Annotated in this window: 42 protein-coding genes and 1 pseudogene (2 of these 43 only partly in view); 10 read left to right on the top strand and 33 right to left on the bottom strand. The window is 68.4% G+C overall.

The annotated features are described in order from the left end of the window. Positions 1-3,402, bottom strand: the 5' portion of a protein-coding gene (gene purL / locus M2165_RS20755; RefSeq protein WP_280817591.1) for a phosphoribosylformylglycinamidine synthase. It extends 570 nt beyond the left edge of the window; only the first 3,402 of its 3,972 coding nucleotides appear in the window; it begins with the start codon at positions 3,400-3,402; its stop codon lies off the left edge, out of view. Between the two features lie 153 nt (positions 3,403-3,555). Here purL and map point away from each other — a divergent pair, with 153 nt between their 5' ends. The 4 genes and pseudogenes from map (at position 3,556) to pgm (ending at position 9,796) form a co-directional block, all read left to right on the top strand. Then, positions 3,556-4,380 (top strand): type I methionyl aminopeptidase, encoded by an 825-nt coding sequence (gene map / locus M2165_RS20750; RefSeq protein ID WP_280816469.1) that lies wholly within the window; start codon positions 3,556-3,558, stop codon positions 4,378-4,380. Between the two features lie 37 nt (positions 4,381-4,417). Further along, positions 4,418-7,024 carry a [protein-PII] uridylyltransferase gene (locus tag M2165_RS20745; RefSeq protein ID WP_280816468.1) on the top strand — a complete coding sequence of 869 codons (2,607 nt, stop codon included), beginning with the start codon at positions 4,418-4,420 and terminating at the stop codon, positions 7,022-7,024. A gap of 63 nt (positions 7,025-7,087) precedes the next feature. Then, positions 7,088-8,138 (top strand): annotated as a pseudogene (locus M2165_RS20740) (sensor domain-containing diguanylate cyclase). Then, complete coding sequence (gene pgm / locus M2165_RS20735) at positions 8,135-9,796, top strand: phosphoglucomutase (alpha-D-glucose-1,6-bisphosphate-dependent) (protein WP_280816467.1); 1,662 nt, start codon at positions 8,135-8,137, stop codon at positions 9,794-9,796. Before M2165_RS20740 ends, pgm begins: the two are co-directional and overlap by 4 nt. A 6-nt stretch (positions 9,797-9,802) precedes the next feature. Here the strand turns inward: pgm and M2165_RS20730 are convergent, their stop codons facing one another. The 3 genes from M2165_RS20730 to M2165_RS20720 are packed head-to-tail and all read right to left on the bottom strand — an operon-like array spanning position 9,803 to position 12,899. Further along, the gene (locus M2165_RS20730; RefSeq protein WP_280816466.1) at positions 9,803-10,870 is read right to left on the bottom strand and encodes an amino acid ABC transporter permease; all 1,068 of its coding nucleotides are present in this window, start codon (positions 10,868-10,870) and stop codon (positions 9,803-9,805) included. Continuing rightward, positions 10,867-11,868 (bottom strand): ABC transporter permease subunit, encoded by a 1,002-nt coding sequence (locus M2165_RS20725; protein ID WP_280816465.1) that lies wholly within the window; start codon positions 11,866-11,868, stop codon positions 10,867-10,869. The genes M2165_RS20730 and M2165_RS20725 overlap by 4 nt, the downstream gene beginning before the upstream one ends. Beyond that, positions 11,865-12,899, bottom strand: a complete 1,035-nt coding sequence (locus M2165_RS20720) for an amino acid ABC transporter substrate-binding protein (RefSeq protein WP_280816464.1) — start codon at positions 12,897-12,899, stop codon at positions 11,865-11,867. Before M2165_RS20720 ends, M2165_RS20725 begins: the two co-directional genes overlap by 4 nt. 166 nt (positions 12,900-13,065) lie before the next feature. Between M2165_RS20720 and M2165_RS20715 the strand changes: the two genes are divergently transcribed. Beyond that, positions 13,066-13,461: a DoxX family protein gene (locus M2165_RS20715; RefSeq protein WP_280816463.1), complete on the top strand. Its 396-nt coding sequence runs from the start codon at positions 13,066-13,068 to the stop codon at positions 13,459-13,461. 47 nt (positions 13,462-13,508) lie between these two features. Here the strand turns inward: M2165_RS20715 and def are convergent, their stop codons facing one another. The 5 genes from def to smc form a co-directional block, all read right to left on the bottom strand. Then, positions 13,509-14,048, bottom strand: a complete 540-nt coding sequence (gene def / locus M2165_RS20710) for a peptide deformylase (RefSeq protein WP_280816462.1) — start codon at positions 14,046-14,048, stop codon at positions 13,509-13,511. Positions 14,049-14,093: 45 nt separating this feature from the next. Continuing rightward, entirely contained in the window at positions 14,094-14,450 is a 357-nt protein-coding gene (locus tag M2165_RS20705; RefSeq protein WP_280816461.1) for a hypothetical protein, read from the bottom strand. Between the two features lie 180 nt (positions 14,451-14,630). Continuing rightward, positions 14,631-16,730: an NAD-dependent DNA ligase LigA gene (gene ligA / locus M2165_RS20700; RefSeq protein WP_280816460.1), complete on the bottom strand. Its 2,100-nt coding sequence runs from the start codon at positions 16,728-16,730 to the stop codon at positions 14,631-14,633. Between the two features lie 15 nt (positions 16,731-16,745). Beyond that, the gene (locus tag M2165_RS20695) at positions 16,746-17,846 is read right to left on the bottom strand and encodes a cell division protein ZipA C-terminal FtsZ-binding domain-containing protein (RefSeq protein WP_280816459.1); all 1,101 of its coding nucleotides are present in this window, start codon (positions 17,844-17,846) and stop codon (positions 16,746-16,748) included. 12 nt (positions 17,847-17,858) lie between these two features. After that, positions 17,859-21,377: a chromosome segregation protein SMC gene (gene smc / locus M2165_RS20690; RefSeq protein ID WP_280816458.1), complete on the bottom strand. Its 3,519-nt coding sequence runs from the start codon at positions 21,375-21,377 to the stop codon at positions 17,859-17,861. Positions 21,378-21,491: 114 nt separating this feature from the next. Between smc and M2165_RS20685 the strand changes: the two genes are divergently transcribed. From M2165_RS20685 to M2165_RS20675, 3 genes are all read left to right on the top strand, one after another. Further along, positions 21,492-22,250, top strand: a complete 759-nt coding sequence (locus M2165_RS20685; protein WP_280816457.1) for a hypothetical protein — start codon at positions 21,492-21,494, stop codon at positions 22,248-22,250. Positions 22,251-22,316: 66 nt separating this feature from the next. Beyond that, positions 22,317-22,667, top strand: a complete 351-nt coding sequence (locus tag M2165_RS20680; RefSeq protein ID WP_280816456.1) for a helix-turn-helix domain-containing protein — start codon at positions 22,317-22,319, stop codon at positions 22,665-22,667. Continuing rightward, on the top strand, positions 22,664-23,953 hold the full coding sequence (locus tag M2165_RS20675; protein WP_280816455.1) for a type II toxin-antitoxin system HipA family toxin: 1,290 nt from the start codon (positions 22,664-22,666) through the stop codon (positions 23,951-23,953). Before M2165_RS20680 ends, M2165_RS20675 begins: the two co-directional genes overlap by 4 nt. Before the next feature lie 34 nt (positions 23,954-23,987). Here the strand turns inward: M2165_RS20675 and M2165_RS20670 are convergent, their stop codons facing one another. From M2165_RS20670 to tssH, 16 genes are all read right to left on the bottom strand, one after another. Next, positions 23,988-24,695: a hypothetical protein gene (locus tag M2165_RS20670; protein ID WP_280816454.1), complete on the bottom strand. Its 708-nt coding sequence runs from the start codon at positions 24,693-24,695 to the stop codon at positions 23,988-23,990. After that, positions 24,692-25,699 carry a type VI secretion system ImpA family N-terminal domain-containing protein gene (locus M2165_RS20665; RefSeq protein ID WP_280817590.1) on the bottom strand — a complete coding sequence of 336 codons (1,008 nt, stop codon included), beginning with the start codon at positions 25,697-25,699 and terminating at the stop codon, positions 24,692-24,694. Before M2165_RS20665 ends, M2165_RS20670 begins: the two co-directional genes overlap by 4 nt. A 39-nt stretch (positions 25,700-25,738) precedes the next feature. After that, complete coding sequence (gene tssG / locus M2165_RS20660; protein ID WP_280817589.1) at positions 25,739-26,887, bottom strand: type VI secretion system baseplate subunit TssG; 1,149 nt, start codon at positions 26,885-26,887, stop codon at positions 25,739-25,741. Then, on the bottom strand, positions 26,887-28,767 hold the full coding sequence (gene tssF, locus M2165_RS20655) for a type VI secretion system baseplate subunit TssF (protein WP_280816453.1): 1,881 nt from the start codon (positions 28,765-28,767) through the stop codon (positions 26,887-26,889). Before tssF ends, tssG begins: the two co-directional genes overlap by 1 nt. 26 nt (positions 28,768-28,793) lie before the next feature. Continuing rightward, positions 28,794-29,291 (bottom strand): type VI secretion system baseplate subunit TssE, encoded by a 498-nt coding sequence (gene tssE, locus M2165_RS20650; protein WP_280817588.1) that lies wholly within the window; start codon positions 29,289-29,291, stop codon positions 28,794-28,796. 127 nt (positions 29,292-29,418) lie between these two features. Next, complete coding sequence (locus tag M2165_RS20645) at positions 29,419-30,333, bottom strand: type VI secretion system accessory protein TagJ (protein ID WP_280816452.1); 915 nt, start codon at positions 30,331-30,333, stop codon at positions 29,419-29,421. Then, the gene (locus M2165_RS20640; protein WP_280816451.1) at positions 30,330-31,388 is read right to left on the bottom strand and encodes a TagK domain-containing protein; all 1,059 of its coding nucleotides are present in this window, start codon (positions 31,386-31,388) and stop codon (positions 30,330-30,332) included. Before M2165_RS20640 ends, M2165_RS20645 begins: the two co-directional genes overlap by 4 nt. Next, positions 31,385-32,125, bottom strand: coding sequence for a TagF domain-containing protein (locus tag M2165_RS20635; RefSeq protein WP_280816450.1), 741 nt, complete (start codon positions 32,123-32,125; stop codon positions 31,385-31,387). Before M2165_RS20635 ends, M2165_RS20640 begins: the two co-directional genes overlap by 4 nt. A 14-nt stretch (positions 32,126-32,139) precedes the next feature. Continuing rightward, the gene (tssM, locus tag M2165_RS20630) at positions 32,140-36,336 is read right to left on the bottom strand and encodes a type VI secretion system membrane subunit TssM (RefSeq protein ID WP_280816449.1); all 4,197 of its coding nucleotides are present in this window, start codon (positions 36,334-36,336) and stop codon (positions 32,140-32,142) included. A 17-nt stretch (positions 36,337-36,353) separates the two neighbouring features. Next, a complete protein-coding gene (gene tssL / locus M2165_RS20625) occupies positions 36,354-37,673 on the bottom strand; it encodes a type VI secretion system protein TssL, long form (RefSeq protein ID WP_280816448.1) in 1,320 nt (439 codons plus the stop codon). Between the two features lie 142 nt (positions 37,674-37,815). Continuing rightward, on the bottom strand, positions 37,816-38,496 hold the full coding sequence (locus M2165_RS20620; protein ID WP_280816447.1) for a hypothetical protein: 681 nt from the start codon (positions 38,494-38,496) through the stop codon (positions 37,816-37,818). A 34-nt stretch (positions 38,497-38,530) separates the two neighbouring features. Further along, entirely contained in the window at positions 38,531-39,886 is a 1,356-nt protein-coding gene (gene tssK, locus M2165_RS20615) for a type VI secretion system baseplate subunit TssK (RefSeq protein ID WP_280816446.1), read from the bottom strand. 131 nt (positions 39,887-40,017) lie between these two features. Further along, complete coding sequence (locus M2165_RS20610; RefSeq protein ID WP_280816445.1) at positions 40,018-40,503, bottom strand: type VI secretion system tube protein Hcp; 486 nt, start codon at positions 40,501-40,503, stop codon at positions 40,018-40,020. Positions 40,504-40,638: 135 nt separating this feature from the next. Next, the gene (tssC, locus tag M2165_RS20605; protein ID WP_280816444.1) at positions 40,639-42,135 is read right to left on the bottom strand and encodes a type VI secretion system contractile sheath large subunit; all 1,497 of its coding nucleotides are present in this window, start codon (positions 42,133-42,135) and stop codon (positions 40,639-40,641) included. Positions 42,136-42,169: 34 nt separating this feature from the next. Continuing rightward, positions 42,170-42,700: a type VI secretion system contractile sheath small subunit gene (tssB, locus tag M2165_RS20600; RefSeq protein WP_280816443.1), complete on the bottom strand. Its 531-nt coding sequence runs from the start codon at positions 42,698-42,700 to the stop codon at positions 42,170-42,172. Between the two features lie 62 nt (positions 42,701-42,762). Further along, on the bottom strand, positions 42,763-45,411 hold the full coding sequence (tssH, locus tag M2165_RS20595; protein WP_280816442.1) for a type VI secretion system ATPase TssH: 2,649 nt from the start codon (positions 45,409-45,411) through the stop codon (positions 42,763-42,765). A 312-nt stretch (positions 45,412-45,723) separates the two neighbouring features. Here tssH and tssJ point away from each other — a divergent pair, with 312 nt between their 5' ends. After that, complete coding sequence (gene tssJ, locus M2165_RS20590) at positions 45,724-46,446, top strand: type VI secretion system lipoprotein TssJ (protein ID WP_280816441.1); 723 nt, start codon at positions 45,724-45,726, stop codon at positions 46,444-46,446. 186 nt (positions 46,447-46,632) lie between these two features. On the opposite strand, the gene M2165_RS20585 is transcribed toward tssJ, so the two are convergent. The 7 genes from M2165_RS20585 to M2165_RS20555 all read right to left on the bottom strand — a co-directional run bounded on the left by M2165_RS20585 (position 46,633) and on the right by M2165_RS20555 (position 54,217). After that, the gene (locus M2165_RS20585; RefSeq protein ID WP_280816440.1) at positions 46,633-48,168 is read right to left on the bottom strand and encodes a malonyl-CoA synthase; all 1,536 of its coding nucleotides are present in this window, start codon (positions 48,166-48,168) and stop codon (positions 46,633-46,635) included. An 11-nt stretch (positions 48,169-48,179) separates the two neighbouring features. Continuing rightward, the gene (locus tag M2165_RS20580) at positions 48,180-48,959 is read right to left on the bottom strand and encodes an enoyl-CoA hydratase/isomerase family protein (protein WP_280816439.1); all 780 of its coding nucleotides are present in this window, start codon (positions 48,957-48,959) and stop codon (positions 48,180-48,182) included. Continuing rightward, on the bottom strand, positions 48,959-49,948 hold the full coding sequence (locus tag M2165_RS20575) for a tripartite tricarboxylate transporter substrate binding protein (RefSeq protein WP_280816438.1): 990 nt from the start codon (positions 49,946-49,948) through the stop codon (positions 48,959-48,961). Before M2165_RS20575 ends, M2165_RS20580 begins: the two co-directional genes overlap by 1 nt. 76 nt (positions 49,949-50,024) lie before the next feature. Then, the gene (locus M2165_RS20570; RefSeq protein ID WP_280816437.1) at positions 50,025-51,497 is read right to left on the bottom strand and encodes a malonyl-CoA decarboxylase; all 1,473 of its coding nucleotides are present in this window, start codon (positions 51,495-51,497) and stop codon (positions 50,025-50,027) included. Positions 51,498-51,549: 52 nt separating this feature from the next. Then, on the bottom strand, positions 51,550-52,218 hold the full coding sequence (locus tag M2165_RS20565) for a GntR family transcriptional regulator (RefSeq protein ID WP_280816436.1): 669 nt from the start codon (positions 52,216-52,218) through the stop codon (positions 51,550-51,552). 136 nt (positions 52,219-52,354) lie between these two features. Further along, the gene (lgt, locus tag M2165_RS20560; RefSeq protein ID WP_280817587.1) at positions 52,355-53,176 is read right to left on the bottom strand and encodes a prolipoprotein diacylglyceryl transferase; all 822 of its coding nucleotides are present in this window, start codon (positions 53,174-53,176) and stop codon (positions 52,355-52,357) included. An 84-nt stretch (positions 53,177-53,260) separates the two neighbouring features. Then, on the bottom strand, positions 53,261-54,217 hold the full coding sequence (locus tag M2165_RS20555) for a LysR family transcriptional regulator (protein ID WP_280816435.1): 957 nt from the start codon (positions 54,215-54,217) through the stop codon (positions 53,261-53,263). Between the two features lie 109 nt (positions 54,218-54,326). Between M2165_RS20555 and ilvD the strand changes: the two genes are divergently transcribed. Continuing rightward, positions 54,327-56,021, top strand: a complete 1,695-nt coding sequence (gene ilvD / locus M2165_RS20550; RefSeq protein WP_280816434.1) for a dihydroxy-acid dehydratase — start codon at positions 54,327-54,329, stop codon at positions 56,019-56,021. A 134-nt stretch (positions 56,022-56,155) separates the two neighbouring features. Here the strand turns inward: ilvD and M2165_RS20545 are convergent, their stop codons facing one another. Next, positions 56,156-57,671, bottom strand: the 3' portion of a protein-coding gene (locus M2165_RS20545; protein ID WP_280816433.1) for an SMI1/KNR4 family protein. Its footprint extends 206 nt past the window's final position; only the last 1,516 of its 1,722 coding nucleotides appear in the window; its start codon lies off the right edge, out of view; its stop codon occupies positions 56,156-56,158.

Below are 57,671 nucleotides of genomic sequence, written 5' to 3'. Positions count from 1 at the left end.
GGCGCCCAGCGTGTCGCCGTAGCTGAAGCCGCCGCAGGCCACCACGCCCTTGAACTGGGCCAGGTCCGCCCTGCCCGTCTGCAGGTCGGTCATGTGCACGTCGAAGGCCTCGAAGCCGGCCTCGGTGAAGGCATAGGCCATCTCGACGTGCGAGTTGACGCCCTGCTCGCGCAGGATCGCGACCTTGGGCCGCGACTGCAGCACGGCCGGGGCCGCGGGCTGCGCATTCGGCAGGAACACGTGCAGGCCCGGATCGGCGGGGTCGCCGGCCGCGGCGTGCTCGGCGTCGGCGCAGGCCGGGTTGTCGCGCTCGCGCGCGATCTTCCAGCTGACCGAATCCCAGACCTGGTGCAGGTCCTGCAGGGTGGCGCTGAACACCGACTTGGCATCGCGCCAGACCTCGAGCTTGCCCTTGCCCGCTTCCATCGTGGAACTCGCAGGCCGCGTCTTGCCGACGAAATGGCTGTGGGCGCTGAGGCCGTGGGCGCGCAGCACCTGCATCACGTCGTTGCGCTCGGCGGTGCGCACCTGCAGCAGCATGCCGAGTTCCTCGTTGAACAGCGCCTTGAGCGTGAGCTCCTCGCGCCTTGCGCTGACCTGCTGGGCCCAGTTCTTGGCGTCGCCGGTCTCCATGCGGCTGTCGGAGATGCCGTCGCCCTCGGTCACGAGCATGTCGACGTTGAGCGCCACGCCGACGTGGCCGGCAAAGGCCATCTCGCAGGCGGCGGCGAACAGGCCGCCGTCGCTGCGGTCGTGCATCGCGAGGATCCTGCCCTGGGCGCGCAGTGCGTTCACCGCATCGACCAGCGCCACGAGCTGCGCCGGGTCGTCGAGGTCGGGCACGCGGTCGCCGCTCTGGCCCAGCGTCTGCGCCAGGATGCTGCCGGCCATGCGGTGCTGGCCGCGGCCGAGGTCGATCAGCACGAGCGTGGTGTCGGCCTCCTCGGCATCGAGCTGCGGCGTGAGCGTGCCGCGCACGTCTTCGAGCGTGGCGAAGGCGCTCACGATCAGGCTCACGGGCGAGGTGACCTTCTTCGCTTCGCCGTTGTCGCGCCATTGCGTGCGCATCGACAGCGAATCCTTGCCGACCGGGATCGACACGCCCAGCGCCGGGCAGAGTTCGAGGCCCACGGCCTTGACCGTTTCGTAGAGGGCGGCGTCCTCGCCGGGCTCGCCGCAGGCGGCCATCCAGTTGGCCGAGAGCTTGACGCGCGAAAGTTCGATCGGCGCCGCCAGCAGGTTGGTGATGGCCTCGGCCACCGCCATGCGGCCCGAGGCCGGCGCGTCGAGCGCGGCCAGCGGCGTGCGCTCGCCCATGCTCATCGCCTCGCCGGCGAAGCCGCGGTAGTCGGCCAGGGTCACGGCGCAGTCGGCCACGGGCACCTGCCACGGGCCCACCATCTGGTCGCGGTGGCTCAGGCCGCCCACGGTGCGGTCGCCGATGGTGATGAGGAAGCGCTTAGAGGCCACGGTCGGGTGCGAGAGCACGTCGATCGCGGCCTTCTGCAGATCGACGCCCGTGAGGTCGAGCGGCTGGAAGCTGCGCGCGACCGTTCGAACGTCGCGGTGCATCTTCGGCGGCTTGCCGAGCAGCACGTCCATCGGCATGTCGACCGGCTGCACCTCGGCGCCTTCGTCCGCCACGAGCAGCTGGCGCTCCTCCGTCGCCACGCCCACCACCGCGAAGGGGCAGCGCTCGCGCTCGCAGAAGGCCTTGAACTGTTCCAGCGACTCGGGCGCGATGGCCAGCACGTAGCGCTCCTGGCTCTCGTTGCACCAGATCTCCTTCGGCGCCATGCCCGATTCCTCGAGCGGCACCGCGCGCAGGTCGAAGCGCGCGCCGCGGCCGGCGTCGTTGGTGAGCTCGGGGAAGGCGTTGCTCAGGCCGCCCGCGCCCACGTCGTGGATCGCGAGGATCGGGTTGGCCGCGCCCTGCTGCCAGCAGTGGTTGATGACCTCCTGCGCGCGGCGCTCGATCTCGGGGTTGCCGCGCTGCACCGAGTCGAAGTCGAGCTCGGCCGCGTTGGCGCCGGTGGCCATCGAGCTGGCGGCGCTGCCGCCCATGCCGATGCGCATGCCGGGGCCGCCGAGCTGGATCAGCAGCGAGCCGGCCGGGAACTGGATCTTCTTCGTCTGCGTCGCGTCGATGCTGCCGAGGCCGCCCGCGATCATGATCGGCTTGTGGTAGCCGCGCTGCACCGTGTCGACGTCGCTCGCGACGGCCTGTTCGTACTCGCGGAAATAGCCGAGCAGGTTGGGCCGGCCGAATTCGTTGTTGAAGGCGGCGCCGCCGAGCGGTCCCTCGGTCATGATCTGCAGCGGGCTCGCGATGTGCTCGGGCTTGCCGTAGTGGCCTTCTTCTGGCCAGAGCTTGGAGACCGTGAAGCCGGTCAGGCCGGCCTTGGGCTTGGAGCCGCGGCCGGTGGCGCCCTCGTCGCGGATCTCGCCACCGGCGCCGGTCGAGGCGCCCGGGAACGGCGAGATCGCGGTCGGATGGTTGTGCGTCTCGACCTTCATCAGCACATGGCTCAGCGCGCTATCTTTTTGATAGCTCTGCGCGTCGGGCCGGGGGATGAAGCGCTCGATGATCGTGCCTTCCATGATCGAGGCGTTGTCGGCATAGGCCACCACCGTGTGCTGCGGGTTCTGCCGCTCGGTGTGGCGGATCATCGAGAACAGGCTCTGCGGCTGCGCCACGCCGTCGATGGTGAAGTCGGCGTTGAAGATCTTGTGGCGGCAGTGCTCGCTGTTGGCCTGGGCGAACATCATCAGCTCGACGTCGCTCGGATTGCGCCCGAGGCGCGTGAAGGCGTCGACCAGGTAATCGATCTCGTCCTCGGCCAGCGCGAGGCCGAAGCCGGTGTTCGCCGCCACCAGCGCCGCGCGGCCGCCGCCCTGCACGTCGACCTGCGCCATCGGCTGGGCCGGCAGTTCGCTGAACAGGCTCGCGGCCTGCTCGACCGTGGCGAGCACCGATTCGGTCATGCGGTCGTGCAGCGGGCCGGCCACCGCGGCGAGCGCGTCGCCCTCGAGCACCGGCGCCTTGCCGATCAGCGGCGCCTTGAGCTTCAGATGGTATTGCGTGACCCGCTCGACGCGGCGCAGCGCGAGGCCGCAGTTGTGGGCGATGTCGGTGGCCTTGGAGGCCCAGGGCGAGACCGTGCCGAGGCGCGGCGTGACGACGACCGACGCGGCCGCCTTGGCGGCGGGCGCCTCGAAGGGCTCGCCGTAGGTCAGCAGCGCGGCGAAGCGCTCGCGCCCGGCCGCATCGAGCGCGGCGTCGGTGACCACGAGGTGCACGAAGCGCGCCGAGAGGCCCTCGATGCGCGGCTCGATGGCCTGCAGCCGGGGCAGCAGCTGCCGCGCGCGGAAGTCGCTGAGCGCGCTGCCGCCCTCGAACATGGTTACGACGGGAAGGGCTTGGGATGCGTGCTGCGTCACGGTCGAAGGGCCTGGAGGCCGCGTTGGGATCAAGGAATCGGGGCGGACGGCCGCTGACTGGGGTCATCCGCGTTAACCCGGAATTTTAGCTTGCCTCGATGGGATAATTCCGGCATGAGCATTACCTACAAGGACGCCGCAGGCATCGAAGCCATGCGCGTCGCCTGCCGTCTGGCTTCCGAGGTTCTCGACTACCTCACCCCCTTCGTCAAGCCCGGCGTCACCACGAACGAGATCGACCGGCTGGCCGCCGAGTACATGGTCAAGCAGGGCACCACCTCGGCCACGGTGGGCTACATGGGCGCGAGCAGCGTGCCTTTCCCGAAGTCGCTCTGCACCTCGGTCAACCACGTCGTCTGCCACGGCATTCCCAATGACAAGCCCTTGAAGAAGGGCGACATCATGAACATCGACGTCACGGTGGTGAAGGACGGCTGGTTCGGCGACAACAGCCGCATGTTCATCGTCGGCGACGCCTCGATCGCGGCCAAGCGGCTCTGCGCCATCACCTTCGAGGCGATGTGGCACGGCATCCTGCAGGTGCGGCCGGGTGCCCACCTCGGCGACATCGGCCATGCGATCCAGAAGTTCGCCGAAGGGCACGGCTACTCGGTGGTGCGCGAGTTCTGCGGCCACGGCGTGGGCCAGCGCTTCCACGAGGAGCCGCAGGTGCTGCACTACGGCCGCCCGGGCACGCTCGAAGAGCTCAAGCCCGGCATGATCTTCACCATCGAGCCGATGATCAACGCCGGCAAGCGCGATGTGAAGGAAGACTTCAAGGGCGGCCAGTACGACGGCTGGACCATCGTCACGCGCGATCATTCGCTCTCGGCGCAGTGGGAGCACACGGTGCTGGTCACCGAGACCGGCTACGAAGTGCTGACCCTCTCCGAAGGCAGCCCGCCGCTGCCCTCCTTCGTCGCCTCCACCAAGACCTGAGAAGCCGCGCGCGCGGCGCGCGGGCGAGGACACCATCGTGATCGAACCGGCCAAGATCGACGTCGCCTCGCTGCGCGAGCAATACCGCGCGAAGAAGCTGGCGCTGTTCGACACCCTGCGCTTCGCGCGCGCGCCCACGCGCAGCGTGCACACGGTGCTGCGGCAGCTGTCGGCGCTGGCCGACCAGACGCTGTGCACGCTCTGGTCCGAAGCCGGCTTCGGCAATGCGCTGGCGCTGGTGGCCGTGGGCGGCTTCGGCCGCGGCGAGCTGTTTCCGTATTCCGACGTCGACGTGCTGCTGCTGCTGCCGCCCGAAGGCCAGGCCGGCGAGCTCGACCCGGCACGCATCGAGGCTTTCATCGGCCATTGCTGGGACGCCGGCCTCGAGATCGGCTCCAGCGTGCGCACGCTGGACGAATGCCTGGCCGAAGCCGAGAAGGACGTCACCGTCCAGACCTCGCTGCTCGAAGCCCGGCTGATCACCGGCGACAAGAAGCTCTTCGCCGCCTTCTGCAGCCGCTTCACCCGCGCCATCGACCCGCAGGCCTTCTTCGTCGCCAAGTCGCAGGAGATGCGGCACCGGCATCAGAAATACGAGAACACGCCCTACGCGCTCGAGCCCAACTGCAAGGAATCGCCGGGCGGCCTGCGCGACCTGCAGACCATCCTCTGGATGACGCGCGCGGCGGGCTTCGGCAGCCGCTGGGACGACCTGGCGAGGAACGGCCTGGCAACGCCTTTCGAGGCGCAGCAGATCAAGCGCAACGAAGCCCTGCTCTCGCTGATCCGCGCGCGGCTGCACGTCATTGCCAACCGGCGCGAAGACCGCCTGGTGTTCGACCTGCAGACCGCCGTGGCCGCGAGCTTCGGCTACGAGAGCGAATCGAAGCGCAAGTCGAGCGAAGCGCTGATGCGGCGCTACTACTGGGCCGCCAAGGCGGTGTCGCAGCTCAACCAGATCCTGCTGCTCAACATCGCCGAGCGGCTGCAGCCGTCGGAAGAGCAGCCCACGCCGATCAACGAGCGCTTCTACGAACGCGCCGGCCTGATCGAGATCGCGAGCGACGACCTGTACGAGAACACGCCGCACGCGATCCTCGAGACCTTCCTTCTCTACCAGAAGACCATCGGCGTGAAGGGCCTCTCGGCGCGCACGCTGCGGGCGCTCTACAACGCGCGCCACGTGATGGACAGCAGGTTCCGCAACGACCCGGTCAACCACCAGACCTTCATGCGCATCCTGCAGCAGCCCTACGGCATCACGCATGCGTTCCGGCTGATGAACCAGACCTCGGTGCTCGGGCGCTACCTGCGGGTGTTTCGCAGCATCGTCGGGCAGATGCAGCACGACCTGTTCCATGTGTACACGGTCGACCAGCACATCCTGATGGTGCTGCGCAACGTGCGGCGCTTCTTCATCGCCGAGCATGCGCACGAATACCCGTTCTGCTCGCAGCTCGCGGCCGGCTGGGACAAGCCGTGGATCCTCTACGTCGCGGCGCTGTTCCACGACATCGCCAAGGGCCGCGGCGGCGACCATTCGACGCTCGGCGCGCGCGACGTGCAGCGCTTCTGCAAGCAGCACGGCATCGCCCGCGAGGACGCGAAGCTGATCGAGTTCCTGGTGGCCGAGCACCTGGTGATGAGCCAGGTGGCGCAGAAGCAGGACCTCGGCGACCCCGAGGTGATCGGCGCCTTCGCGCGCCGCGTGGGCAACGAGCGCTACCTCACCGCGCTGTACCTGCTGACGGTGGCGGACATCCGCGGCACCTCGCCGCGCGTGTGGAATGCCTGGAAGGGCAAGCTGCTCGAAGACCTCTACCGCTACACGCTGCGCGCGCTCGGCGGCCGCATGCCCGACCCCGATGCCGAGGTGGAAGCCCGCAAGCGCGAGGCGCTGGTGCAGCTGGCGCTGCACGCCCAGCCCTTCGAGGCGCACAAGGCGCTGTGGGACACGCTCGACGTGCGCTACTTCATGCGCCACGACGCCGCCGAGATCGCCTGGCACGCCAAGCAGCTCTCGCGCTTCGTGCCGCCGCCCAAGGTGCAGGTCGACCCGAAGGCGCCGCCGATCGTGCGGGCGCGCCTCTCGCCCGTGGGCGAAGGCCTGCAGGTGGTGGTCTACACGCCCGACCAGGCCGACCTGTTCGCGCGCATCTGCGGCTATTTCGACCAGGCCTCGTTCAGCATCCTCGATGCGAAGGTCCACACCACGACCAACGGCTACGCGCTCGACACCTTCCAGGTCGTGACCACCTTCGTGCCCGACCACTACCGCGACCTGATCAACATGGTCGAGACCGGCCTCGCGCGCACGCTCACCGAAGCCGGGGCCCTGCCCGCGCCGAGCGTGGGACGGGTCTCGCGGCGCGTGCGCAGCTTTCCGATCAAGCCGCGCATCAGCCTGCTGCCCGACGACAAGGCGCAGCGCTGGCTGCTCAACATCTCGGCCAGCGACCGCGCGGGGCTGCTCTATTCGGTCGCGCGCGTGCTGGCGCGGCACCACCTGAACCTGCAGCTCGCGAAGATCACCACGCTCGGCGAGCGCGTGGAGGACACCTTCCTGATCAGCGGCCCGGAACTGCAGGGCCAGCGCACGCAGCTCGCGATCGAGACCGAGCTCATGGAAGCGCTCGAGGCCTGAGCCCACGCGCAACAAAATGAAGCAGAGGTCCGGGTTCCGCGGCCGGGCGGCAGAATCGGGGCCATGGATCCGCTGCTGAATCAACTCTCGACCTCTGTCACCTCGGCCAGGACCCTCGAGGACCTGACCCGCCCGATGCTCGAGATGCTCGAGGCCGTGACCGGGCTCGAATCCACCTACCTCACCCGGATCGACGTCGAGCAGGGCCTGCAGCACATCCTGTATGCACGCAACGTGCGGCAATTGCAGATTCCCGAAGGGCTGGCGGTGCCGTGGGGCGACACGCTCTGCAAGCGTGCGATCGACGAGGGCCGCGTCTACACCGACAACGTGGCCGAATGCTGGGGCGACTCCGAGGCCGCCCGCGCGCTCGGCATCCAGACCTATGTGAGCACGCCGGTGCGCACCGACAGCGGCGGCCTCTACGGCACGCTCTGCGCCGCCAGCGCCGAGAGCCGGCCGCTGCCGCCGCAGGCCTTCGACCTGCTCGGCATGTTCGCCCGCCTCATCGCGCACCAGGTCGAACGCGAGCAACTGCTCCACCGCCTGCGCCAGGCCAATGCCGAACTCGCCGCCTATGCCGCGACCGACGCACTGACCGGCCTGCCCAACCGCCGCGCCTTTCTCGACGAACTCCGGCGCATGCTCGCGCGCAGCGAGCGCGATGGCCGCGGCGTGCTGGTCGCCTTCGTCGACCTCGACGGCTTCAAGCAGATCAACGACCGGCACGGCCACGAGGCCGGCGACGACTTCCTCGTCGCCATGGCCCGGCGGCTCGAAGGCACGCTGCGTGCCGGCGACCTCCTGGCCCGGCTCGGCGGCGACGAATTCGTGGTGGTGGGACCGGGCCCCGCGCCGGCCGGCCACGAGGCGCTGGACGCGGCCGAGGCGCTCGGCCAGCGCCTGGCCGCCGGCCACGGTCGGCGAATTCCAGCTCGGCCAGATCCGCCTGAACTACGGTGGCGCGAGCGTCGGCGCGGTCGCCGTCGATCCGCTCGGCACCGCCGAAGAAGCGCTGCGCCTGGCCGATGCCGCCATGTACGCGGTCAAGCGTGCGCGCAGCGGCCTGCCGCAGTCCTCCCGCAACACGTCCACACAGGAATCCCATCGATGAGCACTGCCTCCAAGCCTTCCGCCGCCCTCCCCGGCCAGCGCGCGCCGCTCGACCTGCTGGTGAACGTGCCGCGGCTCGTGTCGGCCTATTTCACGGGCCGGCCCGATCCCTCGGTGGCCACGCAGCGCGTGGCCTTCGGCACCTCGGGGCACCGTGGGTCGTCCTTCGACAATGCGTTCAACGAGTGGCATGTGCTCGCGATGAGCCAGGCCATCGCCGACCACCGGCGGCAGCAGGGCATCGACGGGCCGCTGTTCCTCGGCATCGACACCCATGCGCTGTCCACGCCGGCCTTCGCGAGCGCGGTCGAAGTGCTCGCGGCCAACGGGGTCGAGCTGATGCTCTCGAAGGACGACGAGTACACGCCGACCCCGGCCGTGTCGCACGCCATCCTCTGCCACAACCGCGGACGCACCAGCGGCCTGGCCGACGGCATCGTGATCACGCCCTCGCACAACCCGCCCGAGAGCGGCGGCTTCAAGTACAACCCGCCGCACGGCGGACCGGCGGGCACCGACATCACCTCGGCGGTCGAGGCCGCGGCCAACGGCTTTCTCGCCAACGGCCTCCAAGGCGTGAAGCGCATGCCGCTCGAGCGCGCGCTGCGCGCATCGACCACGCACCGCCACGACTACCTGAACACCTACGTCGAAGACCTGGCGCAGGTGCTCGACATGGATGCGATCCGCGGCGTGCCGGTCGCGCTCGGCGTCGATCCGCTCGGCGGCGCCGGCGTGCGCTACTGGCCGGCGATCGCCGAACGCTACCGCCTCGAGCGGCTCGAGGTGCTGAGCCAGGAGGTCGACCCGACCTTCCGCTTCATGTCGCTCGACTGGGACGGCCGCATCCGCATGGACCCCTCGTCGCCCGATGCGATGCACCAGCTCATCGGCCTGAAGGACCGCTTCGGCATCGCCTTCGCCTGCGACACCGACCATGACCGCCACGGCGTCGTCACGCGCAGCGCCGGGCTGATGCAGCCGAACAACTACCTCGCGGTGATGGTCGACTACCTGTTCACGCACCGGCCGCAGTGGCCCGAGGCCGCCGCGGTCGGCAAGACGGTGGTCAGCAGCCGCATGATCGACCGCGTGGCCGCGCGCCTGGGGCGCAAGCTGTACGAGGTTCCGGTCGGCTTCAAGTGGTTCGTCGACGGCCTGGTCGATGCCTCGCTGGGCTTCGGCGGCGAGGAAAGCGCGGGCGCCACCTTCCTGCGGCGCGACGGCACGGTGTGGACCACCGACAAGGACGGCATCGTGCCGGCGCTGCTCTCGGCCGAGATCGCGGCGCGCACCGGGCGCGACCCGGGCGAGCGCTTTGCCGAGCTCGCGCAGGCGCTGGGCCGGCCGGTGGCCAACCGCGTGGACGCGGCGGCCACCGTCGCGCAGAAGAAGAAGCTGTCGAGCCTTTCGCCTGCACAGGTGCAGTCCACCGAACTCGCGGGCGAGAAGATCGAGCAGGTGCTGAGCCATTCGCCCGGCAACGGCGCGGCGATCGGCGGCGTGAAGGTGGTCACGGAGAACGGCTGGTTCGCCGCGCGGCCCTCGGGCACCGAGGACATCTACAAGATCTACGGCGAGAGCTTCAAGGGGCCGGAGCACCTCGGCCGCATCCTCGAAGAGGCGCAGCAGCTCGTCGACAAGGCGCTGGCGGCCTGAGCCTGCTCAGCGCCGGCCTTGGCCGAGCCGTCCTTCGAGCCACACGCTGTAGCGCGAGAGGCCGAAGCACAGCACCCAGTAGATCGCCGCGATGAAAAGATAGCCCTCGAGGTAGAACGGCCGCCAGGTCGGATCGCCGCCCAGCGCCAGGCCCAGGGCGCCGGTCAGTTCGAACAGGCCCACCACCGTGACCAGCGAGGTGTCCTTGAGCGTGCCCACCACGTTGTTGGTCAGCGCCGGCACCACCAGCCGCAGCGCCTGCGGCAGCACGATGTCGCGCTGCACCGGCCAGCGGCCGAAGCCCAGCGCCATGGCGGCGTCGGTCTGTCCGCGCGGCACCGCCTGCAGGCCGCCGCGGATGATCTCGGCCATGTAGGCCGCCACGAACAGCACCAGCCCCGCGAGCACGCGCACCAGCACGTCGGGCTGCCAGCCCGCGGGCCACAGCAGCGGCAGCAGGAAGGAGGCCATGAACAGCACCGAGATCAGCGGCACGCCGCGCACCAGCTCGACGTAGCTCGCGCTCAGCGTGCGGAACACCGGCCACTGCGAGCGCCGACCGAGCGCGAGCAGCAGCGCGAGCGGAAAGGCCAGCGCGAGCCCGACCACCGCCAGGCCGATGGTCAGCGGCAGGCCGCCCCAGCGGCTGGTCGGCACATGGCTCAGGCCCGCCACGCCGCCGCGCATCAGCAGCACGAACAGCAGCAATGCCGCGACCCACAGCGGCGCGAGCCACCAGCGCCAGGTGCGCGGCCAGGCGCTCAGCATGGTGACGGCCGACAGCAGCAGCACCGCGATCGCGGGGCGCCACTGGTCTTCGTAGGGGAAGCGGCCGAACAGCATCGGCCGCCACTTCTCGGCCACCACGCCCCAGCAGGCGCCGTGCTGCGCGGCACGGCAGGCCTCGGCATCGGGCCGGAACACCGCGTGCACCACGCCCCATTCGACGACGTGCCAGCCGGCCCACGCCAGCAGGCCGAGCAGCACCGCCGTGGCGAGCGCCCGCAGCGGCGAACCCCAGAGTTCGCTGCGCCAGGCGATCGGCGCACGCGCGGCGCGGCTGTCGTTCCTCATTGCCAGCCCCGCAGCGCCACCCGCGCGTTGTAGCGGTTCATGCCGAAGGAGATCACGAGCGACAGCAGCAGGTACACCGCCATGATGATCGCGATGCATTCGAAGGCGCGCCCGTTCGAGCCGATGGTGGTGTTGGCCACCGACACCAGTTCCGGATAGCCCACGGCGACCGCGAGCGACGAGTTCTTGGTCAGGCTCAGCAACTGGTTGGTGAGCGAGGGCACGATCACGCGCAGCGCCTGCGGCAGCACCACGATGCGAAGCTGCTGCCCGGGCCCGAGGCCGAGCGCCTGCGCCGCGAGCACCTGCCCCTGCGACACCGACTGGATGCCCGCGCGCACGATCTCGGCCACGAAGGCGGCCGAGTACAGCGAGAGGCCGGCGACGATGGTCACGTACTCGGGGCTCAGCGCGGCGCCGCCGCTGACGCCGAAATCACCGCGCTCGGGCCATTCCAGGTGCGTGGGCCACCCGCCGCCGCCCTCGCCCGCCACCGGCCACGGCACGCTCAGACCGCCCTTGCTGAGCCACACGCCGGGCAGCAGCCGCACGGGTTCGGTCGGATCGGGCAGCAGGTTGGCGATGGCGAAGGCCAGCATCAGCAGTTGCACCAGCAGCGGCACATTGCGCAGCAGTTCGACGTACGCGGTGCAGATGCCGCGCAGCAGCACGTGCGGCGCGAGCCGGCCGATGCCGATCAGCGTGCCCAGCACCACCGAGAAGACGGCCGCGGGCACGGCCGCGCGCACGGTGTTGATCAGGCCCGCGAGGAAGGCGCGCCAGAACGGCTGCCCCGCATCGAAATCGAGCCAGCCCTCGCTGATGGAGAAGCCCGCGGGCTCGGTGAGAAAGTCGAAGCCCGAGCGCACGCCCCGGGCGCGCAGCACCTCGAGCGCGTGGTGCACCACCCAGACCGCGCCGGCCACCACCGCCAGCACCAGCAGTGCCTGCACTGCCCAGGCCAGCCAGACGCCGCGGCGCGACGTCCCGCCGTTCATCGAACCGGAGGTGCGTAGATCAGGCCGCCCTTGCTCCAGAGGTTGTTGGCGCCGCGCGGCAGCTTGAGCACCGACTTCGGTCCGACGTTGCGCTCGAAGATCTCGCCATAGTTGCCCACGGCCTTGATCGCGCGGTACGACCATTCCTTGTCGAGGCCGAGCAGCTTGCCGAGGTCCTCGCCGGTGCCCACGAGGCGCTGCTGCGCCGGGTCCTTGCTGCTGGCCTTGAGTTCGTCGACGTTGGCCTGCGTGATGCCGTATTCCTCGGCCTCGATGAGCGCGTTGGGCACCCACTTGGCGATCGCGAACCATTCGTCGTCGCCGCGGCGCACCAGCGGCGCCAGCGGTTCCTTGGAGATGAGTTCGGGCAGGATCAAGTAGTCGTCGGGGTTCTGCGCCTCCTTGTTGCGCAGGCCCGCGAGCGCCGAGGCGTCGGTGGTGAAGGCTTGGCAGCGGCCCGAGAAGAAGGCCTTGAACGAGGCCTCGAAGCTCTCGAACACCACCGTCTTGACCGGGATGTTCTGGGCCCGGAAGTAGTCGGAGACGTTCTTCTCGTTGGTGGTGCCCGACTGGGTGCAGATGGTGGCGTTCTTCAGCTGCTTGGCGCTCGTGACCTTGAGCTTCTTCGGCACCAGGAAGCCCTGGCCGTCGTAGTAGGTGATGGTGGTGAAGTTGAAGCCGAGCGACGCGTCGCGCGTGAGCGTCCAGGTGGTGTTGCGCGCGAGGATGTCGATCTCGCCGGCCTGCAGGGCCGAGAAGCGCTGCTGCGAATTGAGCGGCACGAACTCGACCTTCTTGCCGTCGCCGAGCACGGCCGCGGCGATGGCGCGGCAGGTGTCGACGTCGAGTCCCGACCAGTTGCCCTGCGTGTCCGGTGCGGAGAAGCCCGCCACGCCGTTGGTCACGCCGCACTTGACGCTGCCGCGCTGCTTGACCGCATCGAGGGTCTTGCCTGCGAACGCCGGCGTGGCGGCGGCCAGCGCGACAACGGACGCGGCGAGCGCCAGTGCGGGACGGAATCGGCTCTTCATGGATGTGTTCTCCTCAAATCGGTAGGCAAAAGCCAGTGTACGGGCGCCTGCAACGCGCCGCCAAAGAACGCGTGGTTGGTTGCATATGCCGTGGCGCGGACTTCGGTTTGTCCGCTGCATTCACTAACATACGGGCCTCCAACAACTCTGACCTGGGATTCTGCACATGACCAAATCCGACGACACCGGCAAGCTCGTTCTGCGCGTTGCGCTCGGCGTTCTCATCCTGCTGCACGGCATTGCGAAAGTCGGCAAGGGGGTCGACGGCATCGGCGGCATGCTGGCGTCCCACGGCCTGCCTTCCGTGCTCGCCTACGGGGTCTACGTGGGCGAGATCATCGCGCCGGTGCTGCTGATCGTCGGCCTGTTCACCCGGCCGGCCGCGCTGGTCGTGGCCGTCAACATGGTCGTCGCGATCTGGCTCGTGCACATGAAGGACCTGGGCGCGCTCAATGGCCAGGGCGGCTGGGCGCTCGAGCTGCAGGGCATGTTCCTGTTCTCCGCGCTCGCGATCGCCCTTTTCGGCGGCGGCCGCTTCGGGCTCGGCGGCCGGTACAACTGAAGCCATCCAGCCGGCCGCGAGCCGGCTTTTTTTTGAGTCGCAGCGGCTCAGTCGTCGTCGGCGGCATGCAGTCCCGGAAACAGGACGTCCGTGAAGCCGAAGCGCGAGAAATCGCGCACCCGCATCGGATAGAGCTTGCCGAGCAGGTGATCGACTTCGTGTTGCACCACGCGCGCATGGAAGCCGCTGGCGACGCGATCGATCGCATCGCCGTAGGGATCGAAACCCGTGTAGCGGATCTTCGCGAAGCGCGGCACCACGCCGCGCAGGCCGGGGACCGACAGGCAGCCCTCCCAGTCCTCTTCTTCCTCGTCGCCGATCGGCGTGATGACGGGGTTGAGCAGCACCGTGCGCGGCACCGGCGGTGCATCGGGATAGCGGGGGTTGACGGCATCGGTGCCGAAGATGACGAGCTGCTGGTCGACGCCGATCTGCGGCGCCGCGAGACCGGCGCCATTGACGGCACGCATGGTCTCGAACATGTCGCGCACCAGCAGGTGCAGCTCGTCGGTGTCGAAGGCGGCCACGGGCTGCGCGACGCGCAGCAGCCGGGGATCGCCCATTTTCAGGATGTCGCGGATGGCCATGGCGGGATTATCGCGACGGCCCCGCCGTCTTGCGTCCCCCGGGGATCAGGGAGGCGTCTGGGTCTTGGAGTCGGGCGAGCTGTACAGGCGCGAACTCGGCGTGCTCGGTGCCGGACGGTATTGCGGCAGCGGCGACACGCCCGTGCCCGGTCGCCCACCGCCACCACCGCCCACCACCGGCGGTGGGGGGCGGCCACCGCCACCCCAGCCCGGGCGCACCGCCGGGTAGCCGGGACGCACGCCGGGATAGTAGGGACGGTCGTAGTACCTGCGGTCGTAGTAACGGCGGCCGCCGCTGTAGTAGCCGTCGATGTACACCGGGGTCGGCGAGACCACCACGGGATCGGAATAGTAGGGCCCGTCGGAGTAGTACCCGCCCGAGTAGTACGGGTCACCCGGCACGGCCACGCAGCCGCTGAGCAGCGCGACGCCGCCCACGACGGCGGCCATGCCGATAGCGCGAATCTTTTGCATAGTGACTCCTTTGTCAACTTTGGTCTCAACGCCTGCTTGTAACCCTTGCCGACTGCCCGGATGTGAAGTCAGGTAACGATCGGTAAGCGCCTGGCGGCGAGACCCTTCCTACGCCGCTGCGTCTCGCTCCGGCGGCCCGTGGGCAATGATCTCCAGCATGCGCGCCTCGTCGATCACCTCCACGCCGATCTCGCGCGCCTTGTCGAGCTTGCTGCCGGCTTCCTCGCCGGCCACCAGGTAGCTGGTCTTCTTGCTGACCGAACCGGCGACCTTGGCGCCCGCCGCTTCCAGTTTGTCCTTCGCTTCGTCACGGCTGAGCGTAGGAAGGGTGCCGGTGATGACGAAGGTCAGGCCCGCCAGCGGCTTGGGCGCGCGGGCCGCGGGCTCGCCCTCCTCCCAGGTCAGTCCGCAGGCGCGCAGCTGTTCGACCACCTCGCGGTTGTGCGGCTGGTCGAAGAAGGTGCGCAGGCTCTGCGCGACGACCGGGCCGACGTCGTTCACCTCGAGCAGCTCTTCCTCGGTCGCGTCCATGATCGCGTCGAGCTTGCCGAAATGCTTGGCCAGGTCCTTCGCGGTGCTCTCGCCCACATGCCGGATGCCGAGCCCGAACAGGAAGCGCGGCAGCGTGGTCTTCTTCGAGGCTTCGAGCGCCGCGACCAGGTTCGCGGCCGATTTCTCGGCCATGCGATCCAGGCCGGCCAGCGTGGCGAAGCCGAGCCTGTAGAGGTCGGGCAAGGTGCGGATCAGGTTGGCGTCGACGAGCTGCTCGACGAGCTTGTCGCCGAGCCCGTCGATGTCGACCGCGCGTCGCGCCGCGAAATGCAGGATCGCCTCCTTGCGCTGTGCGGCGCAGAAGAGCCCGCCGGTGCAGCGGTAGTCGACCTCGCCCTCCTCGCGCAGCGCTTCCGAGCCGCAGACCGGGCACTTGTGCGGCATGGTGAACAGCGGGCCGCGCTCGCCCTCGGGCCTGGCCAGGCTGTCGGGCACCACGCCGACCACCTCGGGGATCACGTCGCCCGCGCGGCGCACGATCACCGTGTCGCCGACGCGCACGTCCTTGCGGCGCGCCTCGTCCTCGTTGTGCAGCGTGGCGTTGGTCACGGTCACGCCGCCGACGAACACCGGCGCCAGCTTGGCGACCGGCGTGAGCTTGCCGGTGCGCCCCACCTGCACCTCGATGCCGAGCACTTCGGTCATCTGCTCCTGCGCCGGGTACTTGTGCGCCACGGCCCAGCGCGGCTCGCGCGAGACGAAGCCGAGCTGGCGTTGCAGCTCGATGCTGTCGACCTTGTAGACCACGCCGTCGATGTCGTAGGGCAAGGCATCGCGCTGGCGGCCGATGTTCTCGTGGAAGGCGATGAGTTCGATCGCGCCCCGCGCCCGCGCCGTCTGCGTGGCGACCGGGAAACCCCAGGCGTGGAACTGCTGCAGCCAGTCGAACTGGGTCGCGAACGCCGGTCCGCCCTCGCTCGCGGGCGTGACCTCGCCCAGGCCGTAGGCAAAGAAGCTCAGCGGCCGCGCCGCGGCGATCGCGGGATCGAGCTGGCGCACCGCGCCGGCCGCGGCATTGCGCGGATTGACGAACACCTTCTCGTTCTTCTGGCCGGCCGCGATCTTCTCGCGCTGGCGCTCGTTGAGCGCCTCGAAGTCGGCGCGCTTCATGTAGACCTCGCCGCGCACCTCGACCACGGGCGGCGCGCTGCCGGCGAGCCGCAGCGGGATCTCGCGCACGGTGCGGATGTTCTGCGTGACGTCCTCGCCCACCTCGCCGTCGCCGCGGGTCGCGGCCTGCACCAGCACGCCGTTCTCGTAGCGCAGGTTCATCGCGAGGCCGTCGAACTTGAGTTCGCAGACGTACTCGACCTGCGGCGCGTCCTCGGCCAGGCCAAGTTCGCGGCGCACGCGCGCGTCGAAGGCGCTCGCGCCGCCCGGGCTGATGTCGGTCTCGGTGCGGATGGACAGCATCGGCACCTTGTGGCGCACCTTGGCAAAGCCCTCGAGCACCTTGCCGCCGACGCGCTGGGTGGGCGAATCAGGGGTGCGCAGCTCGGGAAACTCGGTCTCTATCGCCTGCAGCCGCTGGAACATCCGGTCGTATTCGGCATCCGGCAGCTCGGGGGCGTCGAGCACGTAGTAGAGATGGGCGTGGTGGTGGAGCGCCTGGCTCAATGCGGCGGCTTCGCGTGCCGCCTGTTCGCGCGTCGTCATGGGGTGTGTCCCGCCTCAGCTGAAAAGGCGCCGCGCCAAAGGCGAACCGGCGGCGAGGTCGCGCGACTCGAGCGTGTCGTAGAGCTGCTCGAGGTCGGCGCCGATCACGTCCATGGTTTCCTCGCGCAGCAGCTGGCCGTCGCTGTCGGTCACCACGCCGTCCATCTCGCGCGCGAGCGTGGCCGCGGCCTCGCGCATGCGGCGGAACGGCTGCTCGGCACGGTCCACCTGGGGCACGTCGAGGCTCAGGCTGAGCTCGCGGATGGCCGACTGCGCCGGATCGTCGGCCAGCGCGGCCTGGGTGTCGAACGAAAGCCCGAGGATCGGCGGCAGCCCCGCCTCGCTCGTGGGCAGCACCATGCGCCCTGGAATGATGCCGGCCACGAAGCCGAGCCGCGCGGCGTTCTGCTGCACGTAGCCCGGGCTCCAGGCCGCATGCAGCGCGCGCAGCACGAAGCCGAGCTGCGCGTCGTGCGCGCTCGCGAACTGGTCGAGCTCGCGCGCGCGGGCCACCTCGTCGAGCATCTCGGGAATCTCGAGCGCGCCGTTGAGCGCATCGGCAAAGGCCTGCGCCTTGACGACGAACTCCGAATATTCGATCTCGTTGAGCGCGCCGGTGCGGTTGGCCAGCTGCACGCCGACCTGGAACGCGCTGTAGCGCTGGCCGGCAACCGGGGGCTCCCACTGGCCGGTGTGCTCGTTCAGGCCCTCGATGGCCACCGGCTTGCTGCCCGCGCGGCGCGTGGGCGGCATGGCGGCGATCGCGGCATCGCCCGAGGCCAGGCCTTCGAGCGAGACGGAGGCGATCACGTCGATCAGCGGATCGAGCCCGCCGCGGCGTTCGGCCACGGGCACCGGCATGGCGCTCGGCGGCGGCAGGTCGGGGTCGAACAGCGGCTCGTGGCGCTCATGGTTCGGCACCTGGTGCGGGTCGACGTGCAGCACCGGCTCCAGCTCGCCCGCGCCGGCACGCCGCTGCTCGGCGTCGGGCGCATCAGCGCCTGACGCGTCGGGCTGGCGCGGCGCGTGGCGGCGCGAGGTGATGGTGTTGTAGGCAACGACGGCCGCGAGAACGAGGCCGCCGAGGATGGCCAGGGCGAGAGTGAGGTTGCTCATGCGCTGCCCGGCTCAAGCAGCTTCGACCATCGACACGGCCGCTTCCATGTCGACCGCCACGATGCGCGAGACGCCCTGCTCCTGCATGGTCACGCCGATCAGCTGTTCGGCCATCTCCATCGCGATCTTGTTGTGGCTGATGAAGAGGAACTGGGTTTCGCGGCTCATGGCGGTCACGAGTTTGGCATAGCGCTCGGTGTTGGCGTCGTCGAGCGGCGCGTCCACCTCGTCGAGCAGGCAGAAGGGCGCGGGGTTGAGCTGGAAGATCGCGAACACGAGCGCGATCGCCGTGAGCGCCTTTTCCCCGCCCGAGAGCAGGTGGATGGTCTGGTTCTTCTTGCCGGGCGGCTGCGCCATCACCTGCACGCCCGAATCGAGGATCTCGTCGCCGGTCATCATGAGCTTGGCGTTGCCGCCGCCGAAGAGCTCGGGGAACATGCGGCTGAAGTGCTCGTTGACGATCTTGAAGGTGCCGCCGAGCAGGTCGCGCGTCTCCGCGTCGATCTTGCGGATGGCGTCTTCCAGCGTGCCGATGGCTTCGTTCAGGTCGGTCGACTGGGCATCGAGGAAGGTCTTGCGCTCGCGCGCCACGGCGAGCTCGTCGAGCGCCGCGAGGTTGACGGCGCCCAGTGCCACGACTTCGCGGTTCAGGCGGTCGATCTCGCCCTGCAGGCCGGTGAGGCGGACCTTGTCGGCCTCGATCGACTGCGCGACGGCTTCGAGGTCGGCGCCGGCATCGTCGAGCAGTTGCTGGTACTGCTCCACGCCGAGCCGCGCGGCCTGCTCCTTGAGCTGGAACTCGGTGATGCGCTGGCGCAGCGGATCGAGTTCGCGCTCGAGCTGGAGCCGGCGCTCGTCGCTCGCGCGCAGCTTGAGCGTGAGGTCGTCGTACTGGCTGCGCGCCGCGCCGAGCGCGCCCTCGCGTTCGAGCTTGAGCGCGAGCGCGTCCTGCAGTCCGGCCTGCGCCGCCGCGTCGGAAAGGCGGCCGAGTTCGGCGCGGGCGCGCTCTTCCTCGTCGGTGAGCGCGACGATCTGCTGCGCGGCGGTCTCGATCGCGCGGTTGAGTTCGGCGCGGCGCGCTTCGAGCGTGCGTTGCGAGAAGGTGGCCTCCTGCGCCTGGCGCTCGAGGCTGCGGTGCTGCTCGCGGCTCGCGGTCAGCGCGCGGCCGGCCTCGATCACGCGCTCGTCGAGCTGGGCGTGGCGCTCCTGGCTGTCGGCGAGCTGCATGTCGAGCTCTTCGAAGCGGCCTTCGGCGGCCATGCGCTTTTCCTGCAGTTCCTCGAGCTGGGCATCGACTTCGGCCAGGTCGGCGGCGAGCTGCTCGCTGCGCGCGCGCGTCTGCTCGGCGAGCTGCGTCATGCGCAGCGTCTCGACCTGCAGCCCATGGGCGCGCGATTGCGTTTCGGCCGCTTCGCGCCGTGCGCTGACGAGGCGCTGCGCCGCATCGGCATAGGCGGCTTCGGCGCGGACCAGCGCGGTGCGCGCCTCTTCGCTGATGAGCGTCTGCGCACGCAGCTGGCGCTCGAGGTTTTCCATTTCCTGCTGGCGCGCCAGCAGGCCGGCCTGCTCGGAGTCGGGGGCGTAGAAGTTCACGCTGTGCGAGAACACCGCGTGGCCGCTCTGCACGTAGATGACTTCGCCGGGCTGCAGGGTGCCGCGCTGGGCGAGCGCCTCCTCGAAGCTCTGCGCGGTGTAGCAGCCGCGCAGCCAGTCGGTCAGCAGGCCCTGCAGGCCCGCGTCGTTGAGGCGCAGCAGGCTCGACAGGCGGGGCAACGTGGTCCCGGCCTCCGGGGGTGCACCGGCCGTGGGCGGGCTGTAGAACGCCAGCTTGGCGGGCGGTGCGTCGTTGCCGAAGGCGCGCACCATGTCGAGCCGGCTGACCTCGAGCGCGCCGAGGCGTTCGCGCAAGGCGGCTTCGAGGGCGTTCTCCCAGCCCTGCTCGATGTGGATGCGGCTCCAGAGGCCCTGCAGGCCTTCGAGGCCGTGCTTGGCGAGCCAGGGCGCGAGCTTGCCGTCGGTCTTGACGCGCTCCTGCAGCGCACGCAGCGCCTCGAGCCGCGCCGACAGTTCCGCATGGCGCGCACCCTCGGTGTTGACCGCCTGCTGCTTGGCGCGGCGATCCTCGTCGAGCTGCGGCACCGATTCCTGCAGTTCGTGCAGGCGGGCCTCGGCCTCGCTCGCGGCTTCCGCGGCCGCCGCGTGCTCTTCCTGCATGGCCTGCAGGCGGGCCTCGTCGGGTGCGGCCAGCGCGTTCTGGTCGGCGCGCAGGCGCTCGCCGCGCTGCGTGAGCTGGCGGGTCTGGTCCTCGATGTTGCGCTGGTCGGCGGCCAGCACCTGGATCTGCTGCTGGATCTGCACCACGGCCGCGCGCTGCGCGTTGGCCTCGTCCTGGGCGCGCTGCTGCGCCTCTTCGAGCTCGGGCATGCGCGCGTCGTGCTCTTCGAGCTGCGCGGCCAGCAGCACGGCCTGCTCCTCGGCATCGACGCCCTGCCCGGCCAGGGTCTCGATCTCGGCTTCGGCGTCGGCGCGGCGGGTGTCCCACTGGCCGATCTGTTCGCGCAGCTGCACCAGGCGCTGCTCCACGCGCTGGCGGCCTTCGACCACGAAGCGGATCTCGCCCTCGAGGCGGCCGACCTCGGCGCTGGCCTCGTAGAGCCGGCCCTGCGCCTGGTTGACCTGGTCGCCGGCGGCGTAGTGGGCCTGGCGCACCGTCTCGAGCTCGGACTCGACGCGGCGCAGGTCGGCCGTGCGCGATTCGAGGTCGTTGATGGCGCGTTCGGACTCGGCCTTGATCTTCGCTTGGTCGGCGTCGCTCTCGCTGCGCTTCAGGAACCACAGCTGGTGCTGCTTCTTCGTGGCCTCGCCCTGCAGCGTGTTGTAGCGCGCCGCCACCTCGGCCTGCTTCTCGAGCTTTTCGAGGTTCGCGTTGAGCTCGCGAAGGATGTCCTCGACCCGCGTGAGGTTCTCGCGCGTGTCGCCGAGGCGGTTCTCGGTCTCGCGGCGGCGCTCCTTGTACTTCGAGACGCCGGCGGCTTCTTCGAGGAACAGGCGCAGTTCCTCGGGTTTGGATTCGATGATCCGGCTGATCGTGCCCTGGCCGATGATGGCGTAGGCGCGCGGGCCGAGGCCGGTGCCCAGGAACACGTCCTGCACGTCGCGGCGGCGCACCGGCTGGTTGTTGATGTAGTAGCTGCTGGTGCCGTCGCGCGTGAGCACGCGCCGCACGGCGATCTCGGCGAACTGGTTCCACTGGCCGCCGGCGCGGTGGTCGGCGTTGTCGAACACCAGTTCCACGCTCGAACGGCTGGCCTGCTTGCGGGTGGTCGTGCCGTTGAAGATCACGTCCTGCATCGACTCGCCGCGCAGTTCCGACGCCCGCGACTCGCCCAGCACCCAGCGCACCGCATCCATGATGTTCGACTTGCCGCAACCGTTGGGCCCGACAACGCCGACCAGTTGGCCCGGCAGCAGGAAGTTGGTGGGTTCGGCGAACGACTTGAAGCCCGAAAGCTTGATGGAATTGAGACGCACGACTTGTCGGCCTGCCCTGACGCAGCGCCAAGGTGTTGATTTGTAAGGAAAATTGCACGCGGCCCGCCGCTCGAGGCAGGCCGCCGCCCCAGCCGTGGATGATAACGTCAGGGCATGAGCGAATCCCTCCTTTCAACCTTCGCGGCGCGGCGCGCCTGTCTGCTGGCGGGCGCGGCGTCGTTGCTGGGCCTGGGCGGTTGCGCGGCGACGCGCTCCACCGAGCGCGCCGAGCCCTACAGCAACCAGGAATGGCTGCAGTCCAGCGCCAACCGCATCGCGAACCTGTCGCTGCGCGACAACCTGCAGTCGATCCGGCGCGTGCAGACCACGCTCTACCGCCGCAACCCCCGCGAATGGCGCAAATCGGCCGCGAGCATGGAGGCGGCCGCCCAGCGCGCCTGGGATGCGGTGATGACCGGCCCCGCCCTGCCCGAACTGCGCGGCGCCACCGGCATCGAGGCGATCCGCCTGGCCTTCGACACCGGGCCCCAGGGCTACCAGGGCGACCGGGTGGCGGCGCTCGTCGTCGGCTGGGCCACGATGCTCAAGCAGGCCAACGGCGACACCTGGGACCAGACCATGCTCGACGGCATCAATGCGGAGAACAGCTACCGCGCCGCGCGCAACTTCGAGATCTCGCTCTGGCTCATCGCCTCCAAGACCGGCCCCGACGGCCAGCCGCTGCTGCTGGCCACCGAGATCAGCGAGCGCGGACGCAACCTCGTGGCCGACCGCGAGCTCTCGAAGGTGGTGGCGCGGCTCGACCTGCTGGCAGCGCAGGCCGACGAGAAATACCGGCGCGCGGCGCTCGACTTCGGACAGAACTGGGTCATGGGGGTCGTGATGCCCTTCTTCACGCTGGTGCCGCGATAGGCACTCCGGCCCGCGGGGCATTTGGAAACATATTTCCGATTTCGCGATTCCCGGTAATATCTTTCTGTGACCAAGCAGGAACTCATCACCGCCCTCTCCGCCCGCCGTGACGCCACCGGGCTCAGCCACGCGGCGCTCGCGCAGCGCTCGGGGCTGACCGAGCGCTCGGTGCGCAATGCGCTGAGCCTGAGGGGCAATCCGCAGCTGTCGTCGCTGCTGGCGCTGGTGGATGCGCTGGGGCTCGAACTGCAGCTCGCGCCCAAGGGCTTTGGCGCACCGGCCGAAGCCGACACCGGCTACCGACCCGTGCCGACGCGCGTCGGCACGGCGGTCGGCCGGGCGGAGGCGGCCCCCGCCGCTGCGCCGGCTTCTTCTTCGTCCTCCACGGTCTCGTCGTCGACGAAGCGTTCGCCATGAACGTCAAGATCCTCGAGATCTCGCTCGGCGCACGCCGCTTCGGCAAGCTCTTCCAGTACGCCGACCTGTGCCGCTTCGTCGCGGAGCCCGAGCTCGTCGCCAACCCGCCGCCCGAAGTGCTGTCGCTCTCGATGGTCGCGAGCGATGCCTCGACCCAGTCGGCCTTGTGGAGCGACGTGAAGAACCCGCTGTTCAATGCCCAGGGCGGCCAGTTGCCTCCCTTCTTCCAGAACCTGCTGCCCGAAGGCGTGCTGCGCAGCCACATCGCGCAGCTGCGCGGCTGCCGCGACAACGATCACTTCGAACTGCTGGCGGCCTGCGGCGGCGACCTGCCCGGCGCCGTGAGCGCGCGGCCGGTCTCGGTCGACCGCGGCACGCTGCAGCGGCTCATCACCCAGGACCAAGATGCGCTGGAAATGTCGGTGGTCGAACTGCCGATGCCGCAGGGCATCTCGGTCTCGGGCGTGCAACCCAAGCTCGGCCTGCGCCGGCAGGGCGGGCGCTACGTGGCCCGCACGCGCGCCGGCGCGAGCACGCGCGTGATCGCCAAGCTCCCGATGGTCGGGCGGCCGCACATGCCGCAGCTGGAGATGCTGTCGCTGCAACTCGCGGGCGCGGCTGGCGTCGAGGTCTGCCACGCCGAACTCGCGCCGCTGTCGGCGATCGCGGCCGAACACAGTTATGCGCTGCCCGACGAGCCCGAATTCCTGGCCGTCACGCGCTTCGACCGCGACGGCGCGCGCCGCATCCACTTCGAGGATTTCGCGCAGGTGCTCGCGATCGATCCGATGCACAAGTACGGCGCCAGCTACCTCGACATGGCGCTCGCGATGCGCGCCTTCCCGTCCCTCGGCGAAGAAGCCGTCCTCGAACTGCTGCGCCGCCTGGCCGTGAACGACCTGCTCGGCAATCCCGACGCGCACCTGAAGAACTTCGGCATCCTCTACCCCGACGGCATCGCCCCGCGCCTGGCCCCGGCCTACGACATCGTCGCCTACGCCGCGCTCCAAGGCGTCGAGGGCCACGCACTGCCGCTGCTGCCCGGCGGTTCGTCACCCAAGCGCACTGCCTTGTTCACGCCCGCGAACATGCGCGCCTTCTGCTTCTCCGCCGGGCTGCACGAGCCGCTGGCGCGCCGCGTGATCGCGGAGACTGCGCGGCGCGCACGGGATGCGTGGCCCGAGATGATCGCGGGGTCGGCGTTGCCTTCGGCGTGGAAGAAGAGGCTTCTACAGCGCCTGGAGGCGCATGGGCTGGTGCGGGGGATGGTGAAGCGGGGGAAGTAGGCGGGCGAGTGAGTGGAAGGCCGGACAAAGACTGCTACAGGCTGCGCAAGGTGGGCTTCGGCGGCCTGGGCAGGATGCGTTTGCGGGGCGGGCCCGCCGGCGGCAGTTCGGGCGGCAAGGCGTCGATCTCTTCGTCCGTGAGTTCGCGCGCCGGCGCCGCCTCGGGTTCAGGCACCGGCTCGGCGGGAACGATCGGCGTGAGCAGCAGTTCAGGAGGACGGGCCGAGGCGGACGACGGGGCACTCGGCGGTGGCGCGTCGGGCGGCCGCGGGCGCGGCGGCGGCGCGTGCTCGGTGCGCTGGCGCTCCGGGCCGCACAGGGGTGCTGCGGCGATCGCTCGCAGGATCGCCTGCAGGTCCGCCGCGTGGTGTTCCTCGCTCTGGGCGGCCAACGCGGCCTGACCCGCGAGCCAGCGCGACTGGTATTCGGACCGGACCTGTTCCTGCACCATCTGCTGTGTCGCCAGCAGTTCCAGCTTGTCGTCGATCAGCTGCTGCAGCAGTTGCGGCATCTGCTGCAACGCGAGTTCGGCCTCGGTCCGTGCTTCGAGCGCCTGTCGCAGGCGCGCGATCTCTCCGGGCTCGGAATGCCGATCGGGCGCAGGCGCATTGCCGCGCCACTGCGCCTGCAGCCATGCGCCGAGCCGGCCACGGCCGACCTGCCAGGCGAGCACCAAACCGCCGACCGTGCCCGTCAGGGCGGCACCGAAACACGCCAGGCCAAAGATCAGAAGTTCGTTCATGCGGCACCCCGCTCGTCACCTTCGTCGCTATCCCATCGGCGCAGCAGATCCAGCGGGATCGCATCGGCCACTTGCGAGAAGCGCTTGCCGACCATGCGCTCCGCCTGCTTCAACAGCACGGCGACGGGGCTGCTGGGTTCGTGCGATTCGAACCACTGACGGGTGGAACGGATGGCCAGCTGCACCTCGGAGCGCGTGCCGCCAGGCACTGCGCGCAGTGGAACGTCCGGCCAGCCGGCACCGACACCAGGGTCCGCCGAAGAATCTGCCGCGGCGCCGGAACCCGCTTGCTGCCCCTGCGGGGCGAGGAACAGCTCCAGCACCCGGCGCAGCGGCCGCAGCGACGGTGCATCGTCGCCAAGCTGTTCCCTCGTCCAGTCGTCGATGGCACGCAGGTGCCCTGCCGCCTGCGCGAGGCACTGAACGGGCGCCAGCGGATCGCCCTCCGCGGCCGCGCGCAATGCCACCAGTTGCTGCGTCACGGCTACCGGGTCCGATGCATCCGCCGGGCGGGGTATCGCAAACGCACGCTCCACGTCGTGCACGGTGAGCCGCAAGGCGGTGCTTGCCGACACCACGAGGTCGCCCACGTCGCCGAGCAGCCCCTCGGGATCGACCAGCCCCGCGATGGCATTGGCGCGCACGGCCGGGTCGCGCTCGCCTTCGATCACGATCTGCGGATGCACTTGGTCGGGCCAGGTCTGCAGCACCGCGCCCATCGTGCCCAGCATCTGCGCGAGGCCTGCCGCCTGACCCTGCCGCGTGCGCGCCCGGCACAGCCACACCAGCAGGTTGATGTCCTTGGTGCGCAGCAGCAGGCGCTGGCAGTCGCGTTCGATCTCGGCCCAGTTCAGCGCCTCGGGCGCACCGACGAAGCTGCCGTACTGCGCATCCTCGCGCGGCACCAGGCGCGCACGCAGCATGGCGAACTCGTGGTCGTATTCGAGGCTCGGACCGCAAGGTTCGACCGCGCTGATGGGAGAGAGGATGGCATTGCTGGTCATGCGCAAGGTGAGGAAGCAGAAAAGAAGAGCGAACGCCGCTCAGGCCGGCGCCGCGGCCGCCGTCGTGCGCTGGCCGATGTACTGTTCGGGCTCGAAGACCATTCCGATCGCGTAGCCGCAGGGAACATCGGCCGCCTCCGAAACAGAAGATGGGTCGACGGTGCCGGAGCCGCCGAGCCAGGTCGACCATCCGAGCCGATCGGTGTCCACGAGCCGAGCGGGGGGCGCGTTGTCGTTGCGCACGCGCAATTCCAGATCCCAGATGAACTCATAGCCGACAAAGCCGCGCACCCATTCGACGAGCAGCGGCAGGTCCTTGCCCTGCGGCGTGAAGCGCAGGTACTGCTCGAGGGTCAGCGGTCCGAGCACGAGCCGGAACTTGTTCTGCCGGTCCGGCATGACCTCACCCGCCACGGCTCCCACCCCGAGCACGCTCGACATGGAGGGCCGGTGCAGATGCGTCTGGTCTTCGGGATCGATGCGGATCCAATGCATGACGAACTCCTGCAACTGCACCGGCACCGCGAAGAAGCGGCCGAGCGTCTGCGCGAGCCCATCGGGATTGCGCGCCTCGCGTGCGAGGTGCGTCGAAGCCGCGAGCCGGGCATGCGCCGGCAGCACCGAGTCGCAGATTTCCAGCGGGTCATGGCCGGTGAGCTGCGCGACGTAGCGGCTGAAGGTCTCGTCGTCGGGCCGGTCCAGCCCCGCGGCTGCCTGTGCCTGCGCCCAGGCCCGGTACATGTGCGTGAAGTAACGGTGATGGAAGATGTCGAGGAAGTCGGCGAGCGTGCCGTCGTTGAAGTTCTCGGTGCGCTCGCGGACGAGTTCGGTGTAATGCAGCGGCAACGGCCCATTGGGGCCGAGCATGCCCAGGCCATACAGCCGCACGGTCGGCAGCTCCGGGTTGTTGCCGCCGCGCACGGACGGCGCGAAGCCCGGCGATCGCACGCCCTCGCCCGCCAGCACCACTTCGGCGATCTCGCGCGGCGCGAAGGCCAGCGCGGCTGTCTGTCCGAGGCGAAAGGCCTCCTGCTGCGGACGGCCGGCCAGTCCGATGCGCGGCAGCCGCGGGTAAGCCGCACTGAAGCGCCGCATCAGCGCGATGAAGCCGAACTTCCATGGCGCCGCGCGCAGCCGCGCGAGGAAATCGGCCAGGCCCGCATCGACGGGAGCGGCTTCGCGCAACATCAGACGATGCCCCGCCCGCCCATGCGCACCGGCCACTTCGCCACGGTCCCGCGCTGCATCGAATCGAGCACGGTCTGCGTGAAAACGTTGATGCTCACGTGCCGGGCGAGGTAGTGCTCGAGGACCAGCCCGAACAGGTAAGGGCTGGTGCCCGAAAAGCCCTCCTCGTCCACGCTCAACGTGCACAGGACGCCGCGCCCGTAGATCAGCGGCCCGCCGCCGGGCAGCCGGCGCGTAACCGGCTCGACACGCGAGCCCACCAGGCTTTCGATCTGCCGGTGCTGCACCTCGTCGTCGATCGAGACGAACAGCCGCAGCATGTCGCGCAACGCCTGGGCGCCCTCGCGGTGCGGCAGGTCCGCGAGCGGCAGGTGGTTGAAGCCCAACTGACGGATGAGCCGCCATGCGATCTCGCGCTGCGCGAAAGGCGACTTGGGCGTGCTCGGCGGCCGGATTAGCCCGACGCCGGAGACCGGAATCGAATCCGCCACCGCCAGATCGGACCGGCCGTTGCGCGGCGCCAGACACGGCAGGTCGCGGTTGGTCAGCAGCGCCCGCACCGAGAGGTAGCGGATGGTGTCGGCATAGGGCGCCTCGTTCTGGTCGACCAGCGACAGGAACACCTCGGTGCCGACGTAGGGCGTCCGCGTGCCGTACTTGCGCGAGGTGTCGGACGGCAGGCGCAGTTCCCGGCGCAGCGAGAAATAGCGACCATGGTTGCCCTCGTCCTCGTTGAGCGTCTGGTAGAGCGGCCGGAAGGACATCGCGGCAGTGGTTTGCGCCTGCTGGCCGGTGATCTCCTTGACGGCGTAGACCTCGAAATCGAGCGGCCGCGAACGGTCGGGGACCAGATGGAACTCGGGTTCCGCGGTGTTGAGTTCGATGCGGTCGGTGCGCCGCTCGAAGAGGTTCGCCACCGGCGTGCAGAACAGCGCGAACTGGCCGGCATCGACCAGGCTGCCGAGCGCGCCCGGCGGCCGGGTGAGCAGGATCACGATCTCGGCTTCCTTGCCCTGTAGACGCGACAGGCCCGGTGCCAGCCCGGTGAGCGTGAAGAAATAGAAGCGCTGCGGACAGGCGAAGTACTCGTGCAACAGGTTGTGGCCGTGGAAGGTGTTCCATTCGAGCGGCAGCAGTCCCTGCCCCGGTGCCAGGCCTTCATGCGCGAGCGCGCCCTCGGTCACCACGTGCGGATGCTGCATGAGCTGGCCCGGTGCCCCCGTGAAGCTCGCCACCGCGGAGGTGTGGAGCAGCTCGAACAGATGCGATGCGATCTGCTCGCCGCCCTGCAGGTAGATCGGGAGCCGGTCGAGCCCGGCCAGCGCGGCGAAGTTGCGTTCGCCCACCATGCGCAGGCGCAGCCGCAGCGCACCAGTGACCTGCACCTGCGGCGGCAGGTAGCGTTCCAGACCCGGGATGTCGGGCGGCGCACCGGTCAGCTTGGCATCGACGATCTCGACGGGCCAGAGCGTCACGTCCTGGCTCGAGCGGAACTCGCACGGGGTTTCCTCGCCGGCCGCCACCTTGCTGTGGAACACCGTGCCGCGCGGCACCACGAAGCCGCGGGAGAAATCGCCCTCCTTCACGCTCGGATGCAGCTGCGCCACCGCCATCGACGGCGTCGGGCTCAGGTAGTTGGGATACAGCACCTCGAGCAGCCGCTGCGTGAAGCGCGGAAACTCCGCGTCTAGCTTGATCTGCATGCGCGCCGACAGGAAGCTGAAGGATTCGATCAGCCGCTCCACGTAGGGGTCGTCGATCTCGATGCCGTGCATGCCAAGCCGCCGGGCGATCTTCGGATGCGCGGCGGCGAACTCGCCCGCCGCTTCGCGCATGTAGATCAGTTCCTTGTTGTAGTAGTCGAGCAGTCTGGGGTCCATGGCACAACCTTGAGAAGAATGCGGCCTTAACGCACCGGCGGCGGCGCACCGCGCGCACCGTCAGCGAACCTCATGCGGTTGGTTTCGAGGTCGACGAAGCTCTGCACGGTGAGCTCGAGCGCATACGGCCTGAGGGCCACCATGGCGCGGATCTCGAACACCAGGACGTTGTAGGCCTGGGCGGCGTCCGCCTTCATCAAGGGGACCACGGTGACGGTCTCGGGAATGAGCCGCGGCTCGTAGTCGGTGATGGCGCGGCGGATGATCCGTTCGATGTCGCCCCACTTCCGCTCGGAGAGATAGCTCCCCGCCAGCGGCGGCACGCCGAAGTTGACGGTGGACGACGCCGTCTCCGGGTAGCGAAGCCGGTCCACCAAGTCCTCGACGTTGGTGGTGTTGAGCAGAAAGGCCAGGTCGCGCTGAATGATGTCCCGCACCTGGGCCGGCATCAGCACGTAGTCGGACGGGGCCTCGCTGGACTGGCTCGGTGCTTCGTCGCGCAGACGATCGAACAGCGTCGGCATGAGCTGCGCGTTGGCGCGTGGCGGCACCGCACCAGGCGGACGAGGCCGGCGGATGCCTGGATGAACCGGATGGAACGGCAGCGACCGGGTCGCGCCTGCAGCGACCTCGTCCGGCGCCGCCAGCTCTTCAGCGTCGGGCATCGGCTGCTCCGGTGTCCCGCGGCGCTGCGTCGGCCGGGGGATGATCGAACTCGCAGCCGCGCAGATCGAGCAGCGACAGGTCTCCCGCGTCGGTCATCCACATCTTCTGCCCCTGCGCATGCGTGCCGGTGCGCCCGACGTCGTGCCAGACCGTCTCGCGAGCAAGCAGCAAGGCGTCCCGCGGTAGCGCCCGATCGGCCGGCACGGGATAGCGCATCGGCATGTAGCCCTTGAGCGCGACACCGTCGCGCAGCACCACGTCGACCTGGCTCCAGAGGAGGTCGAGCAGCCCGACCGGCGCGTTCTTGGCCAGCGATGCGATGTCGGCGAACGGAATCCAGCGATAGGCGCCCATCAGCATCACTTCGCAGACCGGGCCGAGGCGGCTGTCGGAATCGGAAATCCAGCGGAAGCCGAGGGCGCCGGGCTCGCTTCGGCCCGGCGTTTCGGGCGCAGCCGACAGTGCGCTCTCGCGCGCGAGATCGCTGGCCTCCACCGCCGCGGCGTCGCCTGCGGCGCCGAGCCTGAGCGCGCCGGCCAGCTCCGTCATCCAGGCGGGTGGTTCAGCGCCCCCGGCGGTCACCGTGGCAGGCGCCTGCCGACCGGCGAAAACGTCCGCCCGCTGGCACTCCGCGCGGATCAGGCCGCGCAGCACATGGGCCGTGCTGTCGAAACCCCTGGAGAAGCCGGCCCAGGTCTGCAGCTGCTTGAGCGCACGCTCCCACTGTCCGAGCACGCAGAGCAGCTCGAACAGCAGCCATCGGGCGTTGGCGTCCTGCGGGCTGGCGCGCACGCCGGCTTCGGCACGCGCCAGCGAATCGGAGAGCGCCTTGGCGCGTGACCAGTCGCGGAACGACTGGCCGGTGGCTGCGGCGGGCGCCGCGGGTGTCGAGCTTGTCATGAAGAAGAATCCTTGTCGGCGCGGAAGTTGCCGATCTGCACATGGCTGTCGGGCGACAGGTCGTGGTGCTCGCGCCGGGTCAGGCTCGGCACCGCCGTCCTGCGCTCGCGCGCCAGCCGCGCCGCGAACAGGCGCAGCACGTCTTCGGCCGACGACTCCTCCAGCAGCACCGCGGGACCGAGCGGATCGATCTCGGCGATGAGCTGGTCGATGCCCTCGCGGGCCTGAAGAATGTCGCGCAGCAGGTGGTATTCGCCGGCCGCCCGGCTCAGTTCCTCGAGCGTGGGAACGCGCTCTCCGCCAGGGGCGGGCGCCGAATCCCAGTCGGCACGACCGGTCAATTGCGCGGGGTCGCGCACCACCCGCTCGAACTCGTCGTTCAGCGCGTCGAAGAGCGCCGACGGGCCCGCACGGGTGTGCTGCGGGCCGGCGTTGGCGGGGGCGTCGATGTCGATGCCACCGCCCTCACCATCGGCCAGGAGCGGTGTCAGCGGCTCGGGAGACCGCCCGGCATGCGTCGGCGGCTCTCCGAGCAGTTCGGCCAGCAGATCCTCGGCCGGCTGCGGCCCGGCGCCTTCGATGCCAAGCACGCCGAACAGGTCGTCGAGCTTGCTGCCATGGGCCGACGGGCGCTGCGCGGCGTCAGGCAGCAAGGTCGCAAGATCACGCAACTCGAAATCGACGTCGGCCAGCGGGGCCGCGTCGCCCGCCGCGCCCTGCACCACGAACCTCAGCAAGCCGACTTCCAGGGCGTCGCCGGGACGCAGATCGGCCCACTGGTGAGGCCACACGCGTTCGCCGTTGAGCGAGCAGACGACCGCGGAACTGGCGTTGAAAAACTGCCAGCGCTGAGCCTGCCATGTGATGCGGCACAGATTGGCCGCCCGCCATTGCGCATCCGGGGCCTCGCCGCCGTCGCCGCCGAGCGCGAGGGCGTCCGCCATGCCCGCGCCCGCGGCCGGGAAGACCAGCGCCCGGTCCCTGGCGCGGCCGCGGCTGCGCACCAGGCGCAACCGAAGCGCTGCCACGGGGTCATCGAGCTCGGGCTTGTTCATTCCACTTCGCTCCACAAGGCCGGGAGCCGTGCCGCCGCGTTGACATAGCCGCCCTGCGCATCCTGCTGCCAGAAGGCGCCTTCGCCGCGCGGGCCGTACAGGCAGCCGGGCCAGTCGGCCCAGGGAAAGTGGCGCACGCCTTGCAACTGCGCAGCAGAATCGCGGGCGGGCGCGGGACCGCTCAAGTCGTCCAGCACGCGTTGCATCCGCTGGAGACGCCGCTGGTCGCTCTCCGCGGCAGATGCCGGCCGGCCCAGCAACTGCGCCAGCCCGGGCGCATGCAGCTGCCAGACCCGGTAGACGCCGCGCTCCAGCGACTCGATGTCGGCGTCGACTCCCAGGCTGGCATGGCGCGCCACCACGCGCGCAAGCCAGAAGAACCAGTCGTGCGCCCGCGGGCCCCGCCGTCCGAAATGCTGCCGAAGCCAGCGCAGGTGGGCGAGCTGGTAGACGAGCAGTGCGTGCGACCTGCCCACCTTGTCCGTCGTCGGCACGATCACCCCGACCACGAAGCGCGACCGCGCGAAGCCCAGCGTCCCGGGCGGCAGCACGAAGCTCGCGGGGAGCGACGCCTCCGGCCCGATGCCGCCCGGACGGCCTTGCTGCGCGAGCCAGGCCTGCCAGCCCTCGCTTTCGCCGTGGCGCACGTGACTGCGCACGAAGTCCGCATGCCCGGCCAGCTTGCCCCAGATGGCGGGCGGCGTGATCAGGCGGGAAGCGACGAGCCGTTGCAGCATGCGTCTCGCACCGTTCAGATCGCCGCGCTCGGGCAGCGAAAGCCCTTGAGCACGTCGCTGTTGAGCGGATTGGGCTGGCTGCCCGCGCTGATGTCCAGCAAGGCCTTGCGGCCGTCGAAGAGGTACTCGACGTTCACGCGGCCCGATGTCGCGGTGCTCACGATGCGGCCCTTGTCGAGCAGCCGGAAAAGTGCCCAGGGCCCGGTCGTCCGCACCGTCGAGGTCGCCCCCGACACCTTGGGATTCGCGATGAGCTCTGTCATGGAGCCGCCGCGCTGGCCCGGCCAGTTGACCGTGAAGCTCTGCACGGGGCCGTGAATGTAGCGCTGCCCCTGCCCGTCGATGTCGATCACCAAGTCGGTGATGGTCGGATCGAGTTCGAGCACTTTCATTTCCATCGTCCATGACGGCTTCTTGTTTCCGGCGTCCCGAAAGAACAGCTCGCGGATCTTCTGCGCGCGGTAGAAGGCTTCGAGGTTCGGGCCGCCTTGCGCGAGCAGCTTGAGCAGCTCGCCGAGCAATGTCGGCCCCGTGGTGGCCGGTGCTGGCGCGACGCCCGCGCCGACGCCTTCCGCGCCGACCATGGCGTTGGCCAGCGCCGGATTCTTGTAGCGCCAGGGACGCGCGCTGGTGTCGACCAGGGGCGCCAGGTACTTGGTGAAGTACTCGTCGATCGTTCCGCCCGCGGCGAAGACCTGGGTGAAATCTTCGATGGCGACATCCTGCGCAACAGCAGCGAACGGATAGCGGCCTTCGATGCCGCGCTTGCAGCCTTCGGCCACTTGCGCCGACATCAGTCCCATGAGGCGATCGAACTGCAAGCGCGCCTGCTTGCGGAGGATTTCGGTCGAGCCCTGCACCACCTTGTCGCTGCCGCTGGCGGCAAGCGCGCTCAACACCTCGCGAAAGGGCGCCGGCAACTTGCCGGCCTCCAGCTTCAGGCGCATGCCCACCTCCCCGCCACCGGGCGGCAGGCTGTTCGCCGTGAGCGCCGTGTCGGCCACCACGAGCAGGGTGTAGAACTCGTTGATCAGCCCCGAGATCGCCTCCAGGCCGGGCTTCGCACCACCCGCCGCGGCCGGCGTCGCGGTGCCGAGGCCCGCATCGGGCTGCCCGGTCACGACTTCGCGCAGCGCGGCGAAACGGTCGTCGACGAGTTGCTTCTCCATCCGCTCCTCGCTCCGGATGCCGAAGTTCCTTCCGATCTCGCGGGTCTGCTTGGCGAGGCCTTCGGAGGCCTTGTCCAGCAGGCTCTTCTCCTCCTGCGCCCGCGCGACGAGCGGACGGGACAGTGTGGTCTCGTGTGCGGCGGCGCGTGCCAGCCGGGTCAGCGGCGAGTCCGGCGCGGCGAACTGGCGCAAGACGGCAAGATCGAAACCCAGGTTGGAGCCGGGCGCCTCGATGTCCGCAGCGCGGGCTTCATGGCCTGCGCTGCCGCTGCTGACGATGCGGATTGATTCGAGGAAATCCTCCCAGTATCTGGCGTATTCGTTCAGGTATTGGCGCCGGATGTCTTCGAGCAGCGGATCGGTGCGCAGCCCCGCCGCGGCTTCGTCCAGCGCCTTCCGCGTGCGCCCCCCCATGGCCGCAGACCCGCCCAGGTCCCGGCCCATCACCCAGGCGTCGTCCTCTAGCGCACGTCCGACGAACTCGGGCAGGCGCTTGTTGAACAGCTCGTGGTAGCCGTCGTAGGTGAACAGGCCCGGCACGCCTTTCTCGAGCGGCAGTCCGCCGGCGCGCGAGAACACCGTGCCGGCCTGCGGGCCGACCGCGCGGATCAGCGTGAACTCCTGCGGCGCCTGATGGCGCATGGCCGCCTTGGCGCGCTCGTAGACGCGCTGCGTCGAGGTGTTGCTGTCGAGAAAGGCTTGAACCTCGCGCACCAGTGCCTCGTTAGGCAGCGAAGGCGACTGCACCACGCGTGCCCCCGAGAAGAGTGCGTCGACATGCCCCACCATCGAGGCGCGTCCGCCGAAAGCGGCGGCGCTGCCCGTGAGCTCCCAGTCCTTGAGCACCCACGTCTTCACGTCCATCGCGCCGCCTTCCTGCGCGAAGCGCGTGCGGTCGTGCAGCAGCTTGTACACGCGCAGGGTCTCGTAGGCGCTCTTGGCATCCCGGTCCTTGACGCTCTGCGCCAGCACGGCCTCCATCCGCTGCAGGATCGACGGCAGCAGCATGCGGTCCTGCAAGTGCGCATAGGTGTGCGCGGAGGCTTCGAGCACCGGCGGGATGCTGTTGAGGCCGTAACGGAAGCTCGCCGGCGGCGCGTCGAGGTCGACGCCCGGATAGGTCGGCAGCTCGCGTGCGCTGTCGAGCACGTCGGGCACGCCGACCGGCTTGAAGTCGGCGAACAGGCTGCGTACCTTGTCCGCGAGCTCCCCGGCGCGCTTGTCCACTGCGACGAGGTAGTCGCGGTTGTTTCCGAAGCTCAGCGCCAGCGCACTCGCCAGCCATAGGAAGATGACCAGCGAAAGGGTGTGGCCCATGAGGCGCAGCAGGCGAAAGCGAAACTCCCACCGCAGGTTGGGTCGCACCAGATGCGCTTCGGGAATGATCACCTTGGTCAGCAGGTGCTGCAGGAAGAAGCCCTGCTGGCCGCGCGTCGGGGAGGTGGCGATCGCCGGCACTTCGGCGCCGCGGGGGGCGGGCGCTGCGCTTGGCTGCGACCCGCCCTCCCCCGCCTGCTCGACCGTCGCGCCTTCGGCCGGCGCAGGCGCGTCGCTCTCTTTCGCCGCCGGCGTGCCCATCGGGCTGCGGCCGAGGCTGCGCCAGAGGCGCTGCACCAGCGTGCCGGGGTCCGCCGGCAGATCGACGTCAGCCTGCGCCCCGCTCGTGAAGTAGACGCCGCGCAGTGTGTGATGGAGTTGCGTGCCGTCGAAACGCGAGTCGAGGAACACTTCGTCGATCATCTGGGTCAGCGGCACCGCCAGACCGGCCACTTCCTGCGGCAACGCGAACATGCGCCGGCGACGATCGACGTCGAACTCCTCGTTGAGGCGCGACCGCAGGCCTGCGGCGAGGCGGTCCTTCAGCAGCGCCAGTTCGGTGCTTACCTTCTCGCGCAGGGCTTCGCGCTGTCCGGCAATGTCGGCGGCGCCGAGGCGCATGTTCCCCTTCAAGCCCTGGTACGGCAGCGTGAACCCCCAGGTCTGCGCACGGCCTTCGCTGGTGAGCGACTGGAAGTATTCGCAGAAGCCGCTCAGCAGGTCGAGCTTGGTGACGATCACGTACACGGGAAAGCGGATGCCGAGCTGCTCGCGCAGCTCCGCCAGCCGGTCGCGAACCCGGCCGGCGTAGGCGACGCGATCGGCCTCGCCGAGCGTCAGCAGTTCGGCCGCGTTGATCGCGACGATGGCGCCGTTGATCGGCGCACGGGTCCGGTGCTTGCGCAGCAAGCCCAGAAAACCGCGCCACTCGGCGGTGTCGGCAGTGACATTGCTGTCATGCGTGGTGTAGCGGCCCGCGGTGTCGATCAGCACGGCCTCATTGGTGAACCACCAGTCGCAGTGCATCGTTCCGCCCTGCGACTGCAACGCCATGCTCCGGGGCGCCTTCCCCATCTGGTGCGCCACCGGAAACTGCAGGCCCGAATTCAGCAGCGCGGTGGTCTTTCCCGCGCCCGGACTGCCGACGATGACGTACCACGGCAGTTCGTACAGGTAGCGCTTGCCTTCGAGGATGCGCCGCAGCCCGCCGCCGGAGCGCAGGCGCTTGAGTTGCGTGACGGCGCTCTGAACGATCTTGCCGACCGTCTTGAGCTCTTCTTTCGCAGCGTTGTCCTCCGCGGGTGGCTTGCCGAAGTTCAGGAATTTCTGCAGGAAGGCATCGTCCTGGAGCTTCTTGCGCAGCCAGAAGAGCCAGTACACCGCGCAGATCAGCAGAATCACGCCGACGACGAGCGTTCGCGTTCCCACCGACGCCAGCGGTTTGGCACTGCCCAGCGACAGCAGCGGACCCGCATGCCACACCAGAAGGCACAGCGCCACCACGCCCACGAGGCTGACCGGACCATTGACCAGCCAGAGGATGCCCGTGGTGAGCAGCAAGACGATGATCGCGACGCGCACCCCCGCGGTCGCCAGCGGGCGCAGCCCGTCGAAGGCGATCAGTGGCCCGAGGAACCAGATCACCAGCGCCAGCACCACCATGGCCGTGAAAGCCAGCATCTGGCGAGAGAAGACGAAGCCCAGGAATTGTCTGAGGTATTGCATGGAATCTCCGCGTCGGCTCAGCGCCGTTCGGCCGGGCCTGGCGACTTGGCATCAGGTGGTGCGGCGGCAGGCGCGCTCACGGTGGCGGAATAGGCGGCGGCGCCGTTCTGTATCACGACGATCTCGACACGACGGTTGCGAGACCGGCCCGCGGCCGTGGCGTTGTCCGCGATCGGCATCGTGGCGCCGCGACCCTCGACCTTGAGGCGCGCGACGGCGACGCCGTTGGCCTTGAGCACCTCGGCCACGGCATCCGCACGCTTTTCGCTCAGGACCTGGTTGTCGGGAAACTCGCGCGTCCTGATCGGCTGGTTGTCGGAGTGCCCCGTCACCTGGACGGTGCCGGACACTTCGTTGATCTCGCTGGCGGCCTTGGCGATGACGGGCAGGATCTTTGGATTGAGACGCGCACGACCGGGCACGAACATGTCGTCGCCCTTGAAGCTCACGATGCTGCGGTTCTCGTCCTCGTCGACGCTGACCGTGCCGCGCGCGATCTCCTCGCTCAGCAGTTCCTTGAGCCTCAGCGGCTTGCGCGGCGGCTTCGGCGGAGGCTGCATCGCACCGACGGCGCGAATGTGCGCCTCCACCTGCCGGCTCCGATGGAGCAGCTGGTACTTGTACCAGGAGAAAAGGGCCACCAGCGCCAGCGCGACCAGCGAGGCCGTCACCCATACCGGAATGCTGCGCAGCAGACGGAACTTGCCGGCTCCGACCCCCTTCCAGTGCGGCGAAAGATCGTGCGGCACATCGCCGCGCGCGGGCGTCAGCAGCGTGAGCAGCCGGTGGCGAATCGTTTCGAGCTGCCGGCGCGCGTTGGTGCCGCCACCATGGCTGAACCGGCCTTCGAAACCCAGTCCGAGGATGATGTACATGAGTTCGAGCAGGTCGATGTGCTCCTGCGGTGTGGCCGCAAGACGCCCCACGAGCAGAAAGAACTTGTCGCCGCCCTTGGTGTCGCCGTGGAAACGCGCAGCCAGCTGCCGGCCTGCCCAGGCGCCCGCGCCCTCCTCGCCCTTTGCACCGCCCCATGCCGTGCTGTTGGCGGCTTCATCCAGCGCTGTGCACAGCGAATAGCTCGCCGCGACCACATGCTCGTGCCGGATCTGCGCATCGCTGCACAGCGTCTGAAAACTCACGACCTCCCGCTCCAGCAGGCGGCTCATCACCTTGATGCAGTCCTCGCCCTCGAGGTCCGCAGGCATGTCCGCCAGCGCGCGCAGCAGCGGCTGCGCCGCCTCGAGCAGCGGGTTCTCTGCCGCCTTGACGGCAGCCAGGCGCGCCTGCATCGATGGCTCGGCTGCCAGCTGCATGCCCTTGGGCAGATCGTCGCTCACCGGCGCGGCCTTGGGTGGCGGCGCGGAGACGGGCGGGTCGTTCTCTTCGTGGAACGGGGCTGAATGTTGGTACGCCATGCGGATCTGCCGTTTTCAAAAAGAATCGTGGAGTGCGTGGTGAACGGAAGGCGGTCGGAACGGCTCACGGGGCCAGGCTCAGTGCCTCGTCCCACTCGCTCTCGGAGTTGTCGCTGACGATTTCATCGAAGCTGCTGTTCTGCACGTGCGTCTTCTTCGTGCGGCAATCGACCATCCGCCAGCGACCTGTTCCTTGGGAGTCGTCGATCAGCACCACGGCCGCGAGCGGCGTCCCATGCCGGGCCTGACGCCCCGCGACGAAAGTCATGTTGTCGAAGCTGCATCGATCGATGACCAGCTTCGTGCCGCCCACCAATACCTCGCCCGCGCCCGAGCACTGGCGGAAGACGGTCTCACCGGTGCTCCCGATGCCTTCGTGGCTCTCCGGCGCGGCGCCGCCACCGGAGAAACGGCAGCGCTCGAACAGCACACCCTTGCTGCCGTCGCCGCCGCTGACGATGGAGCGTCCGACCGACTGGCAGTGGCTGAAGGTGACCTGCGTCATCACGCCGAAGTCGTGTTCAGGCGCCAGGAACCGGCAGTCGATGAATTTGCAGTCCCTTGTCGCCGAGAGCCGGATGTTCCCCTTGCCGGCAAAGACGCACCCGGTGAAGGTGAGATTGACCCATGCGACGCCTGCGAACTCGCCAGGCGTCATGTCGGCACCCGAGATGGTCATCGAAGCTGCGCTGTTGTCGAGCAGCCGGGCGTGTTCCTTCTGCATGCTCGTGATGGGGGTGCTCATGCTGCGCGCTCCCTCAGTGACCCGATTGGCATCTTCATTTTTCGCGGACGCCCCACAGTTCCATGCGCAGGCCCGGGAACTCGCTCGCCACGTGCAGTGCGAGGCCGCCGTGCTTGGCCATGTGCTCCCAGAGCGGACCGCGCTGGTCGAGCTGGAAATAGACGAATCCGGCGTTGAAGGGAATCTGGCGCGGCGGCACCGGGAGGCTCTGCAGTGGAATGCCGGGCAGATGCGAGCGGATGAGTTCGGGCAGCCGATCGCTCGGCCCCACCTTGCAGCGCGCGGGAAACTGGGTCGCCAGCTGGTCGGGCGGCGTGTGCGCCGTCACGGCGAACACCAGGCTCGCAAAGCCCTGCAGTTCCGACGGGTCCACGCTCGCCACACGAACGCCATTGGCACGGCTGGCCAGTGGAATGTTCTGCGCGCTGCGCACCAGCACATCGTTCAGCAGGGCCTGGACGTCGGCCACCAGGTCCTTGAACGACAGATAGGGATCGACGTGCTGGTACGCGGGGTACTGGCCGGGCCTGCGCATGCTCGGGCGCACGAAGGTGGCCAGTTCGCCGCTCAGCGTTCGCAGCAGCGTGTAGAGCGCCTCGGGAGCGGTTTCCGCAACACGCAGCCGGTGCTCGAGCAAGGGCTCATACCGATTGAGGATCTGAAGCAGCAGGAAGTCCGACACTTCGGCGGCTTCGCTCGACTTGCCGTCATTGCCGGTCAGCCGGCCGGCGAGGGACTCCGCACGCAGGCGGCACAGGCCGTGCAGGTTGGTGATCCAGTCGGACAGCAGACTGCTGGCGCCGTAGCCGGACACTGGCGGGATCAGCCGGGCATCGAGCGCAATGCTTCCGTCGGAGCGCAGCGTCGTCACCTTGGTCAACGGCAGACCGATCCAGGCATCGGTCAGTTCACGCTGCGGCAGCAGCCGAAGCCTCAGCCGCGACAACTGGACCGTCTTGGGGCCCTGGCCGATCGAGTTCGCATCACGCAGCTCGGTGTCGAAGACTCCGAAGCGCGCCAGCGACGCGTGGCTTGCCGCCGATTCGTCGAAGGTGGTTTCCTCGCCGTTCGGCGTTCGAATGGGCACGGCGAGATAGATGATCTGTTCGAGGTGCTCCGGCCGGATCGTGAGCGGCGCGGGTGGAGGCGCCTGCCCGGGAACCTCGAACGGGGTGCCGTCGGCAAAGGTGCCCGCGGCGCTCGCCAGCACCACCTTGCCCAACGACAGCGATTCCGCGTCGATGGCGTAGTGGCTGAAGCCCCAGAAAAAGGGGCCGAGGGCGGCCGCGCGCTTGTGCGCGAGGTGCTCCAGATAGCGTTCCTGCTGCTGGAACAGCTGCGGACGCAGAAAGAGCCCTTCGCTCCATGCAACCTTGTTGTACCAACTCATGTATAGATTTCCGGGGACTGACGAACGGCCTCTGCGCACCGAAGCGCGCCAGCCCCGGGCCGTCGCTCGATCGAGCGAGCGACGGCCCGGAGCCGAAAAGACAAGAGGAAGACGAAGAGCGAATCGCTCGCTCAGGATTCCTTGTTGCCCTTGATGTCGTAGCCCGCGGTGACGGCGCCGCCGCTGCCGCCTTGTGCGTTCTGGACCGCGTACTCCTGCTTGATCTTCGAGAACGAGAGGCGCACGCGCTCCTTCACGCGCAGTTCGTCGGCGTTCGCGCCGAAGGGCTCCACGTAGGTGATGATCACGTCGGTGAACGTGAACTTCAGGTACTCGAGCGGGTTGCCACCCGCCTTGCGCACCGTCAGCTTGGCCTCCGCCACGTGCTTTCCGGTCAGGCAGTACTTCATGAGATTCGGGCTTGCGCGGTCCACGTAATGCTCGAACTCCAGGTCTTCGACCGTGGCCTTGCCCGCACCGCCGCCGGAGCCGGCGTGCATGGTGGACTCCTGCAAGGCCTTCCAGTGGAACGAGAGAACCTCGATCTCGTTCTTGTGTGCTGCGTCGAGCGACTCGCCTTCGATCCCGGCGATCTTCAGAAAAATATCTTGAGACATGAAAACTCCCTGAAAACTTTTGATGTGATGAACTGATTTAACGGATGCGCGGGCGCGGTGGCGACCACGCCAGACCCATCGGCAGCGTCTGCGCGCTGCTTCCTCGGTGGCTAGGGAACGAAGATGCGCCGAACGCTACGCGGCTTCCTTGAGCGAAGGCAGCTTGGCGACCAGGCGCAACGAGACCGTCAGTCCTTCGAGCTGGAAGTGCGGACGCAGGAAGAACTTGGCGCTGTAGAAGCCGGGGTTGCCTTCGATGTCCTCGACCACCACCTCGGCCGCGGCGAGCGGACGCTTCGCCTTGGTCTCCTGCGACGAATTGGCCGGATCGGCATCGACGTAATGCATGATCCATTCGTTGAGCCAGCGCTGCATGTCGTCACGTTCCTTGAACGAGCCGATCTTGTCGCGCACGATGCATTTGAGGTAGTGCGCGAAGCGCGTGCTGGCGAAGAGATACGGCAGACGCGCCGAAAGATTGGCATTGGCCGTGGCGTCCGGATCCATGTACTCCTGCGGCTTCTGCAGCGACTGCGCGCCGATGAACGCCGCATGGTCCGTGTTCTTGCGATGCACCAGCGGAATCAGGCCGGCCTTGGCGAGCTCGGCTTCGCGGCGGTCGGAGATGGCGATCTCAGTGGGGCACTTCATGTCGAAGCCGCCATCGTCCGTCGGGAAGGTGTGACATGGCAGGTTCTCGACGGTCCCGCCCGATTCGACCCCGCGGATCATGGTGCACCAGCCGTGGAGCTTGAAGCTGCGGTTGATGTTCACGGCCATGGCATAGGCCGCGTTGTTCCAGACATAGTTCCTGTGATCGGCGCCGTCGGTCTCCTCCTCGAAGTCGAACTCGTCCACGGGGTTGGTCTTCACGCCGTAGGGAAGGCGCGCCAGAAAGCGCGGCATTGCGAGACCGACGTAGCGCGAGTCCTCGGTGTTGCGCAGCGAGTTCCACGGCGCGTGCTCGAGGTTCGACGTGATCTTCGCAAGATCGCGCGGATTGGCGAGCTCCTGCCACGACTCCATGCCCATCAGCGAAGGTCCCGCGGCCGCGATGAACGGCGCGTGCGAGGCGGCGGCGATCTTCGCGATGGCGCCGAGAAGCTCGACGTCGGCCGGCGTGTGATCGAAGAAATAATCGGCCACGAGGCAGCCGTAGGGCTCACCTCCCAGCTGGCCGTACTCCTCTTCGTAGACGCGCTTGAAGATCGGGCTCTGGTCCCAGGCAATGCCCTTGTGCCGGCGCATGGTGCGGCGCATCTCGTCCTTGGAGATGTCCATGAAGCGGATCTTGAGCTTCTCGTCGGTCTCCGTGTTATAGACGAGGTGGTGCATGCCGCGCCAGGCCGCTTCGACCTTCTGGAAGTCCTCCTTGTGGAGCACGAGGTTGATCTGCTCCGACAGCTTGCGGTCGATCTCCGCGATGATCGCTTCGATGCTGCTGTAGGCGTCGTCGGTCATGGTGGCGGCGTTCACGAGCGCCTGTTCGGCGAGCGTGCGCACGGCCGCTTCGACCGCACCGCGGGCTTCGTCGGTCTTGGGCTTGAACTCCTTGTCGAGCAGCGAGGAGAAGTCGCCCGCATCGATGTACTGGATGGCGGCTGCCGAGGTTTCCGTGCTGTGGGGTGTCATGTGCAGGTCCTTGAGATGAGTGGGTGTGCCGCCCTCAGGCGACGGTGGCGCCGTCCGCAGCGGCGGATTGCGGCTTCGGGCTGGCCGCCAACGACTTCATGAGCGCCGGATCCTGCAGAAGCTTGTTGACCAGGCTCTCGGCACCGGCCTTGCCGTCCATGTAGGTCTGGAGATTCGCCAGTTGCGTGCGCGCTTCGAGCAGGCGGGCAAGCGGCTCGACCTTGCGTGCGATCGCGGCGGGCGAGAAGTCGTCGATGCTCTCGAAAGTGATGTCGACCATGAGCTGGCCCTCGCCCGACAGCGTGTTCGGCACCGAAAACGCAACGCGCGGCTGGATGGCCTTCATGCGCTCGTCGAAGTTATCGATGTCGATGTCGAGGAACTTGCGCTCGCCCACCGGAGGCAGCGGCTCGACGGGCTTGCCCGACAGATCGGCGAGCACGCCCATCACGAAGGGCAGCTCGATCTTCTTCTCCGAGCCATAGATTTCGACGTCGTACTCGATCTGTACGCGCGGTGCCCGATTGCGGGCGATGAACTTCTGACTGCTGTTGTTGATGGCCATGAAAACTCCCGTACTTAACAAATGAACTCAAAGGGCCGAGGCGCAAGCCTCGACGGGGAACGTCACGCGTACTCGGTGTGGCATGCGATTTCGCTCTTTTCGGGGTCGACGCCGACTTCGATGCGTGCGATGGTGCGTTGGCACTGCAATGCGTCGAGCCACTGCCGCGACAACACGGGCAGCAGGTGCTGCTCGATGAATCCGATCAGGCGCCGAGCCCCCGTTTCGTGCGTGCCGCCGTTTGCAATGACATGTGCCACGAGGGCGGGCGAGTAGCTCAGGCCGATGCCGTGCAGTTCGCGCATCCGCATGGCCACGCGCTCGAGGTGCAGGGAGACGATGCGGTCGAGCGAGGCTTCGGCGAGCGGCAGGTACGGCACCACCGACAGGCGCCCGAGGAAGGCGGCCGGGAACACCTGGCGCAGCACGGGCTGCAGCGTTTCGCGCAGCGCCGCGACGCCGGGAATCAGTGCCGGGTCTTCGCAAAGCGAAGCGATCAGCTCGGAACCGGTGTTGCTGGTCAGCAGAATGATGGTGTTGCGGAAGTCGATGCGGCGCCCTTCGCCGTCTTCCATCCAGCCCTTGTCGAACACCTGGTAGAAGATCTCGTGAACGTCGGAGTGCGCCTTTTCGACCTCATCGAGCAGGACCACGCTGTAGGGTTTGCGGCGCACGGCCTCGGTCAGCACGCCGCCTTCGCCGTAGCCCACATAACCCGGTGGCGAGCCCTTGAGGGTCGACACGGTGTGCGGCTCCTGGAACTCGCTCATGTTGATGGTGATCAGGTTCTGCTCGCCGCCGTACATGGCCTCGGCCAGTGCCAATGCGGTCTCGGTCTTGCCGACGCCGGAAGGACCGACGAGCAGAAAGACACCCACGGGCTTGCCGGGGTCGGTGAGCTGTGCCCGGGCGGTCTGCACCCGCTCGGTGATGGCCGCGAGGGCCTCGCGTTGTCCGATGACGCGGCGCTCCAGCGTGCGCTGGAGTTCGAACACCGCGGCGACCTCGTCGCGCACCATCCGGCCCACCGGGATGCCGGTCCAGTCCGCCACGATCGCCGCCACCACCGATTCGTCGACCTGCGGGAAGACCAGCGGGGCCTCCTGCTGACGGGCGATCAGCTGCCGCTCCAGCGCAGCAAGGTCCGAAGCGGACTCGGCAGCAGAAGCCCGTTGCTCGCGCAGCGTCAGGATCTGCCGGACCAGTGCCAGTTCCTCTTCCCAGCGGCGTTCCTGTTCCGCCTGCTCGCGCGTCGCGATGACCAGCGCGTCTCTTGCCGCAATCAGACGCAGAGCGCGCGCGTGGCTGCCCTGCGTCACGGCGCCCTCTTCTCCGAGCAGCGCCAGTTCGGTGTTCAGCCCGGCGACGCGCTGGCGAGCATGGGCGACCGGCGACGGCGGCGCATGCAGCGACATGGCCACCCGCGCGCATGCGGTGTCGAGCAGGCTGATGGCCTTGTCAGGCAGTTGCCGCGCCGGAATGTAGCGGTGCGACAGCACCACCGCGGCGCGCACCGCCTCGTCGAGCACCGTGACGCCGTGGTGCGCCTTGAAGGTGGCCACGAGGCCGCGCACCATCTCGATCGCCGACAGTTCCTGCGGCTCGAGCACCTGCAGCACCTGGAAGCGGCGGGTCAGCGCCGGATCCTTTTCGATGTGCTTCTTGTATTCGCTCCAGGTGGTGGCCCCCACGGTCCGGAGCGTGCCGCGTGCCAGCGCCGGCTTCAACAGATTGGCGGCGTCGCCGGTGCCCGCCTGCCCGCCCGCACCGACCAGGGTGTGGACCTCGTCCACGAACAGAATGACCGGCTGCGGAGACTTTGCTGCCTCTTCGAGCAGCGCCTTGAGGCGGGATTCGAACTCGCCGCGCATGCTGGCGCCGGCCAGCAGCGCGCCGACGTCCAAACTCAGCAACCGGACCTCGCGGAGCGCCGGCGGAACTTCGCCCCGCGCAATGGCGCAGGCCAGACCTTCGACCACCGCCGTCTTGCCGACGCCGGCTTCGCCGGTGAGCAGCGGGTTGTTCTGGCGCCTGCGCAGCAGAATGTCGACCATCGTGCGGATCTCGTGCGCGCGGCCGATGACGGGGTCGATGCCGCCGCTTCGCGCGAGGGCCGTGAGGTCGGTGCAGTACCGCGCCAGGGCGGACCTGTCTTCGGTTTGCCCCCCCATGGCACCACTGCCCTCGCCGGGCAGCGCGGCGGCGAGACCGGAGCCGTCATGGGCCCCCTCGCCGTCCTCGGCCGAACCCGCGACGATGGCCTGCAGCACGGCCTCGAGTCCGTCGGCGGGAAGCTTCTGGAACTGCGTGGAGATGCCCAGCAGCACGCGGCGCAGTTCAGGATCGCCGGCCACCGCGGTCATCAGCCAAGCGCCACGCACGCTGTTGCCGCCAAATCCGATGGTCCCGAGCACCCATGCGCGCTCCACCGCCTGTTCGATGTGGCGCGAGAAATCATTGATGGACGTCGCGCCGGCCGGCAAGGCGCCCAAGGCAACGGTGAAATCGCGCCCGAGGCTCCCGGGGTCGATGCCGACATGGCGGCAGATGCGGTGCAGGTCGCTGTCGTTCAGCTGCCAGAGCTGATGCAACCAGTGCACCAGCTCCACATAGGAATTGCCACGCAGCTTGGCAAACGCGGTGGCGGATTCGAGGGCCCGGAACAGCGTCAGATTGAGCTTGCCGAACAAGGCGCGGCGCGAAAAGCTCATGGAGCGCACCGGGGCATTGCATTGCACACTGGCCCGATGAGACCTTTTGTCGGTTCGCTCAACACGCATCCCTCATTTCTTACTTCTTCTCGAAGCTTTATGAACGACGCGTATTCTCGAACTGCCGCGATAAATGGCACGCCAACTAGTTCTCAAACCGCACGTTAATTTTTCGAGATTCCGGCTTCGGCGAATTCCAAAGCCCGCGCCCGTGGCGCAAACGCTTAATCTCGTCCGGGTCACGCACAATCATTGATGGGGAGTTCCATGCCAGAGCCATTCGCCGTGCCAGCACGGTCAAACCAGGGGCCGTTGGCCCGGACCGCGAAGCATCGGAAAGAGAGACATCCTGCCAAGCCATGGCAGCTGGCCGCGCTGCTTCCGCTGGCACTGAGCGGATGCAGCGTGTTGAGCGGGGGCGGCGACGCTCCACCGCAAAAGGAGCCGGCCAAGCTCGACATCGCGATCAAGGCTGGGGCCGACCTGAACGTCGACATCAAGGGGCGCGGCAACCCGATGCTGCTGCGGGTCTACGAACTGAAGTCGGAGGTCGCCTTCCAGGAAGCCGACTTCTTTGCCCTGCAAAAAACAGACAAGGCGGCGCTCGGGGCCGACCTGCTGGCGGTCGACCAGTTCATCATCCGGCCCGGCGAAACGCGCAAGATCACGAGGAAGTCAAACCCCGAAACCACGGCGATCGGCGTCTTCGCGGGCTACCGCGATCTTCCGAATGCGACCTGGCGCGTGGTCCACAAGATGCAGCCGGCCGCGGAAAAGAGCTGGTACCGCCTGGTCATGCCTTCCCACAAGGCCAAGCTCATGATCGACCTGCAGAAGAACGCCATCGTCATGACCGACCTGGAAACCGGCGATCGACCGGTGCAGTACGCCAATGAATCGCTGAAGGAACTCGAGCCGAAGGCGGTGGACGATACGGTGCGCCCGATCGGCGAGGCCGCCTCCGGCGTTCTGCAGGAGATGCCGAAGGTGCCGGAAAAACAGCCGGCCGACTCCATCAAATCATTGGTCAAATGATGAATCAGCTGGCAGCTTTAAAGCGTTCACTTTTCTGAAACAATCGCGTGCAGCGCACGAAATTCACAAATCAGAATCAAAGAAGAAAAATAGAAGGCGGTCAAAATGAATCTCAAGACTCTTGCCAAGAATTGACAATCACCTCCAAGTCTTCAATTCACCCCGCAATAGGCGCCGCACCCGCTTTCAAGCAAACAGTGATTTGTGCTGCTCCCGCAGCAACGCCTTTTGCACCTTCCCCATCGCATTGCGCGGCAGTTCATTCACGATGAAACAGCGCTTCGGGATCTTGAAGTTCGCGAGCCTGGATTTCAGTTCCGCGATGATGGCGTCCGCGTCGAGCGCGGCGCCCGGCTTGGGGATGACGATCGCCACGCCGACCTCGCCGAAGTCGGGGTGCGGCACGCCGACGACTGCACTCTCGGCCACGCCGGGCAGTTCGTTGATGTAGCCCTCGATCTCGGCGGGGTACACGTTGTAGCCGCCGCTGATGATCAGGTCCTTGCTGCGGCCGACGATGGTGATGTAGCCGCGGCCGTCGATCTTGCCGACGTCGCCAGTCTTGAAGAAGCCGTCGGCGGTGAACTCTTCCTTCGTCTTTTCGGGCATGCGCCAGTAGCCCGCGAACACGTTGGGCCCGCTGACCTCGATGTTGCCGATCTCGTCGGTCAGGCACTCGCGTCCCGCGTCGTCGCGCACGCGCAGCTGCACGCCGGGCAGCGCGAAGCCGACGGTGCCGCCGCGCCGCTCGCCCTGCGCGGGGCTGTAGGGGTTGGAGGTGAGCATGACGGTCTCGCTCATGCCATAGCGCTCGAGGATGGTATGGCCCGTGCGTTCGCGCCACTCGTCGAAGGTCTCGATCAGGAGCGGCGCGGAGCCTGCGACGAAGAGCCGCATGTTGCGCACCGCTTCGCGCGTGAGCCCGGGCTCGGCGAGCAGCCGCACGTAGAGCGTGGGCACGCCCATGAACACGGTCGCCTCCGCCAGCTTCTCGACCACGCGACGGGGGTCGAACTTCGCGAGCCAGATGATCTTGCTGCCGTTGAGCAGCGCGCCGTGCAATGCAACGAAGAGCCCGTGCACATGGAAGATCGGCAGCGCGTGGATCAGCACGTCGCCATCGGTCCAGCCCCAGTAGTCCTTGAGCACCTCGGCGTTCGAGAGCAGGTTGCCGTGCGTGAGCATCGCGCCCTTGCTGCGGCCGGTGGTTCCGCTGGTGTAGAGGATCGCGGCCAGGTCGTCGGGATTCTTGTGGGCCACCGTGTGCACGTCGCTGCACTGCGCGGCGACTTCGAGCAGCGTGCCGGTGCGGTCGTCGTCGAGCGTGAACACGTGGCGCGTGCCGGCGGCATTCGCGATGGGACCGACCCAGGCGGCGTTGCGGCTGGTGCACACGACCACGGCCGGTTCGGCGTTGCCGACGAAGTATTCGATCTCGGCGCTCTGGTAGGCGGTGTTGAGCGGCAGGAACACATAGCCGGCGCGCAGCGTGGCGAGGTACAGGATCATCGCCTCGACCGATTTCTCGACCTGCACCGCAATCCGGGCGCCCTCCTCCAGGCCCAGCGCGTCGAGCAGGTTCGCGATCATCGCGCTGGCGCGGTCGATGTCGCGCCAGGAATAGAACAGGCCGCTGTCGGTTTCCACCGCGATGCTGTCGAGGTCTGCGGGAAAGGCCGCGCGCAGGGCGGCGAACAGGTTGGGGTTGGCTTTCGTCTTCATTGGGCAGTACTTCAGAAATTCGGGGTGCGCTTGGCAAGGAAGGCATCGATGCCCTCGCGGTGCTCGGCGGAATCGGCATAGTCGTAGGCGGTGGCGAGCAGCGCGGGCATCGCAGGCGCTGCGGCCCTGAGCATCGCGAAGGTGCGCTTGTGCATGCGCGCGGCCTGGGGCGCGAGCGCGGCGATGCGCACGGCGTGCGCCTGCGCGGCGGCATGCAGCGTGTCGTCGGGCAGCACCTGCAGCAGGAAGCCGGCCTCGTAGAGCCGCTGGGCACCATGCACCCCGGCGGCCAGAAGCATGTCGCGCGCCAGCACGTCGCCGATCGCGCCGTGCACCAGCGCGGCCTCGCGCGGTGCCATGGGAAAGCCGAGCTTGGCGATCGGCGCGCCGAACTTCGCGGAACCGCCCGCCAGCCGGATGTCGCAGCAGCTCGCGATCTCGAGGCCCGCGCCCATGCAGGCGCCGTCGATGCGCGCGACGACGGGCACCGGGCAATCGAGCATCGCCTGCAGCGCCGCCCAGACCTCGTTCTCGTGGAATTCACGCAGGCTGGCTTCTTCGAAGCGGAACGCGGGGTATTCGGAGATGTCGCCGCCCGCGCAGAACGCGCCGCCCTCTCCGCCCACCACCACGCAGCGCAGATCGGTGCCGGTGGGCCGGCCGGCCTCCTCGAAGGCCGCACGCAGTTCGCGCCACATGGCGCGGGTCATCGCGTTCAGACGCCCGGCGTTCGACAGCGTGACGAACGCGACGGCGCCTTCGCGGCGCACAGCGACCGAGCCGGCGCCCATCACTCGAGCTTGGCGCCCGAAGCCTTGACCACCGCAGCCCAGCGCTTGATCTCCGAGTTCACGAAGCCGCCGTAGGAAGCCATCGTGAGGTTCGGGATCTCGGAGCCGTTCTGGCCCCAGATGGCCTTGAGCTCGTCGGTGGCGAGCGCCTTCTTCATGTCGTCGACGATGCGCGCCTGCACGTCGGCCGGCGTGCCCTTAGGCGCCCACAGGCCGTACCAGGTGGTGACGGTGTAGTCCGGAAGGCCGACCTCGGCCGCACAGGGCACGTCGGGGAACGCGGGGTTGCGCTTGCTGCCCGCGACCATCAGGGCCTTGATGCGCCCGCCCTTGATGTGCTGGGCGGAAGAACCGAGGCCGTCGAACATCAGATCGACGTTGCCGGCGATCAGGTCGGACAGCGCCGGACCGGCCCCGCGGTACGGGATGTGGGTGATGAAGGTGCCGGTCTGCAGCTTGAAGAGCTCGCCCGCGAGATGGTGCGAGGTGCCGGCGCCGGCCGAGCCGTAGTTGAGCTTGCCGGGATTGCGCTTGGCGGCGGCGACGAACTCCTGCAGCGTGTTGGCCGTGACGCGGCGCGGATTGACCACCACCACCTGCGGCACGTTGGCCAGCAGCATCAGGGGCACGAAGTCTTTCTCCAGGTCGTAGTCGAGCTTGGGGTAGATCGACGGCGCGATCGCATGGTGCACCGCGCCCATGAAAAGCGTGTAGCCGTCACCCTGCGCCTTCGACGCGATGCTCGCGCCGACCGTGCCGCCGGCGCCGCCGCGGTTGTCGATGACCAGCGTCTGCCCGGCGATCTTCGCGAACTGGGCCGAGAGCGGCCGCGCGAAGGCGTCGGTGCCGCCGCCGGCCGGAAACGGCACGACCATGTTCACCGGCCGGTTGGGCCAGCCACCTCCCTGCGCACGCACGCCGCCGCACAGGGCGGCTGCACCGGCCGCGGCCAGGCGCAGCACGTCGCGTCGTTGAAAACTCTGAGTCATCTGTCATCTCCTGTCGTTGTGGATTGCCGCGCCATGCGGCCGCCGGTGCCTCGCGCACCGGACTTCTTTTCAGAACTCAGCCTTTTTTGAAGAACAGGCTTTCGACGTCTCCCGAAACTGCCACCTTGCCCTCGGCCAGCCACGCGCGGTGCTTGTCGAGCCGCTTCAGATCGTAGAGGTAATTGACCATCAGACCATAAGACTGTTTCAGTCCCTTGGGCGACGGATCGCCGGCCCAGTTGAGCCGCTCCACGCGCGCACCGTTGCCGAGGTGGAAGCGCGCGACCGGGTCGGCCGGCGTGCCATCGATCAGCGTGCGGCCCAGGTACTCGGCCGCGGCCTGCAGCAGCCATTGGCGCAGCGGCGACTTGGCGTCGAGCTCCGGCGCGGCCTCTACCGCGGCGAGCAGCCGCTCGGCGGTCGGCGGCAGCGAGCCGACGAGACGGCCGAGCTCGGCCTCGCGCTTCTCGTCGAGCCGGGGCAGCAGGTCCGCGGCATTCTTGGCGAGCCACGCGCGGAAGCCGGGAATCGGCGACAGCGTCGCGAAGGTCTTGAGGCGCGGCAGTTCGTCCTGCAGCGTCTCGACCACGCGCTTGATCAGCGAATCGCCGAAGCTCACGCCGCGCAGGCCGGTCTGCGTATTGCTGATCGAGTAGAAGATCGCGGTCGTGGCCCTGGCCGGCAGCATCGGCACCGCGGCCTCGTCGAGCAGCGGCGTGATGCCGTCGCTGATGCGGTCGACCAGCGCCACCTCGACGAAGATCAGCGGCTCGTTCGGCAGCCGCGGGTGGAAGAAGCCGTAGCAGCGGCGGTCGCTGTCGTCGAGCCGGTTCTTCACGTCGGTCCAGCTCTTGATGTCGTGCACCGCCTCGTAGCGGATCAGCTTCTCGATCAGCGAAGCCGGCGAATTCCAGTCGATGCGGCGCAGTTCGAGGAACGCCACGTCGAACCAGGTCGAGAACAGGTGTTCCAGCTCGGCATCGAGCGGCAGCAGCCGCTTGTCGGACTTGAGAAAGGGCAGCAGCTCGGCGCGCAGGTCGACCAGGAAGCGCATGCCCTCGGGCTCGACGGCGAAGCGCTGCAACAGGCGCATGCGCGGCGACACGAGCGCGCGTCGCAGGCGGAGCTCGGCCTGTCCCTCGTCCGGCGTGCCCACCGCGGCCTGGTGCTGGTCGCGCGCGGTCTTGAGCTTGTGGGGGTCGGCGGCGAAATGCTCGCTCATCAGCGCCCAGTAGTCGCGCCGTTCCTCGGGCGTGGCGGACGCGTACTCGCGCGCGATGGCATGCGCGCGCCGGCCGCCCTCGACCTCGCTCACGCGCGGATCGATGACCGCCTGCAGCGACGTGAGCACGCGGCGCAGCGCGCGCGGCGACAGCGCCTCGTCGGCCTTGCGCAGCGTGGCCTGCAGGCGCTCGGCGGTGGTGCGCTCGCAGGGCTTGGCGGCCGCCTTGGGCGCATTGCGCGTGGCACCTTCGGGCGCCACGGGCACCTTGCTGGCGGACTTCTCGCCGGCACGCAAACGCGCCTGGAACCATTCGGTCGCACTCATCGACAAACTCCAATGCTGCTGTGGGATGCGGAAAGGCCTCGGACCCCGCTGTTCATGACATCACCCTCGATTTCTGCTGCCGCGCCACTTCGCGCAGGGCCTCGCGCTGGCGCGTCAGGTGCGTGCGCATCGCGGCGTCCGCGCCCTCGCTGTCGCGTGCCTTGAGCGCCGCGAACACCGCCAGGTGCTCCGACAGGCTCTGCTCCAGCCGGCCCGGCGCATGCAGTTGCTGCAGCCGTGCGAGCTTGAGGATCTTGCGCAGATCGCCGATCACCTGCGCCAGCCACCGGTTGTCGGCCAGCTGGATGATCGCCTCGTGGATCAGGTGGTTGGTGGCGTAGTAGTCGTTGATCCGCTTGGCCTTGGCATGGCGCACCAGCCGCTCGTGCAGCACGTCGAGCTCGTTCAGTTCGGCATCGCTCGCGTTGCGGGCGGCCTCGTAGGCACAGCGGCCTTCGAGCAGCGCGATGACCGGAAAGATTTCGTCGAGGTCGCGCTCGGTCACCTCGCGCACGAAGCAGCCGCGCCGCGGCTCGTGGCGCAGCAGCCCCTCCGCGGTGAGCACCTTGAGCGCCTCGCGCAGCGGCGTGCGCGAGATCGAGAGCTTTTCGCACAGCGCGGCTTCGTCGAGGAAGCTGCCCGGCACCAGCGCGCCGGCGAAGATCTGCTCGCGCAGCGTGGCGGCGACTTCGTCGTGCAGGGAGTTGGGAACGAGGCGCATGAGGAGGAGCGGATGCCGGCTGGTGCGTGGCGTAATTTTCCGTAATTACGCGTAATTGTGAGCCGCTCCCCCGTCCGGCGCAAGGGCCCGCACGCCACAACGCGGCCCCGGGCTTACCCTCGGTAGCCGCTGCGCCTCAAGCGCGCGCCAGCGCGGGGCGCTTCGCAGCCCAGAGCCAGAGGCCGATGCCGAAGATCACCATCGGCACGCTGAGCCATTGGCCCTGGCTGAGGTTCAATGCACGCAGGCCGAGGAAATCGTCGGGCTCGCGGAAATACTCGGCCACGAAACGAAGCACGCCATAGCCGATGAGGAAGACCGCGGCCACCTGCCCTTCCTTGCGTTCCTTGCGCGCGTAGAGCCACATGATGACGAAGAGCAGCAGCCCTTCGAGCAGGAACTGGTAGACCTGGGAGGGATGGCGCGGCAGCATCGAGCCGCTCTGCGGAAACACCATGCCCCAGGGCAGCTGGGGGCTGCTGAACCGGCCCCAGAGTTCGCCGTTGATGAAGTTGCCGACGCGACCCGCCGCGAGGCCGGTCGGCACGCAGGGCGAAACGAAATCCATGACCTGCCAGAAGGGCCGCTGGCGCGAATGCCCGTACCAGAGCATCGCCCCGATGACGCCCAGCAGACCGCCATGGAAGCTCATGCCGCCCTGCCACACATAGAGGATCTCCAGCGGATGCGAGAGATAGAAGCCCGGCTTGTAGAACAGGCAGTAGCCGAGCCGGCCGCCGACGATGACGCCCATCACGCCGAGGAAGAGGATGTCCTCCACGTCCTTGCGCTGCCATGCCGCGGCGCCGGTCAGCGAGCGGTACGGCTCGTGCCGCAGCCGGCGCGTACCGAGGAAGTAGAACAGCGCGAAGGCCGCGAGGTAGGTCAGGCCGTACCAGTGGATGGCGACGGGCCCGAGTTGCAGGGCGACAGGGTTGATCTGCGGATACATGAGCATGCGCGGATTGTGCCCGCCCTGCGTGACGCGGCGCCGGCTGCGGGCCGCGAAGTCGGCGCGTGGCGTCATCGCCGTCCGCAGGCCTCAACGCTGCGTTTCGCCCCCATCCGCCACCTGCTCGCGCACGAAGGCGACGAAGCGCGCGAGCGCCGGGCTGGCGGTCTCCTGCGGCCACACGAGGCTGGTCTCGCCGATCGGCAGCGCGGGCGCGCCGCGGCGCCGCGCGGCCGGCGCGAATTCGGCGGCCCGGCGGTAGACCACGCCCGCGCGGCGGAACTGCGTGACGCTCTCGGGCACCCAGGCCACGCCGATCCCGCCCGAGACGAGGTTGACGATGGTCTGCATCTGGATCGCCTCCTGCGCGAGCCGCGGCACGCGGCCGGCCGCATGGTAGAGGTCGAAGATCGCGTCGTGCAGCGAAGGCACGATGCGGCGCGGAAAGATCACGAGCGGCTCCTCGAGCACCTGCGCGAGCTGCAGCTTCGCCGCCCGCGCGAGCGGATGGCGCGCCGGCAGCGCGAGCACCAGCGGCTCCTGCGACACCGCGAGCCGCGCCAGCCCCGGCGGCGCCGCGCCCGGCGAATGCAGCATCAGGCCGGCATCGATCTCGCCGCGCGCGAAGGCCTCGAGCTGGACGTCGCCCGTGGCCTCGACCAGTTCGAGCGCCACCTCGGGGCTGCGCAGGCGGAATTCGCGCACCCAGGCCGGCAGCTGCTCGAAGCCCACCGTCGAGACGAAGCCGATGCGCACCCGGCCCACCTGCCCCGCCGCGGCCGCACGCGCCCGGGCCGGCAAGGCCTGGGCCCGCACGAGCAGTTCGCGCACGTCGGGCAGCAGCGCCTCGCCCGCGGGCGTGAGCGCCACGCGACGGCGCGTGCGGTCGAACAGCACCACGCCGAGCGTCTTTTCGAGCTGCGCGATCGCCTGCGTGACCGGCGGCTGGGTCATGTGCAGGCGCGCGGCGGCCCGGCCGAAGTGCAGTTCTTCGGCGACGGCGAGGAACTGGCGCCAGCTGCGCAGGTCGATCTGGGACTCTTTCATATGCGAAGCATATCAATCGCCCCATCAAAACGGATTGGAATGAATCAGTGGGAAGTCCGATACTTGGCGCTTCCCCCTCCGCTCTCCCCACGACAGAAGAGACACCCTCATGGACACCAAACCGATCCAGATCAACCGCCGCAGCGCCAACATCGTCGAAGGCAAGAGCCGCGCCCCCAACCGCTCGATGTTCTACGCCATGGGCTACGAAGAAGGCGACTTCAAGAAGCCGATGGTCGGCGTCGCCAACGGCCACAGCACCATCACGCCCTGCAACTCCGGCCTGCAGAAGCTCGCCGACGCGGCCATCGCCGGCATCGAGGAGGCCGGCGGCAATGCCCAGGTCTTCGGCACGCCCACCATCTCCGACGGCATGGCCATGGGCACCGAAGGCATGAAGTACTCGCTGGTCAGCCGCGAAGTCATTTCCGACTGCATCGAGACCTGCGTCGGCGGCCAGTGGATGGACGGCGTGCTCGTGGTCGGCGGCTGCGACAAGAACATGCCCGGCGGCATGATGGGCATGCTGCGCGCCAACGTGCCGGCCATCTACGTCTACGGCGGCACCATCCTGCCGGGCCGCTACAAGGGCCAGGACCTCAACATCGTCAGCGTGTTCGAAGCCGTGGGCCAGAACGCCGCGGGCAACATGAGCGACGAGGACCTGAAGGAAATCGAAAAGCGCGCGATCCCCGGCACCGGCTCCTGCGGCGGCATGTACACCGCCAACACCATGTCGAGCGCCTTCGAGGCCTTGGGCATGTCGCTGCCCTACTCCTCCACCATGGCCAATCCGCACGACGAGAAGCAGAACTCGGCCAAGGAATCGGCCAAGGTGCTGATCGAGGCCATCAAGAAGGACCTGAAGCCGCGCGACATCGTCACCAGGAAGGCGATCGAGAACGCGGTGGCCGTCATCATGGCCACCGGCGGCTCGACCAACGCCGTGCTGCACTTCCTCGCGATCGCCCATGCGGCCGGGGTGGAATGGACCATCGACGACTTCGAGCGCATCCGCAAGAAGGTGCCGGTCATCTGCGACCTGAAGCCGAGCGGCAAGTACCTCGCGGTGGACCTGCACCAGGCGGGCGGGATTCCGCAGGTGATGAAGGTGCTGCTGAACGCCGGCCTGCTGCACGGCGACTGCATGACCATCACCGGCAAGACCATCGCCGAGACGCTGAAGGACGTGCCCGACCAGCCGCGCGCCGACCAGGACGTGATCCGCCCGATCGACAAGCCGATGTACGACGAAGGCCACCTCGCGATCCTCAAGGGCAACCTGTCGCCCGAAGGCGCGGTCGCCAAGATCACGGGCCTCAAGAACCCGGTAATCACCGGCCCCGCGCGCGTGTTCGACGACGAGCAGTCGGCGCTGCAGGCCATCCTCGACGGCAAGATCAAGGCCGGCGACGTGATGGTGCTGCGCTACCTCGGTCCCAAGGGCGGTCCCGGCATGCCCGAAATGCTCGCACCCACGGGCGCGCTGATCGGCGCCGGCCTCGGCGAAAGCGTGGGCCTGATCACCGACGGCCGCTTCTCGGGCGGCACCTGGGGCATGGTGGTCGGCCACGTGGCGCCCGAAGCGGCGGCCGGCGGCACCATCGCGTTCGTGAACGAAGGCGACTCGATCACCATCGACGCGCACCAGCTCAAGCTCGAACTCAACGTGCCCGAAGCCGAGATCGCCAAGCGCCGCGAAGGCTGGAAGCCGCCGGCCCCGCGCTACACGCGCGGCGTGCAGGCGAAGTTCGCGTTCAATGCCTCGAGCGCGAGCTCGGGGGCGGTGCTCGACAAGTTCTGAGCAAGCAGCTTCAAAGTCGAGCGCCCTGAAGAGAACGACGCTGTGGTTTGCCGGTCGTACCGTTCCTTCAGCGGTGCGGTCTGCGGCTGGCGCATGGGGCCAGCAGGCAAGCTTGGGCAGCTTGCCTGCAGCCTTCAGGCGCTCGCGTGCTCTTGATCGCCCATCTCGGGCGTCCAGAGCAGGGACACGTCCTCAAAGCCACGCAGCCGCGGCCGCAGGCCAGCGAGCCAGTGGCTGAACCGCTCGACATACAGAACCTCTTTGAGCTCGCCCCGGTCGAGCCCGTCCACGATGCGCACGGGCACGTCGCCGTCCGGGGGAGCATGTCGGCAATCGAGCAGCAACAGCCGACCGTGGTCGGCCTCGAGCACGATCCAACGCTCAGGATCGATGAATCGGGTCTTCCACGGCATTTCGCCTGCCGGGAACACGACGCGGTCCGAAAGCTCGGCAAGCGTCGTGAAGTACTCCATCGGGGCGGGGAAACGCAACGCCTCCACGATCCGTCCGGCACCGTCTTGTTGCAGGGAGTCGATGAACCTGCAGGAAACGCCGCCGCCGTTCCTGAGTCGCCACAAATGCAGCAGATCGGAAGGCAGCCGCAGCCCAAGGCGGGCTTCGGTGCTGGCGATCAGTGCGTCATCGGCCGCAAGCTGCGGTACCGGCCCGTTCTTGTCACGTCTCGCATTCTCGAGATATGCGTGTGGCCGCCCTTTGCCCCAAAACATTCGTCCACGCAGGTCTGCCGGGACCTCGCCGAGCGGCGGGCCAAAGTCGGCCGTTTGATCAGGCTGCCACTGCGTGCGCCTGCGGCGCAACGCGGCAAAGAAATCCTCGAAGCTCGCGAACCCAACGTCGGTGGGATCGGCGCCTGCAGGTTTGTCGAAATCGACGATCAGAACCCTTGGCTCAGCGCTGTCGGAGCAATCGAGCAAGGTCATGTCGTTGGCTCGGGCCTGCAGGACGATGCACTTGTGCGTTTTTGCATGCAGTGGTGTCGAGCCGCTCGGAAGATAGCCGCGATGGTCTGCAAGCGTTCGAAGTCGATCTACCGGCTCCAGCGCAAAGCAGCCGTCGCAAAAAGCCGGGCGCCACATGTTTGTCGCCGTTCTCGGGCCGGTCAGCGGAACGAAAACGTCGCCGACATAGCCCCCATTCATCACGGCGTAGAGCCTGCGTAGCAACACTGGCAACCGGACACCGAGTCGATGCTCGGCCGCTGCAATCATTTCTTCACTTGCCGCAAAGGGCGGCTTCTGGATCGTCAGCCCGCGTCGTTCCAAGGCAAGGCTCGCCGTATTGCTTCGCAAGTAGCTCGGAGACGCGAAGAAGGTTTCCAACGTCACAGGCGCGGGGTCGATATCGAGGTCGCCGCGCGCATGGGGGGGTCTCATCCATGGCTGCGCCGATGGATCGATCAGTTTTCGACTGCTCGTGAGTCCGCAGTCGGGGACCGGTCGACTGTTCGATGTGCTTATTGCCAGGGTCAAGAAAACGAGAGCAACCGCAGCGCCGACATCGGCAGGAGCAAGCGCTGAGAAAGGGGCAGTGGGCAGGAGAAGCATGCTTGAAGCCAATCCACCCACGTAGCATGCGGCCGCGGCGATGGTCTGGACCCCAACCCGATCTGCCACTGGCGAAAGCGCCTTC

The sequence above is a fragment of the Variovorax sp. TBS-050B genome, from assembly GCF_029893635.1.
Lineage (GTDB): Bacteria > Pseudomonadota > Gammaproteobacteria > Burkholderiales > Burkholderiaceae_C > Variovorax.
The sequence above is the reverse complement of the archived record's forward strand: the minus strand, read 5'-3'. Positions and strand labels throughout refer to the sequence as shown.

Excerpts from the sequence above, each read along its gene's own strand:
- map (WP_280816469.1), top strand. The coding sequence starts at position 3,556 with ATGAGCATTACCTACAAGGACGCCGCAGGCATCGAAGCCATGCGCGTC.
- pgm (WP_280816467.1), top strand. The coding sequence starts at position 8,135 with ATGAGCACTGCCTCCAAGCCTTCCGCCGCCCTCCCCGGCCAGCGCGCG.
- M2165_RS20730 (WP_280816466.1), bottom strand. The coding sequence starts at position 10,870 with ATGAGGAACGACAGCCGCGCCGCGCGTGCGCCGATCGCCTGGCGCAGC.
- M2165_RS20725 (WP_280816465.1), bottom strand. The coding sequence starts at position 11,868 with ATGAACGGCGGGACGTCGCGCCGCGGCGTCTGGCTGGCCTGGGCAGTG.
- M2165_RS20720 (WP_280816464.1), bottom strand. The coding sequence starts at position 12,899 with ATGAAGAGCCGATTCCGTCCCGCACTGGCGCTCGCCGCGTCCGTTGTC.
- M2165_RS20715 (WP_280816463.1), top strand. The coding sequence starts at position 13,066 with ATGACCAAATCCGACGACACCGGCAAGCTCGTTCTGCGCGTTGCGCTC.
- def (WP_280816462.1), bottom strand. The coding sequence starts at position 14,048 with ATGGCCATCCGCGACATCCTGAAAATGGGCGATCCCCGGCTGCTGCGC.
- ligA (WP_280816460.1), bottom strand. The coding sequence starts at position 16,730 with ATGACGACGCGCGAACAGGCGGCACGCGAAGCCGCCGCATTGAGCCAG.
- M2165_RS20695 (WP_280816459.1), bottom strand. The coding sequence starts at position 17,846 with ATGAGCAACCTCACTCTCGCCCTGGCCATCCTCGGCGGCCTCGTTCTC.
- M2165_RS20685 (WP_280816457.1), top strand. The coding sequence starts at position 21,492 with ATGAGCGAATCCCTCCTTTCAACCTTCGCGGCGCGGCGCGCCTGTCTG.
- M2165_RS20675 (WP_280816455.1), top strand. The coding sequence starts at position 22,664 with ATGAACGTCAAGATCCTCGAGATCTCGCTCGGCGCACGCCGCTTCGGC.
- M2165_RS20670 (WP_280816454.1), bottom strand. The coding sequence starts at position 24,695 with ATGAACGAACTTCTGATCTTTGGCCTGGCGTGTTTCGGTGCCGCCCTG.
- M2165_RS20665 (WP_280817590.1), bottom strand. The coding sequence starts at position 25,699 with ATGACCAGCAATGCCATCCTCTCTCCCATCAGCGCGGTCGAACCTTGC.
- tssG (WP_280817589.1), bottom strand. The coding sequence starts at position 26,887 with ATGTTGCGCGAAGCCGCTCCCGTCGATGCGGGCCTGGCCGATTTCCTC.
- tssF (WP_280816453.1), bottom strand. The coding sequence starts at position 28,767 with ATGGACCCCAGACTGCTCGACTACTACAACAAGGAACTGATCTACATG.
- tssE (WP_280817588.1), bottom strand. The coding sequence starts at position 29,291 with ATGCCGACGCTGTTCGATCGTCTGCGCGACGAAGCACCGAGCCAGTCC.
- M2165_RS20645 (WP_280816452.1), bottom strand. The coding sequence starts at position 30,333 with ATGACAAGCTCGACACCCGCGGCGCCCGCCGCAGCCACCGGCCAGTCG.
- M2165_RS20640 (WP_280816451.1), bottom strand. The coding sequence starts at position 31,388 with ATGAACAAGCCCGAGCTCGATGACCCCGTGGCAGCGCTTCGGTTGCGC.
- M2165_RS20635 (WP_280816450.1), bottom strand. The coding sequence starts at position 32,125 with ATGCTGCAACGGCTCGTCGCTTCCCGCCTGATCACGCCGCCCGCCATC.
- tssM (WP_280816449.1), bottom strand. The coding sequence starts at position 36,336 with ATGCAATACCTCAGACAATTCCTGGGCTTCGTCTTCTCTCGCCAGATG.
- M2165_RS20620 (WP_280816447.1), bottom strand. The coding sequence starts at position 38,496 with ATGAGCACCCCCATCACGAGCATGCAGAAGGAACACGCCCGGCTGCTC.
- tssK (WP_280816446.1), bottom strand. The coding sequence starts at position 39,886 with ATGAGTTGGTACAACAAGGTTGCATGGAGCGAAGGGCTCTTTCTGCGT.
- M2165_RS20610 (WP_280816445.1), bottom strand. The coding sequence starts at position 40,503 with ATGTCTCAAGATATTTTTCTGAAGATCGCCGGGATCGAAGGCGAGTCG.
- tssC (WP_280816444.1), bottom strand. The coding sequence starts at position 42,135 with ATGACACCCCACAGCACGGAAACCTCGGCAGCCGCCATCCAGTACATC.
- tssB (WP_280816443.1), bottom strand. The coding sequence starts at position 42,700 with ATGGCCATCAACAACAGCAGTCAGAAGTTCATCGCCCGCAATCGGGCA.
- tssH (WP_280816442.1), bottom strand. The coding sequence starts at position 45,411 with ATGAGCTTTTCGCGCCGCGCCTTGTTCGGCAAGCTCAATCTGACGCTG.
- M2165_RS20585 (WP_280816440.1), bottom strand. The coding sequence starts at position 48,168 with ATGAAGACGAAAGCCAACCCCAACCTGTTCGCCGCCCTGCGCGCGGCC.
- M2165_RS20580 (WP_280816439.1), bottom strand. The coding sequence starts at position 48,959 with ATGGGCGCCGGCTCGGTCGCTGTGCGCCGCGAAGGCGCCGTCGCGTTC.
- M2165_RS20575 (WP_280816438.1), bottom strand. The coding sequence starts at position 49,948 with ATGACTCAGAGTTTTCAACGACGCGACGTGCTGCGCCTGGCCGCGGCC.
- M2165_RS20570 (WP_280816437.1), bottom strand. The coding sequence starts at position 51,497 with ATGAGTGCGACCGAATGGTTCCAGGCGCGTTTGCGTGCCGGCGAGAAG.
- M2165_RS20565 (WP_280816436.1), bottom strand. The coding sequence starts at position 52,218 with ATGCGCCTCGTTCCCAACTCCCTGCACGACGAAGTCGCCGCCACGCTG.
- lgt (WP_280817587.1), bottom strand. The coding sequence starts at position 53,176 with ATGCTCATGTATCCGCAGATCAACCCTGTCGCCCTGCAACTCGGGCCC.
- M2165_RS20555 (WP_280816435.1), bottom strand. The coding sequence starts at position 54,217 with ATGAAAGAGTCCCAGATCGACCTGCGCAGCTGGCGCCAGTTCCTCGCC.
- ilvD (WP_280816434.1), top strand. The coding sequence starts at position 54,327 with ATGGACACCAAACCGATCCAGATCAACCGCCGCAGCGCCAACATCGTC.